33 protein-coding genes and 2 pseudogenes are annotated in these 57,671 nt (G+C 67.2%); 10 read left to right on the forward strand and 25 right to left on the reverse strand.

The window, feature by feature from the left end; genetic code table 11:
• Nucleotides 1-562 precede the first annotated feature (562 nt).
• Nucleotides 563-763, forward strand: a complete 201-nt coding sequence (locus DBP14_RS34540; protein WP_129311546.1) for a hypothetical protein — start codon at nt 563-565, stop codon at nt 761-763.
• A gap of 208 nt (nt 764-971) precedes the next feature.
• Here the strand turns inward: DBP14_RS34540 and DBP14_RS34545 are convergent, their stop codons facing one another.
• Nucleotides 972-3,488 (reverse strand): right-handed parallel beta-helix repeat-containing protein, encoded by a 2,517-nt coding sequence (locus DBP14_RS34545; protein WP_164992479.1) that lies wholly within the window; start codon nt 3,486-3,488, stop codon nt 972-974.
• 424 nt (nt 3,489-3,912) lie between these two features.
• On the opposite strand from DBP14_RS34545, the gene DBP14_RS34550 reads away from it, so the two are divergent.
• Entirely contained in the window at nt 3,913-5,574 is a 1,662-nt protein-coding gene (locus DBP14_RS34550) for a DUF5722 domain-containing protein (protein WP_206739406.1), read from the forward strand.
• Nucleotides 5,575-5,700: 126 nt separating this feature from the next.
• On the opposite strand, the gene DBP14_RS36485 is transcribed toward DBP14_RS34550, so the two are convergent.
• From DBP14_RS36485 to DBP14_RS34575, 7 genes are all read right to left on the reverse strand, one after another.
• Nucleotides 5,701-6,162 carry a hypothetical protein gene (locus DBP14_RS36485; protein WP_206739407.1) on the reverse strand — a complete coding sequence of 154 codons (462 nt, stop codon included), beginning with the start codon at nt 6,160-6,162 and terminating at the stop codon, nt 5,701-5,703.
• The gene (locus DBP14_RS37130; RefSeq protein WP_241741131.1) at nt 6,159-6,800 is read right to left on the reverse strand and encodes a M20/M25/M40 family metallo-hydrolase; all 642 of its coding nucleotides are present in this window, start codon (nt 6,798-6,800) and stop codon (nt 6,159-6,161) included. Before DBP14_RS37130 ends, DBP14_RS36485 begins: the two co-directional genes overlap by 4 nt.
• On the reverse strand, nt 6,758-7,192 hold the full coding sequence (locus DBP14_RS37135; RefSeq protein WP_241741132.1) for a hypothetical protein: 435 nt from the start codon (nt 7,190-7,192) through the stop codon (nt 6,758-6,760). The genes DBP14_RS37130 and DBP14_RS37135 overlap by 43 nt, the downstream gene beginning before the upstream one ends.
• Nucleotides 7,193-7,368: 176 nt before the next feature.
• Complete coding sequence (locus DBP14_RS34560) at nt 7,369-7,818, reverse strand: hypothetical protein (RefSeq protein ID WP_129311548.1); 450 nt, start codon at nt 7,816-7,818, stop codon at nt 7,369-7,371.
• A gap of 745 nt (nt 7,819-8,563) precedes the next feature.
• Entirely contained in the window at nt 8,564-9,610 is a 1,047-nt protein-coding gene (locus tag DBP14_RS34565; RefSeq protein WP_129311549.1) for a 3-oxoacyl-[acyl-carrier-protein] synthase III C-terminal domain-containing protein, read from the reverse strand.
• The gene (locus DBP14_RS34570) at nt 9,607-11,364 is read right to left on the reverse strand and encodes a thiamine pyrophosphate-binding protein (RefSeq protein ID WP_129311550.1); all 1,758 of its coding nucleotides are present in this window, start codon (nt 11,362-11,364) and stop codon (nt 9,607-9,609) included. Before DBP14_RS34570 ends, DBP14_RS34565 begins: the two co-directional genes overlap by 4 nt.
• Nucleotides 11,361-13,115 carry a 2-isopropylmalate synthase gene (locus DBP14_RS34575; protein WP_206739489.1) on the reverse strand — a complete coding sequence of 585 codons (1,755 nt, stop codon included), beginning with the start codon at nt 13,113-13,115 and terminating at the stop codon, nt 11,361-11,363. The genes DBP14_RS34570 and DBP14_RS34575 overlap by 4 nt, the downstream gene beginning before the upstream one ends.
• Before the next feature lie 1,642 nt (nt 13,116-14,757).
• Here DBP14_RS34575 and lanKC point away from each other — a divergent pair.
• From lanKC to DBP14_RS37140, 4 genes and pseudogenes are all read left to right on the forward strand, one after another.
• A complete protein-coding gene (gene lanKC, locus DBP14_RS34585; RefSeq protein ID WP_129312246.1) occupies nt 14,758-17,352 on the forward strand; it encodes a class III lanthionine synthetase LanKC in 2,595 nt (864 codons plus the stop codon).
• A gap of 66 nt (nt 17,353-17,418) precedes the next feature.
• Nucleotides 17,419-17,538 carry a class III lanthipeptide gene (locus DBP14_RS34590; RefSeq protein ID WP_129311551.1) on the forward strand — a complete coding sequence of 40 codons (120 nt, stop codon included), beginning with the start codon at nt 17,419-17,421 and terminating at the stop codon, nt 17,536-17,538.
• Nucleotides 17,539-17,647: 109 nt separating this feature from the next.
• Complete coding sequence (locus tag DBP14_RS34595; protein ID WP_129311552.1) at nt 17,648-19,363, forward strand: ABC transporter ATP-binding protein; 1,716 nt, start codon at nt 17,648-17,650, stop codon at nt 19,361-19,363.
• A gap of 1,105 nt (nt 19,364-20,468) precedes the next feature.
• Nucleotides 20,469-20,978, forward strand: a pseudogene (locus DBP14_RS37140) (ATP-binding cassette domain-containing protein); the annotation flags it as partial.
• A gap of 228 nt (nt 20,979-21,206) precedes the next feature.
• Here DBP14_RS37140 and DBP14_RS34605 read toward each other — a convergent pair.
• The gene (locus DBP14_RS34605; protein WP_129311553.1) at nt 21,207-21,866 is read right to left on the reverse strand and encodes a response regulator transcription factor; all 660 of its coding nucleotides are present in this window, start codon (nt 21,864-21,866) and stop codon (nt 21,207-21,209) included.
• Between the two features lie 1,122 nt (nt 21,867-22,988).
• Between DBP14_RS34605 and DBP14_RS34610 the strand changes: the two genes are divergently transcribed.
• The 3 genes from DBP14_RS34610 (at nt 22,989) to DBP14_RS34625 (ending at nt 28,181) form a co-directional block, all read left to right on the forward strand.
• Nucleotides 22,989-23,447, forward strand: a complete 459-nt coding sequence (locus DBP14_RS34610) for a spore-associated protein (RefSeq protein ID WP_129311554.1) — start codon at nt 22,989-22,991, stop codon at nt 23,445-23,447.
• A gap of 1,345 nt (nt 23,448-24,792) precedes the next feature.
• Nucleotides 24,793-25,332, forward strand: coding sequence for a hypothetical protein (locus tag DBP14_RS34615; RefSeq protein ID WP_129311555.1), 540 nt, complete (start codon nt 24,793-24,795; stop codon nt 25,330-25,332).
• 812 nt (nt 25,333-26,144) lie between these two features.
• Nucleotides 26,145-28,181 (forward strand): Ig-like domain-containing protein, encoded by a 2,037-nt coding sequence (locus DBP14_RS34625; RefSeq protein WP_129311556.1) that lies wholly within the window; start codon nt 26,145-26,147, stop codon nt 28,179-28,181.
• 980 nt (nt 28,182-29,161) lie between these two features.
• Here the strand turns inward: DBP14_RS34625 and prpC are convergent.
• The 16 genes from prpC to DBP14_RS34710 all read right to left on the reverse strand — a co-directional run bounded on the left by prpC (nt 29,162) and on the right by DBP14_RS34710 (nt 56,004).
• Nucleotides 29,162-30,322, reverse strand: coding sequence for a 2-methylcitrate synthase (gene prpC, locus DBP14_RS34630; RefSeq protein ID WP_129311557.1), 1,161 nt, complete (start codon nt 30,320-30,322; stop codon nt 29,162-29,164).
• A gap of 199 nt (nt 30,323-30,521) precedes the next feature.
• A complete protein-coding gene (locus DBP14_RS34635) occupies nt 30,522-31,313 on the reverse strand; it encodes an aldolase/citrate lyase family protein (protein WP_129311558.1) in 792 nt (263 codons plus the stop codon).
• 1 nt (nt 31,314) lies between these two features.
• Complete coding sequence (locus DBP14_RS34640) at nt 31,315-32,553, reverse strand: type III PLP-dependent enzyme (protein WP_129311559.1); 1,239 nt, start codon at nt 32,551-32,553, stop codon at nt 31,315-31,317.
• A complete protein-coding gene (locus DBP14_RS34645; RefSeq protein WP_129311560.1) occupies nt 32,550-34,334 on the reverse strand; it encodes an IucA/IucC family protein in 1,785 nt (594 codons plus the stop codon). Before DBP14_RS34645 ends, DBP14_RS34640 begins: the two co-directional genes overlap by 4 nt.
• Complete coding sequence (locus tag DBP14_RS34650; protein WP_129312247.1) at nt 34,334-35,554, reverse strand: MFS transporter; 1,221 nt, start codon at nt 35,552-35,554, stop codon at nt 34,334-34,336. Before DBP14_RS34650 ends, DBP14_RS34645 begins: the two co-directional genes overlap by 1 nt.
• 19 nt (nt 35,555-35,573) lie before the next feature.
• Nucleotides 35,574-37,370, reverse strand: coding sequence for an IucA/IucC family protein (locus DBP14_RS34655; RefSeq protein WP_347239681.1), 1,797 nt, complete (start codon nt 37,368-37,370; stop codon nt 35,574-35,576).
• On the reverse strand, nt 37,367-38,557 hold the full coding sequence (locus DBP14_RS34660; protein WP_129311562.1) for an ATP-grasp domain-containing protein: 1,191 nt from the start codon (nt 38,555-38,557) through the stop codon (nt 37,367-37,369). The genes DBP14_RS34655 and DBP14_RS34660 overlap by 4 nt, the downstream gene beginning before the upstream one ends.
• A 790-nt stretch (nt 38,558-39,347) precedes the next feature.
• Nucleotides 39,348-39,623, reverse strand: coding sequence for a hypothetical protein (locus DBP14_RS34665; RefSeq protein WP_129311563.1), 276 nt, complete (start codon nt 39,621-39,623; stop codon nt 39,348-39,350).
• A gap of 240 nt (nt 39,624-39,863) precedes the next feature.
• A complete protein-coding gene (locus tag DBP14_RS34670; RefSeq protein ID WP_164992480.1) occupies nt 39,864-41,141 on the reverse strand; it encodes an aminotransferase class I/II-fold pyridoxal phosphate-dependent enzyme in 1,278 nt (425 codons plus the stop codon).
• A gap of 11 nt (nt 41,142-41,152) precedes the next feature.
• A complete protein-coding gene (locus DBP14_RS34675) occupies nt 41,153-42,418 on the reverse strand; it encodes an FAD-dependent oxidoreductase (protein ID WP_129311564.1) in 1,266 nt (421 codons plus the stop codon).
• Between the two features lie 23 nt (nt 42,419-42,441).
• Nucleotides 42,442-45,588, reverse strand: coding sequence for an amino acid adenylation domain-containing protein (locus DBP14_RS34680; RefSeq protein WP_129311565.1), 3,147 nt, complete (start codon nt 45,586-45,588; stop codon nt 42,442-42,444).
• Between the two features lie 43 nt (nt 45,589-45,631).
• Nucleotides 45,632-46,306, reverse strand: coding sequence for a hypothetical protein (locus DBP14_RS34685; protein ID WP_129311566.1), 675 nt, complete (start codon nt 46,304-46,306; stop codon nt 45,632-45,634).
• A gap of 2,115 nt (nt 46,307-48,421) precedes the next feature.
• Nucleotides 48,422-49,684: an FAD-dependent oxidoreductase gene (locus DBP14_RS34695; RefSeq protein WP_129311567.1), complete on the reverse strand. Its 1,263-nt coding sequence runs from the start codon at nt 49,682-49,684 to the stop codon at nt 48,422-48,424.
• 19 nt (nt 49,685-49,703) lie between these two features.
• Complete coding sequence (locus tag DBP14_RS34700) at nt 49,704-53,495, reverse strand: amino acid adenylation domain-containing protein (protein WP_129311568.1); 3,792 nt, start codon at nt 53,493-53,495, stop codon at nt 49,704-49,706.
• 181 nt (nt 53,496-53,676) lie between these two features.
• Nucleotides 53,677-54,633, reverse strand: coding sequence for an agmatinase (gene speB, locus DBP14_RS34705; RefSeq protein WP_129311569.1), 957 nt, complete (start codon nt 54,631-54,633; stop codon nt 53,677-53,679).
• A gap of 63 nt (nt 54,634-54,696) precedes the next feature.
• Nucleotides 54,697-56,004: an aminotransferase class I/II-fold pyridoxal phosphate-dependent enzyme gene (locus DBP14_RS34710; protein ID WP_164992481.1), complete on the reverse strand. Its 1,308-nt coding sequence runs from the start codon at nt 56,002-56,004 to the stop codon at nt 54,697-54,699.
• Between the two features lie 934 nt (nt 56,005-56,938).
• On the opposite strand from DBP14_RS34710, the pseudogene DBP14_RS34720 reads away from it, so the two are divergent.
• Nucleotides 56,939-57,340 (forward strand): annotated as a pseudogene (locus DBP14_RS34720) (transposase family protein); the annotation flags it as partial.
• Nucleotides 57,341-57,671 lie beyond the last annotated feature (331 nt).

Below are 57,671 nucleotides of genomic sequence, written 5' to 3' on the forward strand. Positions count from 1 at the left end.
AGAAGGTACTGGCTGCTGCCGGTCACCGAGAAACAGGGGCGCATGATGCTGTAGCCCCAAGAGGCAAAGAAATTCCACGATCTCCCTCCGGCAGCTGACCGACTCGGCCGAGTTTTGTTGGTGGCCCATCATTCCTCTGATGGGCCACCAATTACGTTGTGGATCGGCAGCACGGGTGAGTTGCTGCGGCTGGGTCTGTCGTCGTGTGCGCCGACGCTCCATCGAGTACACCAGCACCTTGCCCCCCGCGAGCGCCCGCACGGCTGCCCCTTTCCGTGAACTGGTCCAGCAGGACCACCTGATGTACCGACGCCGTCACTTACTCTTGGTCCGGATCAAACGGGGGCCTCCGTCATTCATCGGGCCCCGCCGGTCAACGAGCGCCCCGCACCGCCGGGAAGACCGCGCCACCCCGACGTCTGCCTCGAGACGCAGCCCCCGCACCCGGCGTTGGGGCCGTCGCCCGCGCGGCAGGAGGAAACGGGCCCAACGGCTGTGACGGCGTCGGTCAGGCCAGGCACCTGCCGACAAAGGGGACCCAAGAAGGACAGCAGCCCTGGCCTTGCGGCAGGGATCTGCGGTCCAGGTTCCGGGCCACGAGCAGGACCCGAACACGCAGAACAACAACTCCTGCGTCACCACCGAGATCCCCCACATCCCTCTGACCGACCCCGGCATCGCGGCAGCCTTCGCCGCCCTCACCGGCATCGGCACCACCTACTACGGCCGCCGACGCCACACCACCACCGGAGCCGCCCACTAACGCACCCCCCAACCACCAACCCCTACAACACACAATCCACAACCCAAGGGTCCCTCCCCCCAGCCAACCACGGGGGGAGGGACCCTCATATCAGCGACAGCCGGGTGCGGGACACCGGTAGCCCCAGAGGTGTCATCGTCCAAATGCCGGCATCCGCCAACCCGCAAGATCTACTGATGCCTTCGAGGGGAACTCGAAAGGACCTGTCTCAGCAATACCACCAGCTCGGGGGGAATCTGAACGCTGCCGCCTGGCTGTGAGATGTGATCGATGTGGCAATGGGGCACAGGTCGTGGGCCGCGGTGTCCGGATCGGTATCGCGGGCCTTCTGCTCAAAGTCTGCGCTGTCTGAACGTGCCCGAGCGATGAGCTGCAGTGTTCCTGTACCGGTACCTGCCAGGCGCTGCAGGCACGTTGCGGAGGTGGGCGGGCAGTTCGAGATGGCCTGCTGGTTGCTTGCACCAGCTGCGCACGCCGGAGGGGCCGGCTGATCCTCGCCCTGAGAACAGGGGTCTGGAGTGATGGTTGTGGCGCCGAAGACGCGGACTTGACCCAGAACCAGGTGGCCTGGCTTGGTGACGGTCACGTAGCGCCAGATCCCCAGTGGGGCGGGGCAATTGTAGCTGGACTGGTAGGGCAGGGGCATAGCGCCGATGGAGCAGGCGATGGTGTGGTCATGTGAGATTCCGGGGAAGTTGGACACCCAGATCTGGAGGTCCTGCCTTTCGGCCGGATTGTCGACGCCGTCCTGACGGAAAAGGATCTGGATCTTCGACAGAGGGTAGGAAGCGCCGAGGTCTACTTGCCACCAGGCGGACGTGTCATCCATGGCTGACGCAAAGGGGGCGCTGTACGGGCCGTTGCCGGGCGTGGTGATCCGGTCGTTGCTGGCCTGGGAGGGCGCGTACTGCGCTGAGTAGGTGCTGGAGGCTGTGGCGGGACGTGCGTAGGCGAGGTTGCGCCGTTGCCCGCCCTTTCTGATCCAGGTGTACTCCGGCTCGAGCCCTGCACTTGCCATGATGGACTTTGCTTCGGCGTTCCAGTTCCCTTCCGCTACTGCGGTGGTGTTGTTGGACACGGTGTTCGTGCCGGGAGGGGTGGTGTAAATGCCACCCGCGTCGGCGCTCGCATAGTTGTTCTGCACCGTGTTGTGCTCGGCGACAGGCAGTGCCATCGATTGAACGAAGAGCCAGGCGGGAGCGTAGCCGTTCACGACGTTGTATTCCACGTGCCAGTAACTGGATCCCTGGTCCATGTACAGTGCCGCGTATCGCTGGGAGTCGTTCTCCACGTGATTCCCGGTCATGGTGGAGGGAGGTGTCGCTCCCTGAGTCCCGACCACGTAGATGGGACCGCCGTCCTCGAGCGCCGAGGTCATGACATCGTGGACGTAGTTGGAATCGACGTGGTTGTCGACCATGGGCTGAGACGTGGCGGCGCCCCAGCCCCAGCCCAGTGAGATGCCGGTATAGGGAGTGTCCCAGACTTCGTTGTGGGTGATCTTGGTGTGCTTGACCCAGGTAGCCAGGATTCCGACCCCGCCGTGGTACTCGGTGGCCACGTTGTGCACGTAGTTGTCGCTGACCGTGTACCCGGACTCCAATGTGGCGGGCGGTGTGTAGTTCGTGCCGTCACCGATCTGGATGCCATTGGACGCGATATCGGTGAATACGTTGCCGGTGACGGTGTTGTCGTGGCCGCCCCCGTCAAAACCTAGGCCTCCGCCGCCGAGATGAGTGAACGTGTTGCCGTTGAACGTGACGTCGTCGCAGGAGTGGCAGGCCACGTTCGCCGGGAGGGGCTTCGTGTGGGCGGAGGGGTCCTGTGTCTCGGTGAAGAGCACATTGGCTTGCAGGTCTGCGAGTCCCTGTTCTCCGAACAGCCAGGTGGCGTGCTCGAATTTCAGGCCGGTGAACCGCATGTGCTCCACCGGGCTGTCCGGGGTTCCGCCCAGTTCCACGAGCGTCTGCAGCTTTCCGGCGATGACCGTGGCGGTCCGCATGTCCTGGCCCTCTTGCGGAATGTAGTAGATCGTCCCGGCACTGGTGTCGTGGTAGAACTGGCCCGGCGAACTGAGCAGTGCATAGTTGTTTTCCACTGCGGTTGGCACGGTGGTTTGGTTGATTCCGGCCACGTTGGCGTGGCAGGAATTGTTCATGGTGACCGTTCCGTCGGCGATCGAAGAAACTGGGCAGACGGAATATGTCCAGCCACGATGTGAGGCGGAATGGCCGTAGACGACGTCGATGCTGTCCTTGTGCTGCCAGGTGTTCGGCGCGGCGCTGGTGTAAGTGAAGCCCGTGCCCGTCTTCTGCATCGAGCCGAATACCGTACTTGCCGGCATGCTCGCGACGGTAGCGCGGCGGCCGTTCACGTACAGTTGCCGTGTCCTCAGGCCAGCCGGTGCGGGAGCCTGCCAGATGTCCTTCGCCGTGTCGTGAAGACGCCAGCCAGTGACAGGAACGCCACCACTCAGGGTCACCTTTTGCTCCGGTGCCGCCGTGTAAATAACATCATGGCCGTTCCTGCCCGAGTCGGACGGCCCAAACTCAAGAGCGGACGAGAGCTGGTACGTACCGGCCTGAAATTGGACGACCAGATCACCGGACATGGCATTCGTTCGCCGTTCAACAGCGGACTTTGCCGTCTCCACAGCACACGGCACCGCCTGCGTGCAGGCCGAACCGCTCCCGTCAGGAGAAACGTAATACGTCGCCTGCACCACGGCCCCCGCCGCAGAGCCCGAGGACAACGATAGCGCAACAACCAGAACGGACAAGCAGGCGGCCATGCGCCGGAAAGCCGAAGCGCCACTCCGAAACATCCAGAACCACTCATTCCAGGTCTCTTTTGAACTCTCCCTATTAGGAGAACTCCCCCTGGTCCGGGTGACGCTGACGGGCGGCACGTACACCGATCGGCCTACCCTTTGTCGTGCCGCGGGGTAGTCCGGGCGAGAGAACGGGGCGATCAAGCCGACACGGCGTAGATGACGATCTATCCTGTCAATATCTGAAGTGTCGCTGTGGCTAAAGTTAAGCGAAGTAGGTGAAGGATAAGCTTTTCACCACGTACAGAGTGGTTCAATGCCGATGACGTGGCAGGTGTCTATTGCGATGAGGTACGTGCCGCGGTGAGAGGATGGTGCCGTGCGGAGCCTCAAGTTGAGTCACCGTTCACGTTTATTAGCCGGCCTTCTGGCCCTGACCTGTGTTGCGCTCCTGTCTACCAGCCTGGCTTACACCCAGTGGCCGTTCAACGCACGAGTATCGGTGGCCGGGCCCGGTAATGAGCACGTGGTTGAGGCTGGTGCAATGCGCACTCCTGCGCTGCCCTACCCGGCTCGTTCTGATTACCGTATCAAGGGCGTCGTGCCCGATTCGCTACCGAAGGCCGTGGTGGCCCATAGCAACGCCGGACTGGTCACAAAGAATGTGACCTGGGCGAAGTGGGAACCCGTCGTCGAGACCGCCGCCTGCGGATCAGGAGAGGAGCGGTTCAACAGCCACTGCTTCCGCATTGATAGAGCGTTCGACGAAAGTGTCAAGCAGTGGACGGATCTCGGAGTCAACGTCGTCGCGATCGTCATGGGAACGCCTGAGTGGGCGCGTAAGGGACGCCGCTGCTCACCCACGCAGCACGCCTTCGAGATCTCCTGCGTGCCCAACCACCCCTCCGACTACGGCCGTTTCGCCGGAATGATCGCCCAGCGCTATGACGGGCGGCACGGGCATGGCCGGATCGCTGACTTCGTCGTCATGAACGAAGTCAACACCAACGCATATTTCGACATCGGCTGCGGTCACGGCGTCCCCTGTGACAAGACAGCGTGGCTTGACGCGATCGCAGCGAACTACATCGCCGCCTACGACGCCATCAAAGCTCAGCAGTCCACGGCGAAAGTCATGACCTCCCTGGACCATCACTTCGGCAGGGCATACGATCTCCCGGCCGACCGCACTCCACTGCTGTCCGGAATGACCGTGCTCGAAGGCCTGGCCGCACGGGTAGGGAAGCGCCAATGGCAGGTTGCCTACCACCCCTACCCCCCGAACTTGCCACGTCCCGCCTTCTCGGCAAACGACTATCCCAAGGTCACCTACGGCAATATCGGTATCCTGCTCGGCTGGCTGCGGCAGCGTTTCCCTCACACGCCGTCTGCCTGGGACGTAGAACTCACCGAAAGCGGGATCAACTCCCGGCACCCCTCCGGTGAATCGTCCCAAGCCCGCCAGTTGTGCAGAGCCTTCCACAATGTTCTCGGTACTCCGGGAATCAGCGCGTATGTGTATCACCGTGGCGTCGACGTGCCCAGCATGGTCAAGAGAGGTTGGGGACCGGGTCTGCGCCGCGTGGACGGCAGCCCCAAACCCGCCTGGAAGGTATGGACACAGGCCAACCGCAACGACCTCCATCCCTCACGCTTGTCGTGCGGTTTTCAGACCCTGCCCTACACCAGGCTCGTCCGCGGATTTGACAGCGGGCGCGGCCACTTCGTCTCCTCACGTCTCCTCCCACCCGGCGTCACCCAAGAGAAGGCCTGGCGGCTGCTGCGCGATTCCCACTCCCACACCGTGGAACTCTTCGAATGCAAGGCCAGCAGCCGCACGTACCTGACCAGGGATCCGGACTGCGGGGGACGATTCCCCATGGGGCCGGTTGGATTTGCCTACACCACCAAAGTCAAGGGCTCCGTCCCGCTCTACCGCTGCTACAACCCCAACAACGGTGACCACCTCATCACCTCCTCGCTCACATGCGATGGCTTCCCCGTCAGAGAGCGACTCCTCGGCTACGCATTGCGCGGCTGACCGCAGAGGTGGGCATGTCCAGCAGGACGGCGAGGCAGACCAGACCCACGGCGATGACGACGGGTGCGGCGTGATCGATGTGCAGCTACGGCGGCGGGCGGCGCTCGCCCGCGGCCAGCCAAATCGTCAGCGGAGGAAGTGGGAGACCATCTTGTACATGAACGCGGTTCCCTGCCGCAGCGCCTCGATGTGGATCCGCTCGTCGTTTCCGTGCATCGCGACCAACTGCTCGTTGGTGATGACGTACGGGTAGACGCCGTACCCGGGAATGCCACGCTTGCGCCACGGTGCCAAACTTGTGCCTGCTTCGAACAGGGCCGGCGTGAATACCGCGTCGGGGTAGGCCTCGCCGGCGGCCCCGGCAAGAGCGCGGAATAGTGGAGTGTCGATGTCGGCCGGCGGCGCCGCCCACGTCTCGTCGAGCTCGTCGAGATACTGATCCTCGCTCTTGCCCTCCGGGACGGCGAGCGCTACTCGGACGCCATGTCCGTTCGTCACCTCGCGGACTTGGGTGAGGAACTCACGAGGCTTCTGCCCGCCGGGGATACCACGGCAGTTCAACCGGACGTGCGCCGAGGACGGGATCACGTTCTCCTTGTCACCGGAGCCTCGATGACGAACGCGTGCGTGGTTCTGAGCAGAGCCTGGTGAAGCCATGGGTAGGAGGATCTCGACGCAAAGACGCGGGCGGCCCGTTCCTGTGCGATCTGGTTGCGTGCGGAGAGCATCAGCTTGACGGCGTGTGCGAAATCCGCGTCGTCGGTAGCTGTCTCCAGTGCCGCGAAGTAGTCGCGCGTCACCGGAGTGAGGTGCACGGGCGCGAGCCAGTCGCCGAGTTCTGCGACTGCCCGGGACAGGTTCAGAATGGCGCCGTCGGGGTTGGGCTTGGAGGAGTGCGTGGCGGTGCCGTCGGCGATGAGGTCGAGGTTGAAGAGGACCTTGTCCTGTCGGGCGGCGGTGATCAGCACGGGGGTGGCCTTGTCCTTCTGCGCCAGGAACCAGCCGTCCTCGGTGAGGACCATGCCGGCGTTCACCTTGTCCCTGTGGTTGTCGGCCAGCCACTGGGACCCGTATGAGCCGGCTTCCTCGTCGCAGTCGGTGAGCACGATGATGTCGCGCTCGAACCGGGATCCCTCGGCGATGTGCCGCAGCAGAGCGCTGATCGTCGCCGAGTTCGCGCCTTTCATGTCGAGGGCACCGCGGCCGTACACCTCGCCGTTGAGCACCGTGCCGGAAGAGGGATCGACGGACCACTTCTTCGGTTCGACCGGTACGACGTCGGGGTGCCGAGCGCCGGAGAGACGATCTGGAAGGTAACCGACCCGGTGTACGTGCCGGTCGCCGTGATTTTCTTGGGGTCGCCCGGAATCGGCGTGTAGTACGTCACCTGCTGACCGTTGGTCGGCACGGTGTGGGTCTGGTCGGACGTCGCGGCAGCGCCTGGCGGGCCTTGCGCGGGATGGCCGGGTGAGCCGCCTGGGACGTAGCCGAGGATGCCCAAGACCCGGAGATTGACCTGGGGCGTGTTGCCGATGGAGGTGCAGCTCATCCTCCCGTTGAAGATGACGCGGCCGGCGCCATTGGAGAAGTGCGGGTTGTCGATCTGAGCCGTGCACACCGCGACGTCGTCGGCGACGCGGGGACCGAGGCCCTTGGGGCGGCCGAGGCGGTGGCAAAGGCCGTTGACAGGGCCAGCAGCCTGGCGGCCGTGAGGACGGTACGGCGCGGGACAGCGGCAGAGGTCGTGAGTACGGGATTTCCTCTCACGCGTCGCTCGACGCGGAACGCAGGGTGTCAGCCGCAGTTCGCGTTGATGTGGTTGGACTCGTGGAACTCGTAACTGCCGTTCGTGTGTCGTGAGTTGATGTACGTGCGGAAATCGTGGATGCCAGTGCCGGCGCAGTTGTAGGTGATCGCCTGGGAGTGCTGACCCGTGAAATTCACGGTGGCCATGTCCTCCCAGCCGTACCAGCGCGAACGCTGAATCACGAGCGTCGCTCCGCCACCGCACGGCGCGATGATGGCACCGGAGCCGGAGATGGTGTCGCCGTCCTGGAAGGTGGGGCCGATCGATGTGCAGGTGAGGTCGGCCGCCTCCTGCCGTTCCGAGGCGGCAGCCGTGGTCAGCAGCGTGCTGGCGACAAGCACCGACAACGCAGCGACCGATCGCAGAACACGGCGCCCACGGCTCCGGGGCCGCCCGGAGTCGGACTGCGCAGCGTGGGGGTTACTGATGTCGGTCATGTCAGGTGGCCATACCCTTTCAGCCCGCTGGACCTGCGGCTACGAACAGGACCAGGCGCTGCAGCAATGTGTAGTGAATCTAGAGCAGTCAGTAATGGCGCTGCCATGGCGCACGGGGGAACAGGGGCGCGTTAATGCCACCTTGCGCGCCGGTCGCGCCACCGTCTGCGGCGGGTCAGGCGGCTGGCCGATGCGGCGGCTGTGGCCTCGTCCTGTTCGTTGCGCATGGACGAGGTGGCGGGAGCGGGGGCCCGAGGTGGCGACCGTGGTGACGTCGCAGCGGACGTGGGCGAGGCTGCGGGGGACCACCGGTTGATCGCCGTGGTAGGTGAAGACGCGGGTGAGGCAGCCGGCGTCGCGGTTGGCTTCGCTCCACCGATGCACCATGGCGTAATGCTGAAGCCGTATGTGGTCGGCCTCACGCAGGGTCCTCGACAGGCCCAGGGCTTCGCGGGCGAGGTGACGGCAGGAGCGCGGACCGGCCCCGCCGCCTGCGCGATGCCTCACAGAGCGGGAAGGCGTGCGGGGCCGGCTCTGTCCTGAGCGTGGCCGGGGTCTGCGTGCGGGCTGTCGAGGAGCCGGCTGCGAGGCAAGCCCGTTGACACGCTTGCCCTGGTAGGCCAGCACATCCAGACACCGCTGCCGTACTGCAAGGTCGAGCCGTGCATGACGAAGACCCGCAGAACGAAAGCAGCCGCAGACGGCCTTGCGCGCCCCTTGGTGGAACTCCGGGGGTGAGGAAGAACTAAGCGTCACGTGAGACGCGGTTTTCCAGCAAAACCGCCGTAAGATGACACCCTGTCCCTACTGCCGCTAGTACCACGTACGGTGTGGTGATCGTGGCGAAATGGCGGGCAAGGTTGACGGGGTAAGTGGCGAGTGTCATGTTGCCTAGTTCCTGCAAGGATTCCAGGTAGGCGCCGGGGGCAATCTTGTTGGCCCAGTGGTCGAGCAGACGGCGGGATCCTTGGTGTGTGATGAGGGAGACCTGACTGCCAGAGACGCCGTTGCGAGCCAGTAGCCGGTTCACCACCTCAGGCAGCCCGTTTTGAAGGAGTGTCTGATAGACCTCGTTGCCGGCGGTTTCCATGCTGTACACCGGCGTGGGTAGTCCGCGTGCACTCAGAGGCAGGTGTGCGTGACCGTCTACGTTCACGGGTCGCACGGTCATGGTCATGCTCAGGTATTGCTCGCTGTATGTCTCGGAGGCGTGATCGACTACCCGCAGAAGTCCCTCCGGGCCCACGACTGCCGCGGCGGCTGCGTCACCCACGGCGAATGCGTGGCCCTTGGTGTAGTCGACGTGCTGGGTCCAGTTGGATCCGCACACGATCAGCACGTGCCGGGCGCCGCCTGCAGCGACTGATTCCGTGGCGAGAACGAGGCTGGCCAGGAAATTGGAGAACTCGCTGTTGATAGGGACGACCAGTGTCCGGCGTGGCAGTCCGAGCATGTGGTGGAGTTCGTAGAGCGGGTTGGGAGTGAGGTGGTCGGGGACGGATGCGTATCCGTAGAGCCGGTCCACGGCTTCCGGCCCGATGCCGGCCTGGGCGAGGGCGAGGCGGGCTGCATCAGCCATATACGCCTCGATGCGTTCTCCGTTCGACAGCCGGCGCCTTTGGTCTGCACCGGTGAAGAAGGCGAGCGTGTCAAACGCGTTCTCATCCACCGGGCCTTGGGCCATGCGCCTGAAGACGGGATCGTCGTTATGACATGTGGCCGATGGCAGGGAATGCCCGCAGCCGAGAATCCCGGGCGAAGCAAGGGTGCGTTTCTCTGGGGCGTCCGTCATTCGTTGCCGTCCTTCGTGCCATTGGAGGAGGACGAGGGACTGAATGCTGTGCGGAGGGTGGTAATTCTCCCGGACAGGGCCCAGGGGACCTCGTCGGGATCGACCCGGACGTCGATGGCGGAAGGCGTGGGAGAGGCCAGGGCATTGAGTAGGGCTTCTTGGAACTCGGCGAGTGAGGTGGCGACTGTGCTTTCGGCGCCCAAGGCTCGTGCGATTGCGGCGACGTCCAGGGGGCTGCGGTACATGGAACCGACGGAGCGTCCGAACAGCCCCTGCTGGATGTTGTGGACCATGGCGTTGCCGGCATTGTTCAGGACGACCCATACCACCGGCAGGCCGAGTTCGGCGGCGGTGTGGATCTCCATGCCGGACATGGCAAAAGCGGCGTCGCCGGTGAGGGCCACCACGGGACGGTTTCTGGCGGCGATCTGTCCTCCAATGGCGGAACCCGCGCTGCTGCCCATCGAAGCGACGTTGAGCGAGACGTGGATGGCTCCTGGAGGGCGGCTTACGAAGTTCTGGCCGAGCCAGCTCAGGCAATTGCCGTTGTCCGCGAAGATGATGGCGTCCTTGGGGAGCAGCTGGTTCATCAGGGTCATGACGGCCGAGGCACGCAAGGGGCTGTGTTCGTGTGGGGGAGCGACTGGTGCCGGCAAGGGGGAGGGGACCGCTGATGCGGGTGGAGCGTGGAGTTCGGCGAGCAAGGCGTCCATCACGGCGGTGGCGTCGCCAGTGACGTGAAGATCGGCCTCGAAACCTGCGCCCGCGCGCAGCGGATCGATGTCGATGCGGAGCAGACGGCGCCCCTGAACCAGGCGTGGATCCCAGCCGTCTGTTGCGAACTCCCCCAGCGCGCTGCCGACGACGAAGACCGTGTCCACGTCGGTGGCGAGCATCGCGTCATGAGCGCGGGCTGTTCCGCCGAAACCGAAGACGCCGGCGGAGAGCGGATGGTCTTCGGGGAAGACGCTCTTGCCCTTGAGCGTGGTGGCCACTTGCCAGGACAGCGCTTCGGCGAATCGGACGAGCGCGGGCCCGGTGCCGGAGAGCTTGGCGCCCTGGCCTGCCAGCACCACCCCGCGACGCGCGGCCTGCACCGCGCCGGTGAGCTGGGAGACGGCCGACGGATCCGGGGCGACGACGGCGGGGCGCCGAATCCCGTTCGGTGTGCTTGCTTCGAGTCGTCCGGTCAGCACGTCTGCGGGGAGACTCACGTGTACGCCTCCTGGACGGCCGGCATACGCCGAACGCATGGCGAGTGCCAGGAGCCGGGGAACCTGAGCCGGACGAACAGCGAGGGCAGACAGTTTTGTAGCGGACCGGAAGGCATCGACGGTGTCCACGCTCCAGTTGCCTCCGCTGCTGTCCTGCAGACCGCCCCGGCCGAAGCACGATGAGTTCACCTGTGCGGTGAGCGCGAGCACAGGCACGCCGTCAGCGGTCGCGCTGGCCACACCCGTCAGGGCATGCAACGCGCCCGGCCCCACCGTCCCGCAAACGACTCCGAGCCGACCTGTGACCTGGGCGTATCCCAAGGCCATGAAGGCAGCTCCCTCTTCGTGCTTGGCCAGCACGGGCTCGATGCCTGGGCAGTCCTCCAGTGCTTCGTACAGAGGCATGAGCGGCCCGCCCGGTACGCCAAAAACATGAGTGACGCCCGCTTGCGCCAGCGCGCGTACCAGAAACGTGGCTACGGACTGCGGCGCGGCCGGTTGCGAGCCAGGGATGGAAGTCTCTTGAACACGGGTCGTCATAGCTCGCTCCGGGTTTGGACGGAAGCCTGCGCGTCGTCGCCATAGTGGTTGTTGACGCTGGTTCGCGTGCGGTTGACTGCGTTGAGGATGGCTGTGGCGGCGGAGGCGGCGGGGTCGTTGTGGATGCCGACGCCGTGGGCGGTGACACCATGGGTGGTGAGGTAGGCGTACGAGGCGGTGCTCGAAGCTCGGCCACCGTCTACCGGGTGCTGGCTGAAATGGTGGAGCTGTGTTCGGTGTCCGCCTCTGGCGAGGGCGTCGAGGAGCGCTTCGACGGCGCTCAGGCCGCTCCCTGTCAGAGGCTCGTCCTGGCTTCCGTCCGGACCTTCGTGTGTGACGAGGGCCGCGTGCACTGAGGTGCTCGCGCCCTCCTGTTGCTCGCTGAGTTCCGACAGCCCCAGCCACGGAGATGGTGTGAGGTAGGCATCGGTGAAGATCTCCCACAGGCGGCGGGACGTGAGTTCGTCTCCGGTGTCGTCGGTCTCTTGTTGGATCTTGCGGGCGAAGTCCACGCGCAAGGCGCGCGGCAGGTCCAGGCCGTAGTGGCGCTTCAAAATGTGCGCCATACCCCCCTTGCCGGACTGGCTGTTGACACGGATCACAGACTCGTAACTCCGGCCGACATCGTTGGGATCGATGGGCAGGTAAGGCACTTGCCACGGCAGTTCGGACACGGCTAGGCCCGTGCGTCGAGCCTGTTCATCCAGGGCACGGAGGCCCTTGGCGATGGCGTCCTGATGAGTGCCGGAGAACGCGGTGTAAACGAGGTCACCGGCATAGGGATGGCGAGCGTGGACGGGCATCTGGTTGCACTTTTCGACCGTACGGCGGATCGAGTCGATGTCGCAGAAGTCCAGTTGGGGGTCGATTCCGCGGGTAAGGAGATTCAGTGCCAAGGTAGCCAGGCATACGTTGCCCGTGCGCTCACCGTTGCCGAACAATGTGCCCTCGACCCGGTCCGCGCCTGCCATCACGGAGAGTTCTGCCGAGGCGACGGCCGTCCCTCGATCGTTGTGCGGATGCACCGAAAGAATCACCGACTCGCGACGCCTCAGGTGCCGGTGCATCCATTCGACTTGGTCGGCGAAGACATTGGGCGAGTCGGTCTCCACAGTCGTGGGCAGGTTCAACGTCACCGGGCGGTCGGGAGACGCGTCCCACACCGATGTCACCGCGTCACATACGTCCAACGCGAATTCCGGCTCAGTGACGTTGAAGGTTTCAGGCGAGTACTCGAAACGCAAGCGCGATCCCGGCATGGCGTCGGCCTGGGATGCGACATGCTCCGCTGCCCGTAGTGTGAACTCTCGCAGCTCGTCACGTGTCATGGAGAACACCACGGTCCGCCATAGGCACGCGGTCGCCAGGCACAGGTGCACCATGGCACGATCCACACCTTTGATTGACTCGAAGGTGCGGTCGATCAGGTCCAGTCGTGCCGGTGTGAACACTGAGATGGTCACGTCGTCCGGAATTCGATCATGGATGACGAGGTCCCGCACGAACGAGAAATCCGCCTCGCTCGCCGCAGGGTATCCGACCTCGATCTCCTTGAATCCCATCCGCACCAGAAGATCGAACATGGCCGCTTTCCGCGCCGGGTCCATGGGGTTGGGCAACGCCTGGTTTCCATCTCTCAGGTCCACCGAAGCCCACAACGGGGCACGGCCCACTACGTGGTTGGGCCACTCGCGGTCGGGCAAGCCGGCCAAGAGCTGCGCTCCCAGCCGGGAGTAACGCGCTGTGGGCATCGGTGACGGCCGCTGTGGATTCCACCGAGGCTGTTCGCCCACACCGCTTGACACAATGTTGAGATCAGACACTCTTGTCGCCTTTCGAACAGGGCAGAGCACAGATCGGAAGTGCTAGCCCCAGCAACGGCAGCAACGGCTGGCATCTGCCGAGAGGGCAGGGAGATGAGTGCATCATTGAAATCTGGACGATAGGTAGAAGGGTGCACAGCAAACTAAGGGCAGATCGTGCGACATTGTGCGTTTGTGAACAGCGGGTTCGGTGTGATGCCCCGCCGCTTCGTGGAATACGCCGCGTGCGACGACGTCCGCGCTCCGCAGCGGGTGGGCACGCGCAGGCGCTGAACGGGACTGACGCAAGTCTTTGATCTACAGGTGTAGTTGCCGGTCACGGAGCGATGCCGAAGAAGTCGAGGGGCGAAGGGCTCATAGGACACACCTCGTGAAGCCGTCACCGGATCTTCTTCGAGACCTGTGCGGGACGGCAAGGTCATCGACGCTGAGCGCCTGAACGACCGTGGCTTCCCTGCGGCCGTGGCCTGGCCGCGGTCGTAGAACTTCGCGGTCACTCACTGCCGGGACAGCGTGGGCAGTGGGCAGCCGCGGCGTGGCGCCGCCTCCGCCTGAGCACTGTCCCGTGAGTTGCAGTCGTTGCGGTTCACTGTGACCGGCCGGCCGATGGCCGCGACCCGGCGGGTGCCGGCGTCGATGATGACCGGGTGGCTGGTGGAGAACCTGCAGTCCTTCGACTGCGCGGCGATCGTGTGGTCACCCGAACGGATTCGGTGTGAGAACCTCGCGCCCGTGGCTACTGAAACCGAGGTAGGAGAGCTGTAGCACCAGTGCGGCTGGCGTACGGTGTTCGCTCTCGCTGAGAGGGCCAACGGGTGGGGCGCCCTGGTGAGCGCCATCGAGCGCGGCTCCGGCGCGACGACGTCTCCGGGTATACCAACGACCACTACTGCCGAAACTGGCTGGATGAGGCCTGGCTCCTGGTGGACGAACCACATCTCCAACGATGAAACCCGCAGACAAAGGCTCTGGACGACCGGTACGAGGCCGCGACCGTCGACGACGACGGGCAACACTCGACCAGTTCCACGGACTGCCTGGCCCCGACCTGTGGTGGTGGCGACACCCTCACATCTACACCACGAGACCTCGTGCGTTCGCTTCGCTGGGCCGGTGCCGTGGGCGCAGACCTGCCACGGCACGACCGTCAGCCTCAGGGGTTACGGGACGCTCTTAGCGGCGTCAGCAGGCGTGCGCCGACTGGGCCGGCGTCTGTTGTGGGCACCGCGAGCCAAGAGCCCGATGCCGCGTGACGACGGTGCCCTGGACGTGCCGCTTGTCTGGATGCGGTGGTGCTCAGGGACCACAAGGCCGATGGGGTCGCCGAAGGGAAGGCGTGCACGCCGTGGCTGGCCCCGAGCGGTCGCCGCGCAGGTCTCGAGTGATCTCCTGCGCCGTCCCTCAGAGCTCGAGGTCATGGCCGACGACACAGCCCGGCAGCAGACCTCGAACGCAGAGGGAACAGAAGTTGACTCGTGGGTATTGCACGGCCGGTTCATGATATATGGACTGTCCTCCTCCCCGGCGGCGTGGAATTCTCGATTCCACGCCTTTCGAAGAGGAGGGGCAAATGGATAAGCGGTATGAGGTCTACTGTCTCGCAAATCGTGTCTTCTACGAAACGCCGGACCGACTGCCCGCTACCCAGAGAGCCAAAGGCGCCGATGCCCGCTTTGAGGCGACGCAACGGCCGGTCCCCGAAGGCTGGCGCACCTACGCCTCCGGGGACTGGTACCACCTCGCGCCGGTCGACGAACACGGCGAGCCACGCCCAGGCCGCCCGCGCCAAGGCTGGAAGATTCACGTATCGGCCTGTCTCAACAATGCCGAGAAGACTGCCGCGAAGGTGTGGGACTACTGCGTACCACGAGGCATTCCGTTCAAGTTCGTGCCCAGCGTCCAGTTGTTGTACCTGCGTAACTCCAAGTACGCCGGTCGTGGTTCCAGCGGTAAATTCGCAACCCTGTACCCGGTGGACGAATCCGAACTCCACCAGGTGCTGCAGGAATTGGGCGAGCTGCTGGACGGCGAACAGGGACCGTACATTCTCAGTGACCTGCGCTGGAACAAGGGGCCGCTGTACGTGCGCTACGGCGGTTTCGCCCCACGCAGCTGCGTCGACGACAAGGGCGACATCGTCCCCGCCATCGAGGATCCGGACGGCCGGCTCGTCCCCGATCGCCGGGGCCCGGCTTTCCAGCCTCCCGGCTGGGTGACGCTTCCGGAGTTCTTCCGCCCGCACCTCGATGCGCGCAACGCCACCACCACCAACGGCCTGCCGTACCGCATCGAACAGGCCCTGCACTTCTCCAACGGCGGGGGAGTCTACGCGGGCATCGATACCCGCACCGGAAAGAGGGTCGTCCTGAAGGAGGCCCGGCCGTACGCGGGACTCGCTGGGGACGGAGCGGACGCCGTGACCCGCCTGGAGCGGGAAAGGGCAGCCCTGGAGCAGCTAGGCGGATTGGGCATCGCCCCCGAGGTGCGGGACTGGTTGACCCTCGGCGAGCACCGTTTCCTCGTCATGGACTTCCTGGAAGGCCGTCCCCTCCACTCCTTCTTCGCTCGGCGCCACCCCCTGCTCTCGCCGGAACCTGAGCCGGATGACGTGGCCGCTTACACCCGCTGGGCGCTCGCTGTGCATCGTTCCACCGAGGCCGCTGTCGCGGCAGTGCACGGCCGCGGTCTGGTCGTGGGCGACCTGCACCCGTTCAACATCATGCTTGCGCCGGACGAACGGACCGTGCAGCTGCTCGATTTCGAGGCCGCCATGCCGATCAACGAGCACCGAGGCCAATTGATGGCCCACCCTGGATTCATCACCCCTGCGGACCGCAAGGGTTGTGCCGTCGACCACTATGCCCTCGCCTGCCTGCGTATCGCGCTCTTTCTGCCGATGACGACACTGATCGCCCTCGACCGAGACAAGGCGGCCCACCTCGCCGACATCACGGCCGGACAGTTCCCGGACCTGCCGCGGTCATTCCTCGACGAGGCCGTAAGGGTCATCGCGGGCGACCGCGAGCCTGGCGCGGCGCCCTATCTCCCCGTCGATCCCGCGGTCCGGCCCGAAGGCCCCGCATCCATCGTGCGGGCGATCCGCCGCTCCGCGACGCCCGACCGGGACGACCGGCTCTTTCCTGGCGACATCGCCCAATTCGCGGACGGTGGCGGCCTCGGGATGGCGTACGGCGCGGCCGGAGTCCTCTACGCCCTGGATGAGACGGGCAACGGGCGCTGGGAGCGGGGCGAGGAATGGCTCCTGGAGCACACCGACCCCCCGACCGAGGGTACCCCGCTCGGCTTCTACGACGGACTGGCCGGAGTGGCATACCTGCTCGACCGGCTCGGACACACCGGCCGCTGCCTCGAGCTCATCAGTCATGTCCTCGACGAGAAGTGGCACCTGCTCGGCCCGGACCTGCGCGGCGGACTCGCGGGCCTCGGACTCGCCCTTGACCATCTCGCCCGTACTACGGGGGAGCAGGGACTGCGCGACCACGCGCTGACGGCAGCACACATCCTCGCGGAGATGGACCTTACGGCAGGCAAGCGCGCGGGGCTGCTGCGGGGTGCGACCGGACCCGCGCTGTTGTTCCTTCGTCTCTACGAGTCCGTCAAAGACCCTGCGCTCCTGGACCACGCGGCGTCCGCGCTCCGCGCCGATCTCGCCCGCTGCGTACCGGACCGTACCGGCGCCCTCGGCGTGGACGAGGGCTTCCGCACCATGCCGTACCTCGCGACGGGGAGCGTCGGCATCGGGATGGTCCTCGATGACTACCTCGTGCACCGCCCGGACGAGGAATTCCTCCGCGCAAGGAGGGACATCCTGCCGGCGGCCCGGTCTCGGTACTACGCGGAGCCCGGCCTCTTCGAGGGGCGCGCCGGGATGATCCTTTACCTTGCCCGTACGGGAGCCTCACGCGCCGATGTGAACGCGCAGACCGCCACGCTCGGCTGGTACGCCGTGCCGTACGAGGGCGAACTCGCCTTTCCCGGCGACCAGATGATGCGGTTGTCCATGGACCTCGCTACCGGTGCCGCAGGCTGTCTGCTCGCCCTCGGAGCGACATGTGCCCAGCGCCCGGCCTCGCTCCCCTTCCTGCCGCCGCTGCCTGCCCGAGACACCCCGGTGGCCCACGAACCGGCCCGTCCAGGGTCGTGACGCAACATCCGATCCTCCCGATGAAAGGAGCATCCCAATCCTCCCGATGAAAGGAACGTGTCCGAAATGGCACTTCTCGATCTGCAAACGCTTGAAATCCCCGAAGAAGAGGGCCTGGACCACTACCCCAGCGCTTACAGCAGGCGCTGCGGCGTCAGCACGCTGAGCCTCCTGCTCTGCAGCTGACCTGTCGCCGGCGCAGGGGCACCATCCCCACCAGCCTCGGACGGCGTCCCCTCGCCGTCCGAGGCCGCGCGCGACACCGGTCCGACGACGCAGCGAACCAGGAGGTCCGATGCCTCAAACGCCCACCGCAGAAGCGCGGTTCCTGCGCGATACCGTGCGGGATAACGCGGCGCCTTGCACGACCGTGCTGGTGGTCACTGTCCTGCTGGCCGCCACAGAGCTCGCGCTGCCTGCCTTGTGCGGGCATACGCTCGATCTGCTGCTGACCGGGCGGCATGCAGAGGCCGGGGCGTGGCTGGCGCTGTGTGCCGGCCTCACGGGGGCCGCGGCCGTTCTGGGGGCCGTCGACGGACTGGTGACCTCCGTGGGCAGCGCACAGGCCACGGCCTGGATACGGAAAAGGACCCTGGGCCATCTGCTCCGCTGTGGACGGCTCGCGGGTGAGCGGTTCGCGCACGGCGACCTTGTGGCACGACTCATCGGAAACGCCGCCCAGGCCGGGACGGTCCCGGTGGCGGTCGCCGCGTTGCTCGCCGCCGCCGTCACACCGCTCGGAGGGCTTGCTTTCCTGTTGCTCACGGACGTGTGGACAGCCCTCGTCGTGCTCGCCGGCCTGCCGGTGCTGCTCCTTCTTCTCACATTCTTCGCCCGTGCCTTCGGTGACTGCGGCGCGCGCTATCTGCACGCCCAGGGCGAGGTCGCGGGGCGTCTGACCGAGGCCCTGAGCGGGGCCCGTACCATCGCCGCCGCCGGTACCTACCAGCGGGACGCGGCACGCGTCCTTGCGCCCATGGCCGAGTTGTCCCGGCAAGGGCACCGGCTGTGGCGGACCTTGGGGCGCTCCAACGCCCAGAGTGCCGCGCTCGTCCAGTCGCTGCAGATCGCGGTGCTGGTCGTTGCCGGGCTCCGGGTCGCGGCGGGCGAGCTGAGCGTGGGAGGTCTGCTGGCCGCGTGGCGGTACGCCGTCCTGGCCACCGGCACCGGGGCACTCATCAGCCAGGTGAGCGCCTTGGCGCGCGCCCGCAACGCGGCGACGCGACTCGATGAGGTCCTCGCCCAGCCCGTCACAGCGTACGGACCGATCGCCTCACTTCCGCCGGGCAAGGGCACGGTGGAGTTCATTGGCGTCACTTTCCGCCGCGCGAACCGGGACGTGCTGAGAGATATCGATCTGCGACTTCCGGGCGGTACGGCAGTAGCCGTCGTCGGACGCTCCGGCAGCGGCAAGTCGGCCCTGGCCGCGCTCGCAGGACGGCTCGCCGACCCCGACGCCGGCGCAGTCCTCCTCGACGGTGTCCCGCTCGCCTCGCTCACCCGCGAGACGCTGCGGCACGAGACCGGGTACGCGTTCGAACGGCCGGCGCTGCTCGGGCGCACGATCCGCGACACGATTGCTATCGGTGCCTACGACCCCGGCGAGACGACGGTGGTCGAGGCGGCGCGTGCCGCCTGCGCCGACGACTTTGTGCGCCGGCTGCCCGACGGCTACGGCACGGCGTGCACGCGTGCGCCGCTGTCCGGAGGGGAGGCCCAGCGCCTCGGCCTGGCACGGGCCTTTGCCCACGCCGGGCGGCTCCTCGTGCTCGACGACGCCACGTCCAGCCTCGACGCCGTCACCGAATTGAAGGTGTCCCGTGCACTGCTGCACGGTGACGGCGCCCGCACCTGCCTGATCATCGCCCATCGTGTCTCCACGGCGGCACGCGCGGGTCTGGTGGTGTGGCTCGAGGACGGACAAGTCCGCGCGGTAGGTCCGCACGCCCGCCTGGCCCGTCTCGCGCCCTACCGGGCTGTCTTCGCGGGGGAGGCCGTGGATGCTTCCTGAGACAATCCGGCCCCTCCTGCCGCATATGCGCCGTGCACCGAGAGCCGTCGTGCGGCTGCTCGCCTGGTCGGTATTGGAGATGGCGCAGACCTTCCTCCTCGGGTTCGGGCTCGCCCGGGCGCTCGACGACGGGTTCCTGCGGGGCGAGCCCGGCACCGGTATGCGGTGGCTCGCGGCGACTGGGCTCGCGGTGATGCTCGGGGCGTTCGGGGTGGCCCGGGTGCACGTGGCACTGGGCGGTATCGCCGAGCCGATGCGTGACGACCTCGTACGCCGCGTTGTGTACCGCGCCCTGCGGTGCGCGGACGGGGCATCGGTGTCGCGGCTGACGTATCAGACGGAGATCGCCCGCGATGCCTTCGCGAACCTGCTGCTGGTATCACGCACGTTCGTGCTCTCGGCAGGTGCGGCACTGGCCGGGCTGCTCGCGCTGGCGCCCGTCCTGCTGTTGATCGTCATTCCACCGCTGGCTGCCGGGCTCGCCCTGTTCGCGGCCACGCTGCGCCCACTTGCCCGCCGTCAGGAGGCGTTCCTGGTTGCCGACGAGGCCATCGCAGTCGACCTGGGCATGGTGGTGGCAGGGCTGCGGGACATCGAGGCGTCCGGCGCCCAGCCGCGAGTGGAGGCGGACACCGCCGCCCGTATCGATGAAGAGCTCCGGGCGGCCCGCGCCCTTGCCCACTGGAGCATGCTGCGAGACCTGGCCGTCGGTGTGGCCGGCCATGTGCCTGTCGTCCTCCTGCTCGTGGCCGCCCCCTGGTTGCTGGGTCACGGCGTCACCCCCGGTGCCCTTGTGGCGGCCCTTGCCTATCTCACCCAGGCCCTCCTCCCCGCCCTCGAAAGTCTCATCCTGTCTCTCGGTACAACGGCGGCGCGCCTTGCAGTCGTCCTGCGCCACCTGACCCCCGAGGAGGCGAGCGGGACGGCCCCGTGGTCTGCATCCGCACAGGCGCGGCCTGGGGCCACCGACTCGCTGAGCCGGCCAGCGAAGGACACACACATCACCGAGCGCCCCGGAGTAGACGGTTGGGCGCCTGCCGGGGGGCCCGATCCTCAGGACTCCGCGCCTCAGGACTCCGCATCCTCCGTTCCGTGGAAGGGATGTATGACCAGTGGCCGCGTGGTCCGCCCCGCAGTCTCGTTGCGCGGTCTCACGTTCGCCTACGGGCCACAGGCCGAGCCCGTGCTGCGGGGCCTGGACCTCGACCTGCCCTGTGGAGGGCATCTCGCCGTGGCCGGGCCCAGCGGGATCGGGAAGTCCACCCTTGCCGCGCTTATCGCCGGCATGCTGGTGCCGGACCAGGGCGAAGTGCGGCTGTGGGACGAGAGCGTACGGGGGCGGCGGGCAGAGGAACTGGCGCCCCTCCGGGTGCTCGTGCCGCAGGAGGCGTACGTGTTCACGGGCACCGTACGGGAGAACGTCACGTATCTGTGTCCCGAGCCGCCTCCCGACACTGCTGTGCTGCTGTCGTGCGCGGCCGTTGGAGCGGAGGGGCTCGTCGGTCGCCTTGGCGGGCCGGACGGCCAGGTCGAACCCCACAACCTGTCCGCAGGGGAGCGGCAGCTGCTGGCGCTCGCACGAGCCCATCTCGCGCCTGCGTCACTCATACTGCTCGACGAGGCGACCTGCCATGTCGATCCCGCGGCCGAGGCCCGCGCGGAGCGGGCCTTCACGGCTAGGCCGGGCACTTCACTGATCGTCATCGCGCACCGCATCAGCTCCGCTCGCCGTGCCGACCGTATCCTGATCATGGACGGCACTCATACCGACTGCGGTACCCACAAGGAACTGCTGAGGAGGTCCCCGCTGTACCGCGACCTCACGGGAAGCTGGGCCGATTTCTCACACCCAGCCCTCCCCGACCGAGATGCGGATGGCATCGATCAGATTTCGGGCACCGGTCTTGCGGATGATGGCCGTCGTGTAGTTGCGCACGGTCCCTGTGGACAGATGGAGGCTGTGGGCGATCTCCGGGATCGACGCTCCTTCGGCGGCCAGTGACAGCACGGTCAGCTCTCGTTGCGTCAGCGGCACCTGCGCGGCCTTGAGGAAGGCGAAGCCGAGCGAGCTGTCGATGAACTGCTCCCCGTCGGCGACCTTCCGGACAGCTGTCAGCAACTGCTCCGCTGAGCCCTGCTTGTTGAAGTAACCGCAAGCGTGCGCCTCGGCGGCGCGGCGCAGGGGGCCTGGCTTGCCCACGGTCGTGAGCACCAGCAGTCGGCAGGCACCGGGCGCGGACAGGGACCGGCAACCCTTCCCTGCCGAGGTCCCTTCGGATCCGTTGCCGGCGGGCTGGGCTGGAAGCTCGCCGAGTGGGAGCAAATCGTACGGATCAGTGCTGTTGAGATCCGCGACGCAGACGTCCGGGCATAAGGATCGCGCACGCGCCGGCGCGGAGCACCACGGTGTGTGGAAAACCTCCAGATCCCTTTCGCGCGCCAGCCGTTCCGCGAGTAAGGACCGCAGCAGATGCTCGTCGTGCACCAGAAGCACCCGGATCACGTCTTCACCCTTCCTGTTGGTTCCGCGTACTAGTCCCTTCGCCAGTGCTACGCTCTCAACCCGATGGGTGCATACCCACTACAAACGGACATAAGACTCACGGTTGGATGAGGTGTAGATGTGATCAGCCGTTGAGAATCTTCAGGGAGGCGATGTCGGCTCGACCCGGATGCGTTGCGGGGAATGCGTCGTGCGCTGCCGCTCGTACATTCGTCGTGCCAGTCCGGTGCGTTCTTCTCGAACCTGCCGATCCGTGGCGTCACCACCCCGCCGCCGATCTGCCCGCGTAGCCCCCTCGTAGCCGGCAGCAGGCGCGAATCTCCACGGGCGAGCCGTCAGCCAGCAGCCTGACGGGCAGGGGTGACGTCCGCACAGTTCGGCCTGGGCCGACTGCAGAATCACACACCCGTCGGTCCCCGTCCGGGCGCACCACGGCTTTGACGGCGTTCCGCTTGTCCTGGCGGGAGACTAATCCGCCCCGGGTCCTTGGTATCCGACGGCCGGCCGCCGGACCGGTACGTCGTGAGCCCGGTAGGCGCGCCTGGCCTGGGTGGTCCGCCTCTTGTACCAGACGGCGACTCGGTGGTGGTCGGAGCAGTCGCTGGTCGTGGGCGCTGACAAGGCAGTTACCTGGCCGTCAGAAACCCCAGGGGCCACAGGCGGGCATCTCGCCCGGCGTCTTGGCTGCCGCCCATGAGCGTCCGTGTCTGTCCGCTTAGCCGGGAGGTGGGCGGGAAGAGAGGGCTGTTGATGGGCACTTTGCCCCTGGTCAGAAGATGAAGTTATGGGCAGCGGCGAGTTGGATCTCCCATCGTTCGTTCAACTCCCTGAAGAGATCAGCCTTTCACCAGCATTCCTTATACCGGAAGGTAGGCGTTGGCGGGTACCACGGGTTGCAGAGTTTTCGGCCACGCCGGGAGGCCCGTGGTAACCTGATGGATGGCAGGAAGCTGGAAACACCCGGGTAACGGATGATTCCACCAGTCATTCCGCCGGGTTCTCGTAGGAGAGGGTCTAGCGTGACGCTTACACCTCTGATATTTCCTGCGAGCAGGAGTGCGGCCGCGCATGTCTCGCGGCGCCCCCACACAGGTACAACCCCTCCGGACAAGGAGGAAAACAATGAGAGTCAACCGATCTGCTCTGACTGTCGTCGCGTTAGCGGCTCTGTCGGTAGGGACCACAGCCGTCTTGGCGACACCCGCCTCCGCCGCAGCCAAAATCACACCGCAGATGGTCTGCGGGAAAAGCTACAGCACGGTGAACTCGGCGCCCGTAGGCTCGCACGGCTCGCTGGGCACCGTCTATCTGACATACAACTCCGCGAACGGCAAGAACTGCGTCGCAACCATCCGCACGCGGCCGGGCACCGCCGTGAGTATGTCCGCCTGGATCTACGTCGGCGACACTGATAAGAGCGCTCAGGATTACGGGCAGTACACCTCATATGCTGGGCCGGTCTACGTCCACGGCAAGGCCCACTGCGTCGACTGGGGTGGCAACATCGCAAACGTGTACGTCCAGGTGTCCGGCTCGAACTGCGCCGGTGTGACGGAACATCGAATGAGCTCTACTCGCTGATCCCGCCTGGCGCTAGGGCTGTTGCGGCTCTGCCCGGCCAAGCGGCAGCTGCTGAACCGCAGATCGTGGGCGGGGCCGCGGTCAGGTCGCGGGCGATCGGGGGGCGCGCGGGAAACCACAGCGGCCCGTCCACACATGCGATGACCTTGGGTTCATGCCGCGTCGCTTGTGGTTCATTGAGTAGTACGGCTCGTCCGCGACGATGCGGTCGGTGAGTATCGAGGCGTCGTCCACGAACAGGTAGTCGCCCTCGGCGAGGCCCACCCGGCCTCGTCGGAGCCGGGGCTCAGGCGGCCGGCAACCTCATTGGCCCGCCAAGCGGCACCAGTCTGTCGTCTCCGACACCCCGAACGGCAACTCGTCCGGGACGCCGGGCTGACTGGCGTTGAAGTGCTCATTGACCGCATCCGCGCCACCTCCTCCGACAGCGCGACTGCGACGCGATGGGGCGACGGTACGACAGCGTTCCGTAAGGGCCGGGCGGGGCAACCCGCCCGGCCTGCTGCTGAGTGCGAACTCCCCTTGACCACGGCGGCGGCCGGGTCGGTGTCACTCGCCGAACATGGGCACCTTCGCCGCGTGGACGTCCGTGCCCGAGGCGGGTGGACGCGCAGGTGCCGCCACCGTTCCGGCGCTGTCCCGGGCACCATCGACAGCGACCTCCATCACGACGTCGGACTGTCACAGACGCAGATCGAGCGTCTGCTGTGTTCCCCACCCCTTACTGATTGCCCGCCAGTACAAGCGACTCCCCAACGCTGCTCTGAACGACAAAAGGTTGACGGTCTCGCTAGCCGCAGAATCCATCCAGACCACGGAAATCGATAACGTCCGCTTGTGACGCCAACCTGTCCTCGATCAACACGGACCGGTCGGGTTGTCCTATGCAAATTTTCGCGCCCACTGCCGGATCGCCGCGAAGGACCGGGTCCGCACATGACCGCGGAGAAGGCCCCAACAGCACGCTCAGGAACGGCTGACGGCTTCCACGCCGGTCACGTGGATCGGGCAAGGTCGCCAGCCGGGACGGCGGGTCGCCGATCACGCAGTGCTGACGCGAGGGCGACTGGCCAGACACACAGTGGCAGTCTCACGGCACATCGAAACCCTGGGCGATAAAGGCGACTTGGCAGGTCACCGGCATCAACCGGAGCTTCGTTGTACGCGCGAGCCTGCCGCCCGACGTCACGATGCAGTGACCAGCCGGACCCTTGATCGACAAGACTCCAAGCCGCACTGTCACCCCACTGCCCAGCCGCGCTCTGAAAATGCACTCAAAGCGACCGTCTGATTACATATGGGCACCCGAGGCCTATCAGGCCTTCGATGAGAGTAGGTGTGGTGGATGCGTAGAGTGACGATGTGCATTGCGGCGGCGGTCTTGGCGTTAGCCGGTCCTGCCGCTGGGAGTGCGCAGGCCGTGATTCCTCAAGGCCCTGCCGTCAAGGCCACATATGTTCCGCTCGACAACCATGTGATCCCGCGCCCGACAAAGGCCGGCGCTGGGTGGGGGGCCGATGCCGACAGGTGGAACTACAGGTCCTACGACGGCATGACTACGTGGGTCTCGCCCAACAACCGGGCGAGACTGGTGATGCAGCACGACGGCAACTTCGTCGTCTACGTTGACGGCGTCGCTAAATGGGCGACGTACACTTCCGTGAACCCCAATGATCGCAATGATTGGCAGATTGCCGTCTGGCAGGAAGACGGCAATCTCGTGGTCTACAAAGTGAACCTTGCGACGGACGCCCGCCGTGCGGTGTGGCAGTCCGGCACATCGGGGAGGGGCATGTTGCTTGCCATCCAGGACGATTGCAATGTCGTCATCTACAGCGGCAGCGGGCAGCCTCTCTGGCAAACCGGCACCAATGTGTGCTCCTGACGTGTCCAGTGGAGCCCAGGCGCCCGGTCTGCAGCTGTAGCGTCCAGGGCGCCGGTCGGTATGGCTCGCAGTTCCTTGCCGCCCACGGGTTGGCTCATGACTAGAGTCCCGCCGCCGGCCGGCATCCTCACGGTATGGCTCGACAGCGGCATGAGTGGGCGACGGCTTTGTCAATTGTCAGGGGGTAGGTGAGTCGAGGCAGACCAGTGGTGCTGGCTGGGCTGTGCTTGGCTCGGGCGGTCTCTGTCGTATAGGCGGTGCCGGTGGTCGTGCGCCAGAGGGCGTGGTGTTCGGTCATCTCGACGCGGTGGTCGCTGCCATGACCGCGGCGCAGCGAAGCATCTGGACCGGCACCGAATTGCGCCCCCTCCTTGTTGAGCTGTGCCGGTGATGAACCTTCCACAGCATCGGTGTCTGCCCTGCCTACCAAGCAGCCCTCTCAGGTGCAACCGTCTGCCTTGGCCGCGCTGTGCACCGCCCTCGACTGCATCCCGGCGATCTGCTGACCCGGCACGAACACATCGCGCCCTCAACCCCTCCGCCCACGATCCGGCGGCCCGATAGGCAAACCGCCCGCCGCCGAAGACTGGGGCATCGGCTACGGCGGAAAAAGGGCCGGACCCACATACGGTCACCATTGGAGCGGGCGACTCACCTCAGAATGGGATGCCGCAAAAGGGGTTCGAACCCTCGCACGCCTGGCTCGACGGGCGGGGCGGTCGAAGGTTCGTGATAATCGCCTTCGTAATCCCACCTGGGCGCGCTGTCCAGGCAAAGAGCGCCGCACGGTCTGTATTCCGTCGATCGCACGTGTGACCGGTAGACGCAGCGCAAGCAGCGGTTCGCCGGTCCGGCAACAAATTGAGGAGAATCCTTTGTTTGGATCTGCACAGGTGCCTTGGGTCCAAGGCGCTCGTGAACCTGGCACGGCCGTGGTGGACGGCAAGGGACGCAATCGGCTCAGGGCGGTGCTCGCCACCGCCACGGCTGTCGCCTCGTTCGTCGCGCCGGTGGCGCTGGCGGCCGATGCAGCGGCGGCCGCGCGGCAGACATGCACCACCCCGAGTGTGCTGTCGGGAAGCCATTTCGAGATCGACACCAGTGCGAACCTGGTCGTCAACGGTGGCGCCGACTGCATCGACTGGCTCACAGGAGGCGCGGGTGCCGGCTTACGCTCCCGAGTCGTGAAGAAGTTGGACCGGCCGAGTGGGGCGAGTGATGACTCGTTCGGCCAGGGCACTTCCGAGAACGACGCGAACCCCGCCGTCACTTTGGGCTCCATCCCGCCGAACAAGAGCGACCTCACCACGTTCGGCCTCTTCACAGAGACGGACACGACGCCGAAGTTCCTCGAACTGTTCTGGCGTCGGCAAAACGCTCCGTCCGGTACGACCACCATGGACTTCGAGTTGAACCAGAAATTCTGCGATCCCAAGGCAACGCCGACGAACTGCGCGGACAACGGGCCCACCGAAACCGTGACGCCGGTCCGCACCGCAGGCGACAAGCTGATCACCTACGACCTCGCCCAGGGCGGCACTGTTCCCACCATCTCACTCCGTACCTGGACAGGCTCCTCATGGGGCCCGGCCTCGGACATCAGCGGGGGCGCGAACCCCACCGCGGTGGGCTCGATCAACACCTCCGCTGTCCCGGACGACCAGGCCGACGACCTCGGCTTCCCACCGCCGTCGGCCGGGTCGCCCGTATCACTGGACCCCTTCACGTTCGGCGAGGCGGCGATCTCGTACGGTGCGATCTTCCCCGGGGGTGGCAGCTGCACGTCGTTCGGCTCGGCCTATGTGAAGAGTCGTTCCTCGACTTCGTTCACTTCCGAGGTGAAGGACTTCATCGCCCCCACGCGGGTGCAGATCACCAACTGCAGCTCACTGACGACCAGCGCGACTTCGAGCGGGACGGTCAGAACGCCGATCCACGACTCCGCGACACTCGCGGGGGCGTCCGCCGACGCAGGTGGCTCGATCACCTTCCGTCTCTTCAACCAGGCGGGCTGCCCGTCCAGCAGCCAGGTGTTCACCAGCCAGGTCCCGGTGAGCGGCAACGGCACCTACGACTCGGCGAACTTCACGCCGACCAGCGTCGGCACCTACTACTGGACGGCTTCCTACAGCGGTGACGCGAACAACTCCCCATCCGCGGCCGCCTGCGGTGACGCCGGGGAATCGACTGTCGTCAAGAAGGCACGACCGTCGATGACCACGCAACTCTCCGACTCCTCGATCACCGTCGGCGGTTCCGCGCACGATGCGACAATCCTGAACGGCGCGACTGCCGACGCGGGCGGCACGGTCACCTACAGCGTGTACAGCGACAACGCCTGCACCCAGAACCGGCGGGATGCCGGCACCAAGACGGTCACCAACAGCTCGGTCCCCGACTCTGACACCCTGCGGTTCCTCTCGACCGGTACCTTCTACTGGCAAGCGGCCTACAGCGGTGACGACAACAACGAGGCCGCAAAGAGCGACTGCACGAGCGAGGCACTGACCGTCAGCAAGGCGCGCGCCGATCTCACCACCGCGCAGCAGCTCTTTCCGCAGGACTCCGCGACAGTCACCGCCACGGCCGGCGGGCAGCCCACGGGCACCGTCACGTTCCAGCTGTACGGTCCCGGCGACACCACCTGTACCGCCGCCCCGGTCTACAGCAGTATCCCGGTGACCCTCAGCAACGGCCGGGCCAGCACGTCGAACGGCACCTACAGCGTGGACGCAGCCCACTCCGGCGACTACCGGTGGAAGGTGTCGTACAGCGGCGACAGCACGCATGACGAAGCCGTCAGTGAATGCGGCACGGAACACGCCACCATCACGGTGACGAACGCGTAGGACAGCTACACGGGCTGCGTGTAAAGGGCCCCGACCACCCGGCAGGAGGAGTCGGGGCCCTCAGAGCCCACATGATCACAGCGAGAGCACGACGGAACCGACCGGGCAGAAGAGGCAAGAACATCGTTCGCCCTGGTACACCACGTAATCGTTCGATTCGTGCGGCGCGGAGCCGTGACACCGCGCCGTTGGTAGACGGCTCTTCGCGGCCAAAGGTTCAGTACGGGTATGCGCGCACCTCCTGAGCTGACGCCGAGGTAGGTCATGAACGGCTGTGGCGAACTTTGGTACGGGCAAGAAGCCCTTGGGCTGAGCCGGTCGTCGAGCGGGCCGTCATGACCGACGGGCCTGGAGCGTCAGGACCCCTACCCCGGCAGCTCCTCCCCGTGGCGGGGTCGCCATACGGTGTCCGGGCGGGGAGGCCACACCCCGCCTGAGCAACGTCACCAAGGGGCAGCGCGGCCGCGTGAACTGCTCCGGGCGGGCCCGGATCGACCCCGAGGCCGCAGCCGCAGTGATGCGGGCGGATCAACTTCGGTACCGGGCCCCTGCTGGTGGTGCGCACCGCATGCCCCGGCCGACCCGGACGTCGTCGCGGCCGACATGCGGGGCGCGGGCCTGGAGCCCCTGGGCCCGTACCCGGGAGCGGGCACACCCTGGCCCTACCGCTGCCGGACGTGCGGAGAACCCGGGACCCCACACTGGGCTCCATCCGACAGGGGCAGGGAGCGCCACCGCGGTGATGCGGGCGGCGGGCCTGAAGCCGCTGGAGCTGTACCCGGCACCGCGTTCCCGTGGAAGAGTCGCTGCGCCAAGTGTGGAGTCATCGTCTCCCCGCGCCTGGCAGGGAAGTCGGGCTGCGGCAGAGCTGCGGGCGCACCGGATCATGTTTCGGCAACGCCGCCGCGGAGAGCGGGAAAACTTCAGTTCTTCCCAGGCCAAAGATGTCGCGCACCCTCGGGCGTCAGCAGTCTTGAAGGTCAGTGAACCCCTCTGCCCCGCCGCTCCACCGGTACGTATGCCTGGCTCTTGGGTCCGATGTAATGCGCGCTCGGGCGGATGATCTTGCCGTTCTCGCGCTGTTCGATCACGTGAGCGCCCCAGCCGGTGGTGCGCGCGATCGCGAACAGGGGTGTGAACATGGGTGCTGGAATTCCCATCATGTGGTAAACGGACGCCGAGTACCAATCAAGATTGGGAAAGAGCTTCTTCTCTGTCCACATCAGCTTCTCGATGCGCTCGGATACTTCGAACATTATTGGGTTGCTGCCGCTTTCGCACAGTTCGCGACTGAGGTCTTTGATGATCGGGTTGCGGGGATCGCCTGCCGTGTAGACGGGGTGGCCGAAGCCGGTCACGATCTCCTTGTGCTCCAGTCGTGCGCGGATGCCGGTTTCGGCCATGTCGGCACTGCTGTAACTGGCGATGATCTCCATCGCCGCTTCGTTGGCGCCGCCGTGCTTGGGGCCGCGCAATGCGCCGATTGCCCCGGTGACGCATGAATGCAGGTCCGAACCGGTGCTGGCGATAACCCGCGCTGTGAAGGTCGAGGCGTTGAATTCGTGTTCGGCGTAGAGGATCAGTGACCGGTCCAGTGACCGGGCGTGCCGTGCGCACGGCGGCGTGCCGTGCAGCAGGTGCAGGAAGTGCGCGGCCACGGAATCGGCATCGGTCTCCACATCGATGCGCTGACCACTGCGAGTGAAGTGCCACCAATACAGCAGCATGCAGCCGAAACTGGCTATCAGCCGGTCGACCACGTCACGCGCTTCGGGGGCGGGATGGTCTTCGCGTTCCGGCAGGACCGTACCGAGCACCGAACAGCCGGTGCGGAGCACATCCATCGGGTGGGTGCCGGCCGGCAGCAGTTCGAGAGTCTCCCGCACGGTGCCTGGCAGGCCACGCAGGCGCTGCAGCTTGGCCTTATACGCTGTGAGCTGTGAGGCAGTCGGCAGGCTGCCGTGCACCAGCAGGTGCGCGACCTCCTCAAAGGTCGAGTTCGTGGCCAGATCTTCGATCCTGTAGCCGCGATAGCGCAAGTCGTTGCCGCGGCCGACCGTGCACAGTGCGGTGATGCCGGCGGCGGTGCCGCTCAACGCGACGGACTTCTTGGGCGTGGGAGGCTCCTGGATTTCGCTCATTCTTCGACCTTTTGAGAATCCTCTGCAGGATGCGGGAGGGGAGTCAGGGGGCACCGGGGTCTTCCGACTGCGACAGGAGTGTGCGGAGAGGGGGCCGGGGTGCCGGAGAAAGCCGGGGTGGGAGATCCCCATGTAGGGGAGCACGCCACCCGGTCCGCGGTGTCTGTGCTCCACCCTGGAGGAGCACCCCGGAGGATCCTCACTGCGGCTGACGGGGTGGAAGGCACGTTCGGCGCAGGTCGTTCAGGTGGCTGCGCAGGGCGCGGGCCGCGAGATCGCAGTCTTGGCCGAGTACGAAGGCGCGTACGCCCGCGGCGCGCCATTCCGCCTGCGTTTCCGGGGTACGGCTCATAGCAGCGAACGGGACGCCGCTTTCGGCGCAGGCGGCCTGCACCTGGCGTACGGCGTGCTGGACTCGTGAGTCACGTGTCTGCCAGGGCACGCCGTAGGACTGGGAGAGGTCGCCGGGGCCGGGCAGTACGAGGTCCACGCCACCGCCTCCCAGGATTTCCTGGATCGACTCCACCCCTTCGATGTCCTCGATCAAGGGGATGATCATGGTCTCGGCATTGGCCTGCTTGATGTACTCGGCCGGCTCGATGCGGCCGAAGCCCAGGTTGCGGCCGCCGTTGAGGGAGCGTAGGCCGTCCGGGGCATAGCGGGCGGCACGGATCGCCTCGTCCACGTCGCGCCGCCGCCGTACGTGCGGGATCACGACACCCATCGTTCCGGCGTCGAGTGCGCGCAGCACCGATCCGGGATCGGCCTCGGGCACCCGGACGAACGGTGTGAGACCGACGGCCTCGGCGGCGCGGATGAGGTTTTCCAACTGCTGTGGGTCGACGAGGGTGTGTTCGCTGTCGAGGATCACGAAGTCGTAGCCGGCGCAGCCGATCATCTCGACCAGCAACGGTGCGGGGATCGTACAGAACAGCCCGTAGACCTCCTCTCCTGTCGCTAGCTTCCGCTTCACGGTGTTGGGGCGCAGCATGTCAGCTCACGTTCCGTTCGGCTTCGGGCGCGGGCCCGGTGTTCATGAAGTGGAATCCCGGCTGGGGATGCATGAGGAAGTCGTGATGGGAGATGTTCCACGCGTAGGCGCCTGCGAGCGAGAACGCCACCCGGTCGCCGGCGCGCAGACCGGCCGCGGGGATATCGCGGGCCAGGACGTCTTTGGGGGTGCACAGCTGGCCGGTGAGCGTGATCCGGTCGTGGCGAGCCCGGGGGCGCGGCCACGGGTGCGGCCAGTGCTGTACGGGCAGGACAGAACACGGCTGGTCGTGTCCTTTGGTGGCAGGGGTGCGCAGGTGGTGGGTGCCGCCGTGGACGACGGCGAATTCCTCACCGTGGCTGTGCTTGATGTCCAGCACCTCGGTCGTGTACCAGCCGCAGTACGCGGTCAGGGCGCGGCCTGGCTCGATCCGCAGCGTCAGGCCGGGGTGGCGGTCGGCGAGGCGGGCCAAGCCTGCGCCGTACGCGACCCAGTCGAAGCGGCGGGTGGGGCGCGTGTAGTCGACGTTCATGCCGCCGCCGATGTTCACCTCTGCCAGGCGGATTCCGTGGCGTCCAGCTAGCTCCTCGGCCCAGGTGACGACGGACGCGGCCACCGCCAGCTGTTCGGGAGCCTCCAGTCCGCTGGCCAGGTGGGCGTGGATCCCGCGCGGCTCGAGTTGCGGGTACGTGTCGTCCGTGAGCAGGCGAATGACCGTGTCGGCCTGGCACGGGTCGAGGCCGAATGGGGTGGGGCGGCCACCCATCGTCAAGGAACTACCTGCCAGAGAGCCGTCGGGCACGGCGAGGTTGAAGCGCGGTAGAACTGCGACGGGGGTGTCCGGTGTGATACGACCGGCCAGATCACCCAGCATGTGCAACTCGTGGACGCTTTCCACGTGGAACCGCTCCACGCCCTGCTTCAGGGCGGCCGTGATCTCGGCGGATGTCTTGCCAGGGCCGCCGAAGGCCAGGGGGTGGCCCGGCATGGCCTTGGCGACGTGGGTGAGCTCGCCGCCGGAGGAGACCTCGTAACCGTCGACGTATGAGCCGAGCGCGGCCAGAATCGCCGGCTCCGGATTGGCCTTGGCGGCGTAGTACAACTCCACTCGCTCGGGGAGGGCGGCCCGCACGGATGCGGCGTGCTCGCCCAGTGCCGTCAGGTCGTAGATGTACGAGGGCAGTTCCGTGGAAGGCAGGGACAGAATCCGGTCGCGTACCGCTGGCGTGAGGGCGGTCATCGCGCGCTCCGGGTGCTGTGATCGCGGTCCGCTTCGAAAACGACGTCCTCAGCGAACGGTGAGGGCAGGCGGACGTAGCCGGCTTCGCGGTCGGGCTTGCGATCCCAGCTAGTGAGCAGGTTGGCCTTGGCCGGCAGCGGCACCCCGGCGAGCAGGGCGGCGAGACGAGGCGGGCAGCCGTGCCGTTCGGCGTACGTCTGGAGGGTGGCGCGTACCTGTGCCCAGAGTGCGTGTTCGGTATGCGGGAACAGGTCGGCGATGGCGGCGAGTGTTTCGGCGACGTGGTTGACCAGCAGGCAATAGATGACCCGGTCCCAGCCGCGCTGTGCGTCGTACGTCATCGGAGCCGCGACCTCGGCGGGTAGTGCGGCGAGGGTGTCGGTGTGGTGCTCCGGCACGAGCTTGGTGCCCTCCAGGTCGCGGAAGAGAACCTGCACGGGCATGCCATGGCCGTCGACGCAGACGAGAACGTTTTGCAGGTGCGGCTCCAGGACCAGGCCGTGGTCGGCATAGGCGGCGAGTACCGGCGGCAGGAGCAGGTTGAGGTAGGCGGTCCACCAGGTGAGGGCGGTCTGGGGTCCCGCACCGTCCAGCAGGCAGGAGATGTGCGCGGTTCCTGTCGGGTACTCGTCGGCGATGGCGGCAGCAAGCAGCGGGGTGGCACCTGGCAGGAGCCGCCGGCTCAGGCCCTCGCGGACGATCACGCCGAAGCCTTCGAGTAGCGCGCGGTCGACGGTCCCGTCGGGACCGGGCAGCGCGAGACTGCGATAGGCGGGTTCGAGGAGCAGGGCGCTGCCGGTAAAACGGGCGGCCAGATCAGAGAGCGCAGGGGCGATGAGGCGGGTGAGAGCGACCGCGCCGGACAGCTCGTAGTGAGCGTTCCTGCGTAGGCAGTTGGTGATTCGCACGTTCAGGCTGAACTTCAGGAACGTGTCACCGTTGTAGAGGGTGCGCACCGAGGCGGTGGCGGCGAAGGGAGTCCTGCCGGGACCTAGATCGATAATGTCGCCCCGGTCGGAGGCCGCCTGGAGCGCGGGGTGATCGCGCAGCATCTCGTATTGCCAGGGGTGCACGGGCAGCAGACGGTAGCCGTCCGGGAGAGCGGGGTGTAGTCGGTTCAGCACCTCGGTGGCGTCGGCCTCGGCGGTCTCCTCGGCGATCAGGTGCTCGCGGACGGCGAGGTGGCGCAGCGGGAAGACGGCCGCGGCCTCAGGAGCGTAGGCCGGCCAGGAGGCCGCGTCCCCCGTCCGAGCCTTCGGCGTGGGGTGGAATCTGTGACCGAACAGCAGCGACTGCTCGGAAGCGAGGTAGGCGGCGAGCCGGTCGTCGGCCAGCCGCAGGCTGCGCGCGACCGTCTCTGCACCGGGCGTCGTCCGCGTGGCGAGCGTGGCGGAGATGGCCTGGTGACTGGAGGCGATCTGCTCCAGGAACTCCTTGTTGCGCACGCCTGTGTGCAGGAACAGCTCGTCGTGTGTGTACTCCGCCAGGACACGCCAGTCGATCTCCGACCAGGCGTCGTCGCGCTGCTCGGTGACCGGGCCGGCGAACCGGTGCGCGCCCAGCAGCGACGTACGGCGCAGCGCGATGCGCAGCAGCACGCCGCGGCGGGGCAGCCGCAGCAACAGGTGACCGTCGCTGACGGCGGTCTGCCGCTCAGGGCCGGACACCTCGCGCAGCAGGCAGTTGAGGAGGGTGTGGGCCACTGCCTCGTCGGCTGTCGGGAGTCCGGGGCGTGTCACTGGAGCGGGCGTGGCGTCGAGAGAGTCGGTCAACGAAGGCATCAACGGCTCCGGCGGGCAAGGAGGAAGCGGAGGTTCAGTGCGAGAAGAGCGGTCGTGAGCGTGGTGGCCAGGGCGACGGCGGTACCGGTCAGGACAGGCGCGGTGGGGCCGAAACGAGCGTTGCCCACCGCCGCCGCCAGACCTGCGGCGACCGCGCCGGCCTTGGTGAAGAACTCCAGTGACCCGAACAGTCCGCCGGGGGCCCGGCCTGGGGCGCAGTCGGCGGCGAGCACCGACAGGCAGACCAGACCGAGCGTCAGGCCCGCGCCGAGTACGAGCCGTACGGCAGTCAGGGTGAGGAGGGAGTGGGCCACGCTGTGGCCTGCGAGCCCGACCGCCGTGCAAGCGAAGCCTAGTGCGATCCCGGCGCGGGGGCGGCTCCGGAAGGCCGCGTGCACGGGTATCGCCGCTGTCAGGAAGCACAGGTGGGGCAGGGCGAAGAGCGTGCCGACCAGCGCCGGTGAGATTCCCGGTATGCGTTCTTCTACGAGCGAGATCAGGTAGGGGAATGAGATTACGGTGGAGAAGACGAAGGCGAAATTCAGAGCGTACAGGGTGCGCAGGGACACGGCAGGGACTCTTTCGTGCCTCTCGGTGACCGGCTCTGGCGTCGTCTCTGTGGCCTCCCGGTGCGTCCTTCGCGGTTCGGGGAGAGCGGTGAGCAGGAGCGCCGCGGCGAGTGGCAGGAGCGCGAGGAGCGCGTACTGGCGGTGTGGCGAGAGCCAGGGTGACAGAAAGCCGACGACGATGGGGGCGATGACCAGGGCGGCTCTGGCGCTGCCCTGCATGAGAGTGAGGGCTCGGGACAAAGCGGATCCCTCCAGCGCGGCGCCCAGGTAGCCGTTGGATGCGGCGAATGTGCCTCCGAAGATGCCTTGCAGCACCAGGGCTGTGGTGAAGGCGGCGAGAGAATCGGCCCATCCGGCGAGCAGAAAGGCGAACGCGAGGCCCAGTTGGGCGCGCAACAGCAACCGTTTGCGGCCGAAGCGGTCGGCGAGCCGACCCCACAGCGGGGCTCCCAGGCCGCCGAAGAAGGTGGGGACGACGTACAGGAGTCCGGCCCACCGGACGGCTTTGTCGCCGAACTCGGGCAGGATCTGCGTCAGATAAGGCGGCAGTCCCAGGGCCGCGAAGGAAGCCACGAAGTAGCAGCCGGCTAAGGCGTGCACATGACGGCGGCGAAGACCGGGAAGGGGTGGGTCGCTGGCGGGAACCGGCATGGACCTGGCTGCCACGCAGTCACTCATCGGTAACTCCTTCCCGACGCAGGTAATTGGGGCCGGTGGTGTAATGCTTGTTGACGTCGGCCGCACCCGACCGTTCCTTGGTGAGCAGGGTTCCGGCAGTGACCATCGCCTTGATGGGAAGGTGCGGGGCGTCCAGGACATGGGCCCGGAGGAAGGCGCCGGGCTCGCCCGGACCAGTGCCGAGCCGTTCGATGGCCTCGGAGAGGCGGCCGCGTACAAGGCGCAGCAGTTTCGTCGGCGGGGCGCCCGCGTGCCGGGCCAGCCCGAAGGCATAGGCCCCCGCGCACAGGTGGACGGTGATGGTGACGAACACATCGGCTACCGCCCGGTCGTCGTCGCCGACGATCCGCGGGTCGGCGAAGTCGGCCGGGTCCGGGGCGTCGGCGCCCAGGGTCTCACCGAGCCGTAGGCGGTTGATGCGGGGCGCGTCGTTGTCCTTCAGCAGCAGCCGCAGGCGGGTGCGGCCGTCCGACCGCCTGTCCAGGACCAGGGAGATGTTCTGCTGATGCGACTCAAGGCCGATGCCGTAGCCGAAGAGCGTGGTTTGCCAGTCGAAGAGAAGAGTGAGGCAGGCGTCGAGCAGTTCGAGCGGGTCGCTGCCATAGAAATGATCGGCAAGGTGATCGATCACGAGCCGCCCACCGGGCGCCTCGGCGAGAAGAGCGGCCATGGGCACGACCACACTGTCGTCGAGCTCGGTGGGGTAGCGACGGCACATCACGGCGAGCAGCTCGTGGCCCGCATGGGCGTAGAGCGTCTCGTCGGCGTGCAGGACCGCCCCTCTGAAGCGGGGCTCGCGCTCGATCACGGTCTGGAGCAGCCGCTGGCCCGCGGCGCCGTCGACGAGGGTACGTGGCTTAATCGTGCGCAGATTGCGCAAGCCCAACGTGGCCATGGCAAGAGGCAGTTTGAGGTGCACGGTCGGATCCGTGGTCAGTGCCACCGTACGCATCGACAGTGTGGGTACGGCGTCGAGGTGGGCCCGGTCGGCGAGCCAGGCCCGGTCTGCCAGACCGGCGGAACGCAGGGCATCGCGCAATGAGGCGCCGATGGTGAGCGGGTGGACCGGCAAGGCGAAGTGGCTTTCCCTGAGAGCCGGCAGGCCGAGGACGGCCGGTGTGGGCCAGCTGCCGGGCAGGCCCGACGCATCGCCGGTGACGGCGATCGCCTCGCGGGGCAGGACTAGCCAGCGCAGGCCAAAGTGAGGGTGGAACTCGGGTGCGAACCGCCGGAGTTGAAGCTCGTCCAGGCCCAAGCGGCCGTGCCCGGTCGGGTATACAGGGTGGTCCGAGCGAGCGGCGAGTGTGTCGTAGGCGAGGCCGCCCCTCAGGCCGGTCCAGCGGGCTGGGTCGGCGCCGTGGCTGGTGGTCAGCAGTGCAAACGCCTCGTCCCGTGTCGCGTCATGCAGGCGCATGGCCATCAGAGCCTGGCAGCACTCCTGCGCGAACGCGGCGAAGCCGTCCCGGTCGGCTGGGTCCGCCAAAGAGACCACCGCACGGAGGACCTCGTCGAGGGTGGTCAGCTCACGGTTGTCGGACTCTCGCGTCAGGAGCGGCCGCCGGGCGGCGTAGGCGGACTGAAATCCGTCCTCGGTCACGGGAAGCAGCAGGGCGTCGCCGGAACCGTCCACCAGCCTCAGCCACAGGCCATCGGGCCGCTGTACGGGTGTGCTGCGGGTGCGCAGACCGACGACGTCCTCGCGGAGAAGGGAACCAAGCACCCGCAGAAGCAGTTCCCCCTCGACGGCGTCAGGGTTTGTCGGGGGTGAGGCGATGGCCGGCGCGGTCACGGGGTGACCTCCCAGGTCTGTGCGGTGAGGAATCCAGTCGCGGCCCGGTCGACGCTGTTCCGGTCAGGGCCGACGGCCCGCAGGACACCGAGGTAGTCGCGGTTGGTGCGGTGCAGCGCGTGCCAAGTGCCCCTCTCGCGCAGCGGACGGTAGGTCAGCTGAACGCCGCCCGTGGTCACGTCGCCGGCGTCGGGTGCGGCGGTCAGCGTGCCGGCACGGTCGGCCAAGGTGTATTCCAGTCGGCCCGCACGACCGGAGTGCGCGCCCAGATCGGGGGGCAGCGGCTCGCCGAGATGCGTGCGCAGGATGTGCTCGAAGAGCGGTATGCCCAGCACGTCGGCCAGGAGCAGGTCGCACTGATCGCCAATCGCACGGTAGTTCACCTCGATGATGCGGGCCCGATCCCCTTGCACGACGAACTCGGTGTGACAGGCACCGAAGTGGATGCCCAGCGCTTCGAGTTGGCCGATCACCTGGCCGGTGATCGGCTCGGGGTGGGCAGGTACGAAGTCGTGGCACTGCTCGATGAAGGTCGGCGGTCGCGAGAGCCGGGTGTGGAAGCCGCCCAGCACATGCCGGATGTGGCCATCGCCGAGAGTCTCCAGGCTGTATAGCTCGCCGGTCAGGTACTCCTCCACCACCAGTGGAGCGTGGGAACGGCGCGCCTGGATTTCCTTGGTCTGTCGGAACAGCTCGTCGGGTCCGTGGACGAGCCTCACATCCTCGCTGGCCACTCCCTCCCGGGGCTTGACCACGCACGGATAGGGCACAGGCAAGTCCAGCAACCCGGAGGGGTCCTGCCCACCGGCGAGTTCGGTGTACCAGACAGTGCCGGCTCCGGCAGCGGCCAGGTGACGGCGCAACTGCGCCTTGTCCTTGCAGCGCAGCGTCACCCGCCAGTCCTTGGCCGGCAGACCGAAGTAGTCAGCGGCAAGGGCGGCCTGCGTCTGAAGATGGTCGCTGTTGGTGAAAACCGCGTCTGGCGCGTGATGTGTGGAGATCCGGGTGATCAGCGCATGGAAGTCGCGGACGTCGCATTCGAGGACATCGAGATCCGGATACGAATGGCGGTGGGCGCCGGGCTGGTCGGTGAGGACCGTGATGTCAAGGCCGAGCCGGGCAGCGGCGGGCAGGAACCCGTCGGTGAGTGAGTCGCTGGGTTTGAGGGAGAGCAGGTAGAGCCGCATGGCATCACCACTTCCGCTTCGGTGAAAACCTTCGGAGGGCATCGACAACCTGATGGTCGGTAGTCGTAGGACGATCTCTGTGGGACCGCTTTGGGGGAGGTCCGGTCGCGGGTACGTCGCCGCTGCAGTGGCGACGTACCCGCCGCCTGCGGAGATGATTCTTACGCGGTACGTGTTCTCTCGTCCTGGGCCTGGTACCGCGAGAGGAGTTCCTCATCGAGTGCGGCGACACCGGTGCGCAGGAGACGGTCCGTCAGACGAGGGCGATGCTCAGGCCGACCTGCGCGAGAGGCGGCAGGCTCGACCGGCCTCGTGTCCCGGTGGATCCCGACGGCAACGTCATCGGCATATTCGTCCGGCGCGGAACGCGTTTCGGGCTTCGGTTCTTCTGCTGTTCGATCAACGATTTCGAGTACTCGCTGACGATCGTACGGACGCACAACCTTTGGCCCTATGGCGTCACGCACCTCGCGGTCACGCCCTCGGGCGGCGACTCCGCTCCGCCCGTCGCTACCTATCCGCCTTGTCCCAGATCTCTTTTCTTCTTTCCTTCCGCGCCGTCGTCTGCTCACCACCGGTGGTACCGACAGCAATTGGCCGATTCACCACTCTGCTCTCGCCGAGGGCGGAGTTACGTGAAAGCGCCGTCCGTATGCGCTGAGACAAGTACAGCAGGTGCGGCCAGGGATCAAAACCAAGCGCCGCAGGCGATGTCGAGCACCGGGGGCAACCTTGCGTGCTTGTGAAAGAGCGAGGGTGTCGATCAGCCAGCCGCAGCCGCAGCCGCTGCTCAGGTCTGGGCCTTCAGTGAAACCGGGTGATCTGACGTCCGGGTTGCGGAAAGGTGCCGCTTGTCGCGGGTGGCCGGCATGACCGGTTTGCCAGAGATAGTGGTGGCGACGAGGAACAGCCCGGGCAGGAATGCGTTGCCGCCACAGATGTCGCTGATGGCGAGCTGGTAGTCGCCCAGCTTGGTTGAGGCCGGCATTGTCAGGCGAATATCCTCGCTGCTTGGCTCAATCACCGCACCGGCCACCAGCGTGGCCAGCGCGGATGCGACGAACACCAGAGCGGCGCGGGCGGTGCTCCCGCCTTTGTCGTGGCGGCTACCTTCCGGCGGCCCAGACGATCGTGCAGACCTGTGTGGTGCACCTGCTGCGGAACTCTCCCCCGGGGGCCGGAAGTATCCGGCGATCGTGAAGCTCTGGCATGTCGCAAACCTATCGCGCGGGGCTTTCTGCGAAAGCCGTTTTGTGAAAGGTTGTTTCTGCGCGTAAGAAGCGTCAAGGATTTTGCTGGGGCTGCGTCACGTGACGGCCGCGAAGTAACTGGCGATCCGCGTCATCGCCTCTTTGAGCTGGAAAGGGTCGGCAAGAGTGCAGAGCCGGATGTGATCGTTTCGCCCGTGGTGGAAGTCGCTGCCGGGGCTGATGAGGACTCCGTAATCATGCAGGAGCTCATGCGCGACGGTGTTGTCGTGGTCACTTCGGTCATCAACCCCGTAAGGAATGCGGGGAAAGAGATAGAAGGCTCCTTGCGGTCGCACGCAGCTGAGCCCGGGGATGCCGCTGAGGGCCTCCCACGCGGCGTCGTGACGTTGACGCAGCGGGCCTGCGGGACCGGTGAGGCTGGTTTCGATGTTGTGGATGTGGTGGAGGGCGGGGGTAATGGCGTGTTGGGCGGGCACGTTCGGGCACAGGCGCAGGGATGCGAGTTGGGTGACGGCCTGGGTGTAGGCACGGGTTGTGGTACGGGGTCCGGAGACGGCCATCCAAGCGCTCCGGAATCCCGGGATGCAGCACGTTTTGGACAATCCGTTGAAGGTCACGCAGGGCAGGTCGGGGGCAAGTGTGGCGAGGATGGTGTGCTTCGTGTCGTACACGATGTGGGCGTAGATTTCGTCGGACATGAGCACAAGGCGGTGTCTGCGGGCGATATTCGCGAGCACGCGGAGCACGGCTGCGCCCCAGATGGCGCCGGTGGGGTTGTGCGGTGTGTTGGCGACGAGGGCCACGGTACGGGGGCTGATCTGGCTGGTGAGATGGTCGGGGTCGGGTTGCCATCCGGCCTGTTCGTCGCAGCGGTAGGGGATCGGTGTGCCGCCTGCGAGGTGGATGGCGGCGGGCCACAGCGGGTAGCCGGGTGTGGGGACGAGAACCTCGTCCCCGGGGTTGAGCAGGGCCTGGAGCGCGAGGAGAACGAGTTCGGAGACTCCGTTGCCCAGAAGGATGTCGGCAGGAGTGAGGGCGAGGCCGCTGTCCTGGTAGTAGGAGGCGATGGCGGTGCGGGCGGCGGGCAGTCCTTGGGTGGGGCTGTAGCTGCAGGAGTCGTGGAGGCAGCGTTGTATCGCGTCCAGGACCACGGGGGGTGCGGGGATGCGGTGGGCGCCGGGGTCGCCGAGGTGGAGGCGGATGATGGAGCGGCCGCGTTGTTCGAGGTCGTCGGCGAGTTGAGGCAGGGCACCGCGCAGGCCGTAGGAAAGGCCGGCCAGGCGGGTGGCTGGTTTGAGCAAGACTTCTCCCGTGTCGATGAGAGGTGCCCGGCAGCTGGAGCCGAGCGGGCGTGCCGCCGGGCAGAAAGCCAAGAGGGAGCGCCTCACCCTGTGGTGAGGGTTTGGAGGCGTGCGCTGGTGGGGCACAGGGTGCGGACTGCGTCGAGGGCCGAGCGGACGGCGCCTTGCTGGCTGTCGGCGTCGTGCAGGTAACTGCCGGCGTAGTAGAGGCCCATGTCGCCTTGGCGTGTGCTGAGTTGGGTCGCGGCCTGGTGGCCGGGGACGGTGGGCAGCAGCTGCTGGAAGTGGGCGATGGTGACGATGTCGTCGGGTGGGGTGCGGTGAGTGATCCAGCTCTTGAAGACGTCGGTGCCTAGGAGAGGGCCGAGCCAGCAGGTCATCTCCGCGAAGTTGCCGTCGCTGGTGGTGCAGACGCTGGACCAGTGGGCGCGGTCGGTGGGCATGTGCCGCGGGTCGCGGTGGAGGGCCACGGTCGTGGGTACGTAGCGGAACTCGGCCAGCCGGGCCGCGGCATCGTTCAGCGACGGGCACTGGTCAAGGAGACCTGCCGCATGTGGGGCGGGAAGGGCGAGGACGACGGCGTCGAAGACGGCCTGCTGGCCTGTGCCGTCCTGCACGCCGAGACTGCTGCCGCTGTGGACGACGCGGCGGGCCGGGGTGTTGTAGAGGATGGTGCCGCTGATGCCGCGGGCGAGGCGCTCGGCCAGGTGTCCCAGGCCGGGGGCGAGGGTGTGCCAGACGGGCGCGGCATCGGCCTGTTGGGGTGGGGTGCGGGTGGCCCAGGCGGCCGCAGCGCGTGCAGGCATCCGGGCGGCCTGGTCGAGGCTGCAGCCGATGAAGGATGCGCACCAGCTCAGGACGGCGTGACGGTAGAGGTCGTCGGGAAGTCTGAGGGGGGCAGCCAGATCGGCGACGGTGGTGGTGTGCGGTTCGTCGTCGGCCTCGAGTTCGGCGGCTTGGGCCAGGAAAGCGCCGAGTGCCTCCCACGCCGGGCCGGTCAGTGGCTTGCGGCCGTTGGCGGCGTCGGTGGGGGCGTGGGGTGTGACGAGCAGGGGTTCGTCGTCGGCGGCCCTTTGGAGAGTGGTGGTCAGCGGCACCGGGCGGGTTTCCTCGGCGTCGATGCCCAGTGCCCGGCACAGGGCGGTGTGATCGGGGTAGGCCGTCGGGGAGAGAAACTGGGCGCCCACGTCAACGGGGACGGCGGCGTTGTCTGCGGTGCTCAAGGTGATGGTGCGGATGTTGCCGCCGGGGCGGTCGGTTGCCTCGTAGAGGGTGATGTCGTGGTGTTCGCCCAGGAGCCAGGCGGCCGTCAGGCCGGCGATGCCCGCTCCGATGATCGCGATACGCATGGGAGCTGCTCTCCTTCGGTGCGTCAGACGGGCACGTGCGCAGGGTTCGTGGGAGCGGGGGGCGCGAGGAAGCCGGAGCCGACGAAGTAGTCGAGGTAGGTGTCGAGCATGTCAGCGTCGACCGGTGGGCAGGACAGGCCGGAGTCGGCGATGCCTGCTTCGAAGTTGTCGCGGCTGAAGCGGGGGAAGGTACCGGCGAAGTACATCTCCTTGACCGAGATGCTGGCTTGGCGGGCCGGTTCGATGAACATGGGCATGAACGGTGCCATGGGCTGGCTGGGGTCGTGGGCGGTCAGGTCGGCCATGTAGGTGACCCATTCGTCGTAGGGCACGGTGTTCACGGCGTAGCCGCGGGCCTGGAGCCGTTCGACCAGGAGGGACAGGCGGGCGTCGTGGGCGTTGGTGATGTGGTGCACCAGCCCTTGAGCGGGCCGGTGGGCGAGGATGTGTGTGATGGCCTGGGCGGTGTAGTCGACGGGGACGAAGTCCAGCGGGAGCGGGATGTCGGGGGCCAGGCCGGTCTCGGCGATGCTGCGGAACAGGGCGCACATCATGGTGTCGGTGTTCCAGATGCCGCCCCGGATCGTTCCGGTGATCTCGTACGGGCGGTGGATAGCGACGGCGAGTCCTTGCTGGGCTGCTTGGGTGACCAGCCGTTCGGCGACCCATTTGGTTTCTGGGTAGCCCAGCGAGATGCGGTCGCCAAAGCGCAGCGGGGTGTCCTCGTCGACGTCGCGTACGCCGGCGATTCCGAAGCCGGCGATGACGGCGATGCTGGAGACGTAGTGGAAGGTCTTGGGCTCACCGGTGCGGGCCAGGTCGAGCATGGTGCGGGTGCCGCCCACGTTGATGGCTTCCAGCGCCGCATAGGGGTAGGCGAAGTTGACGCGAGATCCGGCGTGCAGCAGCGTGTCGGTGGCTTCGCCGAGCGCGGTGAACGTGGATCGGCTCAGGCCGAAGCGTGGGACGGCCAGATCGGCGGGCACGACAGTGACGCGCTCGCGGACCTGGTTGAAGTCGAGTCCGTACCGGCGCATGCGGGCCGCCAGCCGTTGTTGGCCTTCGCGTTCGCTGTCGGCGCGCACGAGGCAGTGCACGTGCGTGGCGACGTTGTCGCGGACGAGGGAATCGAGCAGGTAGGTGCCCAGGAATCCGGTGGCACCGCTGAGGACTACCCGCCGCCTCTCAGGGGGCTGCGCGGGTGCGGTGGGGAAGGACAGGCCGGGCTCGAGGCGGGAGGCTGCCTCGAAGTCCACCGGCTGCTCAGCGGTATCGCGGTCGGCGGCGCTCAGCATCTCCTGGATACGGGCGGCGAAGGTCCGCACAGTGGGACTGCTGAGCAGGGTCCGGATCAGGTAGCGGCTGTGGTGCGGGGCCAGGTCGAAGCGGGACCGGCACAGGGCGGCCAGCCGGGTGGCCTGCAGGGAGTGGCCCCCGAGTTCGAAGAAGTCGGTGTCGCGGTCGATGTGTTCGCGCAGGCCCAGGATGTCGCCCCACAGGTCGGCGACGGCCCGTTCCGTCTCGGTCGCGGGGGCCTGGCCGGATACGGCGGGATTGGTGAGGCTGGTGGGGAGCTGTTCGGCGTCGCGGGTCAGTCGGTCACGGTCGATCTTGCCCGACCGTGTCAGAGGCATCCGGTCACGCACCAGGATCGGGCTGGGCACCATGAATACCGGCAGCCTGTCCCGCAAAAACTCCCGTAGCTTCCAGGGCAGTTGGGCGGCACCGGTGCCGGACTGCGGGCTCACCCAGGCCAGGAGCCGGTCGTTGTCGCCGCCCCGCGGTGCGATGACCGCAGCCTCGCGAACTTGGTCATGGGCGCTGAGATGGACCTCGATCTCATCGAGTTCGATGCGGTAGCCGCGGACCTTGACCTGGCGGTCTCTTCGCCCGAGGAACTCCAATACACCATCGTCCCCCCACCGGGCCAGATCTCCGGTCTTGTACAATCGGCCCCCACCACCAGCGCTTTGGGGGCCGAGACGGTCGGGCACGAACCGGGCTGCGGTCAGTTCCTCGTCCCCGAGGTAGCCGAGCGCCACCCCGTCACCGCCAACCCACAGCTCTCCCACCTCGCCCACGTCGGCCACGGTGCCGTCCTCGCGCACCACATACGCGGTGGAGTTGGCCACCGGTGTGCCGATCGGCACCGTCTCGGCGTCCGCCAGGTCGGTGATCGCATGTACGGTCGACAGAGACGAGTTCTCCGTCGGACCGTAACCGTTGAGAAACGCCCCGGGACGGCCGTGGGCCAGGATGCGGCGCACCGCCTCGGCCGAGAGCGCGTCCCCGCCCGCGATCAGGCATCGCAGCGAGGCGAACATCTGAGGGCAGACCTTGGCCATCTGGTGGAACAGCCCCGCGCTGAGCCACATCACCGACACCTGTTCGGTGCGCAGCACTTCCTCCAATGCGTCGGCGGCCAGCAGGGTGTCCACCTGTGCCAGTACCAGCCGGGCACCGTTCAGCAGCGCCCCGAAGTACTCGAAGCACGACACGTCGAAGGTCGGGCTGGTCGTGGCTAGCAGCACGTCCTGGGCCGACAGCCGCAGCCTCTCATCGCCCTGGCACACCAGCCGGATGGGGCCGCGGTGGGGCACCACCACTCCCTTGGGCACGCCGGTGGAGCCCGACGTGAAGATCACGTAGGCGGGATCTTCAGGGCCGACAACAACCCGGTCCGAAACCCCGGTGCGCGATATCCGGGCATGAACATCCACCGCTTGAGCGTGCCCGTTCACCAGCGCCCGGTGATTGCTGCTGGTGACCACGACAGTAACGCTCGCGTCTTTGAGTAGCTGCAGCACGTGATGCTGGGGGTAGTGCGGATCCAGCGGCAGATAGGCTGCGCCGGCCTGCATCACGGCGAGCGCCGCTGTCACGCAGGCGATGGATCGTTCCAGCAGCACTCCGACCACGTCGCCGCGCTTCACTCCGAGGGTGATCAGATGGTCGGCCAACTCACATACCCGCTCGTGCAGTTCCCGGTAGGTCGCCCGCTCTGCGCCCTGGCAGACGGCGACCGCTTCCGGGCGGGCCGCAGCCTGCTCGGCAAACAGGCCTGGGACATTCGCGTTGCGAGGGTAGGCGGTAGTCGTGTCGTTCCACTGACGGACCCGGGTGTGGTGGCCGTTTTCGGGCAGGCCGAAGTTGTCCAGTGCGCTTGCCATGAGGAGCTTCCTCTCGCGGACTCGAAGGAGGTGCAGCGCGGCTTTAGCGCGCCGCGGGGGCAGCCGGCTTCAGGGATGCGGCCCAGAACCCGGCCAGCACAGGTTCGACCTGGGCGACCGCCTGCCCGATCACGGCTGGCTCTTCACCGCGGGCCAGCCCGTAGGCAGCCACCTCCCGTGCCTCCGCGACGAACCGCTCCGGGGGCGTACCGAACAGGTCGAAGTACTCCACAACAGGCCCCGGCAACCTGGGCTCCAGTCGCCGCATCGGCTCGGCCAGGGCCTCGCACACCCCACACCACAGCAGCAGGTCCGCACGGATCGCACAGGCCGCCTCCGCAGGACCCGCCCGCATCGCCAGCCACGCCATGAACGATCCGAACACGCGCATCCCAGCCGGCGGATGCCCCTCACGCAGCGCCTGCTCACTGAGACCGAGCGCCGCCCCGCAGGCGAGCAAAGGTCCCTCACAATCCAGCACCAAGCGGGCCAGATCAAGGAAATAACCCGCTACGGGTTGGTGAGGCGAGCGCGCGGCCAGCGTCGCGAAGGCCGCCACTTCGGCTGCATGCGCGTGAAACTCGCCCAACGCCACTCGCGCGATCTCCTCCGCCCCCGCCTCACCCGCGACGAGCGCCTCCACCAGGGGGTTGGTACGTACGTGGGCTTTCGTCGCCGGAGTTGTCTCCTTGAACAGGAGATCGACGTCATATGCCATGAGTAGAGCCTCCCTTGCAGCACGCCACGGCCAAGGAGGGGAGGGCCTGAACTCGGCTGTTCACCAGCTGGATCCGTCCGCGCACGTGGCTCGCACTTGCCCGCCGCCTGCTCGGCGACTCACCCGCCTGGGTCAATGAACCAGCGCACGGCCCCCTGCGGTAACCCTTCATGCAGCACTGGCCGCGTGTACTTATGGCAAGTTTGTGAATTAGTGAGAGCGTGCGCCCGGGAGAGCACTCCTCGGCGAGCTCGGGCTGCCGCTCCGAAGCCGACGGCGCTCTGTGATGGTTGCCGGGGCATCGACCACGGCCGGCGCCGAGCGCTCCGCACTCTTATTGAATCTCATTGCCTTTGTCCGCCGCAGCCACCAGCCCCTGGGCACCGGACATCTCAGCATCGCGCAACTTCTCCAGGTGTTCTGGTACCCCTCTGACGTGCACGGCCCGGCCGGTTGCGGCATGCTGCTCGACCTGCGCTGGCGCCGGTTGCGTCACGTCGCCGAGATGATGACTGCGCCACCGCAACCGCAAGTCGTCGGGTCCGAGGGGCATGTCCCCGAGCCATGCGTCCTGCATCCGGAACAGGGGGCCAGCCACCCGTTCGCCGGCCTCCCGGAGGACCTCTGGGCCCGGATCGACGCCTGGGAAGAGGAGTTTGAGGAGGCCGAGCAGTCGACGGACCGAGATGGCACAAGGTGGGTGGGCTACCAGTACGACCTATCCATCCCCCCGGGCTGGCGCGTCGGCGGTTTCGCCTCCTGGCATGCTACCGACCTGCACCCCATGAACTGTCCACAGAGCCCAGCCACCCGCACCGCTGGAGTATCCAGTAGACCCCTCGGCAGCGGGCTCCGGTTCTCGGGTCGCAGGCAGGACGGCGCTGCTCGTCGAAGTGGTGCTTGGTTGTGGCATGCGCCGGTCAGGCGGGCTGGGTGGGGGGACGACCAGTTCAGCGACATCCCTTGGTGGCCTCGTGCTCGTGCACCAGTGAGACGCCGACGTCCGATCGTAGCGGAGTGTCATCGACTGGGCGTCCCCCAGGCCGTTGACTGCGTGTGAACAGATCTCCCTCGGTCTACTCTGCTTCCGTAAGGAGGGCGTTGGGACTTTCGTTCTCGCTGTGGCGTAACACGTGCGGCCCCATCCGTCCCGCCGGTCGCACAACCCGATCGGCGCACATCCCCCGCCGAGTACTGCCCATCCCGATAACAGATACGCGATTGTCCCCTTGTGCGCCGTCTATGAACAGGGCGAGAGTGCGCCACAGTCGGCAACGGAGTTGCCGGGTGCACGCGGAGTGGACCGGTAGTCGCAGGCCCGGTCCTGCACGTCACGCGAATCCCTCAAGAGCAAGCGCGCAGTTTTCGCATATTCCTCTGGCATTGTTTGTTCGTTCGCCATCGGTGTCGGTCTTCTTGATCCGGGTCTGGATCGTATGGATGGCCTGCTGAACTGCTCCTGGCGGAGGCGGGGGGTCGCTGACTGGACCATCGTCGGTGGCCTTGGCGGGAGTGTCGCGCAGTCCATGGATGCCGGGAGAAGCCGTACTCACGTCAGGGTCGCATGCGCATTACTCCCAGCGAGTGAGTCATCGGGCGAGTCGTTAATTCGACCACCTGATGTATATCCACAATTCTGGCATGGATGATCCTTTAGCTTTGGAGCTCCCTGTCCTTTCCGCTGCGTGGGGGAGCGAAAAACCATCGACGGAAGTCGCGGAAGACGACAAGGAGCAGAGACAGTGCGGAGATTCGGTCTCGGCTTTCTTGAGGCAGCGGATTCTCGCCGAGCGTGTGCGGGAGCGTTCCGGCTGACGGAACCGGCCCCCTTCTCATTCATCCGCGGTTCTTCAGGGAGAGTTCGGCGGTCACCCATAGGAGCTATGGGCGCCGCCGGACTCGCTGTTCGGTGAACTCCCCTTGGCGGGGCACGGGAAGAGGCCGCCGCCGCGGCGGCCGCGATGGATCCGTGCCCGCCGTGATCGGTGACATGCCGCGGGCGGATTGGACGCGCCGCGCAAGTGGCGTCACACGGTGACACGGATCTCCTGCCGCCCGCTGGAAAAGCACGAGGTGGGCGAGGTCGTCCGGGCGGCGGCTGGCGTCGCCGCCTGATTACTGCCCGAGGGCGGCGCGGCGGGTGCCGGAAGCGCCCAGCGCCGTGACGGCGTCGAGGGCCGACTGGACGGCGCCTTCTTGGCTGTCGGCGTCGTGCATGTAACTGCCGGTGTAGTAGACGCCGTGTCGGCCCTGTCGGGTTCGAAGGGTGCGTGCGGCGTGGTGGCCGGGGACCGTGGGGAGGAGCTGGCTGAAGTGTGCGCTGGCGATGATGTCTCTGGGTGGAGTGCGGTGGGTGATCCAGCTCTTGAAGATGTCGGTGCTGCCCACGGCGCCGAGCCAGGCGGTCATTTCGGCCCAGTGTCCGTCACTGGTAGTGCAGACGGCGGACCAGTGTGTGCGGTCGCAAGGCATGTGCACGGGGTCGTGGTGGAGGGCGACCGTGGTGGGAACGTAGGTGAAGTCCGCCAGGGCGGCGGCCGGTTCGCCCAGTTCCGGGCAGCCGTGCAGCAGGCGGGCGGCCTGGGGGGCCGGCAGGGCCAGGACCACCGCGTCATAGGGTGTCGTGGTTCCGTCGGCGCCGTGCACGGCGGGTTGTCCCGTAGTGAGGCTGATGTGCCGGATGGCGGTGTTGTACAGGATCCGGCCCTGCAGAGCCCGCGCGAGACGGTGAATGACGGTGGTGAGGCCGTCTGTGAGGACGTGCCATGTCGGTGCGGTGCCGGCCTGTTCGGGCGGGGTGCGGGTGGCCCAGGCAGCGGCGGCGCGGGCGGGCATGCGGGCGGCCTGGTCCAGGGTGCAGTCGACGAAGGACGCGCACCAGGCCAGCACGGTGTCCTTCAGGAGCGGTTCGGGCAGCGAGAGGGAGGCGGCGAGATCGGCCACGGTGGTGGTGTGCGGGCCGTCCTCGCTCTCCAGTTGGGAGGCCGCGGCCAGGAAGGCGCCGAGCGTGTCCCAGGCCGGTCCGGTGACCGGCGTGCGGTCGGTCTTGGTGTCGGTGGGGGCGTGGGGGGTGACGAGTACCGGTTTGTCCCGGCCGGTGTGCAGGAGCGTGGTGGTCAGGGAGACCTCTGTGGTGTCGGCGTCGGTGATGTCCAGTGCCCGGCGCAGGGCGGTGTGGTGGGGGTAGGCGGTGGGGGAGAGCATCTGGGCGCCGAGGTCGATGGGGATGGTCGTCCCTTGGCCGGTGGGAACGCCTACGGTGCGGATGTTGCCGCCCGGTCGGCCCGTGGCCTCGTAGACGGTGACGTCGTGCTCTTCTTCCAGGAGCCAGGCCGCGGTGAGTCCGGCGATCCCTGCCCCGATGACGGCGATGCGCATGGGTGTGCCTCCGGTGTGGTCAGGACTGGGCGGTCGGGCTCAGCGAGCGCCAGTAGGACTGGAGTACGGGGTCGATTCGGTGCGCGGTGTGGGCGATGGTGGTGAGGTCCTCGCCGTCGTCGACGGCGATGGTGATCACCTCGGTGCAGGCCTGGATGATCTGGGGCGGGGCCTGCCGGTAGGCCGCGACGTAGGCACGGACAGGTTCGGGTACCGGGGTGTTGCCGCGGCTAAGTGCGGTGTCGAGTTCCGCGCAGACCGCGCACCACAGCATGAGATCGGTGCGCAGGGCCGCTGCAGCCGCGCCGATCGGGGCCTGCAGGCCCAGCCACGAGATGAACTCCGCGAAGGTTTCCGCTCCTTCGGGCGGGCAGGGGCGGTCGGGGCCTTCCGCGGGGATGTCGAGTGCGGCGGCCGCGGCGTGCAGGGAGGACCGGGCGGCGGTGATCGCCTCGGCCACGCCGCTGAACAGCTGTCGGGCGGTGTCGTTCCGGCTGCGTTGTGCCAGGTGGGTGAAGGCGGCGATTTCCGAGGGCTGGGCGTGGAGTTCCGCGGCGATCAGACGGCGCAGGTGCCCGATGCCGAGGGTGCCTGCCATCGCCTCCTTGTAGAGCGCGTTGTCGCGTACGTGCGCGGCCATGTCGGGCTGGAGTTGCTGGATGGCGTGGCGGATGTGCTCGGCTGGGTCTTGCACGGCGTGGTCCTCCTGGGGTGCGGGGATGAGCGCGGCCCGGTCCGGTGAGGAGGGGGGCGGCGTCAGGAAGCCGGATTCGACGAAGTACCGCAGGTACAGGTCGATGAGGGTGGCGTCCACCGACGGCAGGTCCAGGCCGGCGCCCTGGGTGGCGCGCTCAAGATTGGTCCGGGAGAACTGGGGGAAGATCTCCGCGAAGTACATCTCCTTGACGGTGATGGCGGTGTCTGCCGCGCCCTCGTTGAACATGGGCATGAAGGCGGTCATGGGGTGATGCGGGTCTTCGCGGGTGAGTTCGGTGACCATGTCGACCCATTCCCCGTAGGGGATCTTCTTGACCCGGTAGCCCATGTGGCGAAGCCGGTCCACGAGCAGGGACAGCCGTCCGTCGTGGGGGTTAGTCAGGTTGTACACCCGCCCGTCGGGCCGCTGGGTGTGCAGGATGTGGACGATGGCCTCGGCGGTGTAGTCGACGGGGACGAAGTCCAGCGGCAGTTCGACATCCGGTGCCAGTCCGGTCTCCGCGATGGTGCGGAACCACGCGCACATGAGGGTGTCGGTGTTCCAGATGCCGCGGTCCCGGGTGCCGCTGATCTCGTACGGCCGGTAGATGGAGACCGGCAGGCCGCGTGCGGCGGCCTCGCTCACCAGGCGCTCGGCGACCCATTTGCTCTCCGCGTAGCCCAGTGAGATCCGTTCGGCGTGGGCCAGGGGCTGGTCCTCCATCACGTAGCGGACGTCGGCGGTGCCGAATCCGACCAGCGTGATGATGGTGGAGACATGGTGGAACGGCTTGCGGCGGTGCGTGGTGGCGAGGTCGAGGAGCGTGAGGACGCCGTCGACGTTGGTGCGCTTCATGGAGCTGTACGGATAGGCGAAGTTGATCAGCGACCCCGAGTGCACGATCGCGTCCACCGACCTCGCGATGTCGTCGAAGGCTTCGTCGCTGAGGCCCAGGCGGGGGCGGGAGATGTCGCCGGGAACCGGGATGACGTGGTCCTTGACCGCGTCGTAGTCGAGTCCGTAGCGCCGCATCCGGCCGGCGAGCCGGCGCCGGGCCGCGTCGGCGTCGGACGCGCGGACCAGGCACCACACCTCGCGGACCCCGGACTTGACCAGCTGGTCCAGCAGGAAGCCGCCCTGGAAGCCGGTGGCGCCGGTGAGCAGTACGCGATGCGGGTCGCACACGTCCGCCACCAGCGGTGCGTCGAAGCGCAGGGTGCCTGGCAGCTGTGCTTCGCGGGCGAAGTCGACGGCCGGTTCCGCGACGGGATCGGTCGAGCCTGCCAGTAGGGAGTCGATCCGCTCGGTGAAGGAGACGACGGTGGCGTTGTCGAGCAGGGTACGGATCAGGTACCTGCCGTGCCGCGCGTCCAGTGCGACGCGGTGGCTGATCGCCGCGGCGACCTGCGCGGCCTGCAGCGAGGTGCCTCCCAGGCCGAAGAAGTCGTCGGTGCGGCGCACCGCGGTGATGCCGAGGACGAGTTGCCACACCTCGGCCACGGCCCTCTCGGTTCCGTCCTGGGGCCGTTCGTTCTCGGCCAGGGGGATGTCCGTCTGACTGTCGTCGGAGAGCAGCGTGGCCCGGTCCACTTTCCCGCTGGCGTTGATGGGCATCGCGTCAACGGTCTTGATCTCGTGCGGCACCATGAAGACGGGAAGCCGGTCCCGCAGGTACTGGCGCAGCAGCATGGGCAGGGTCCGCCGCTCCGCGTCGTCGCCGGCCACCACCCAGCCGAGCAGTCTCTTGTTCTCTCCCGCGGTCTCCCTGACCTCGACGACCGCTTCCTTCACCTGGGGATGTGCGGCCAGCACGATCTCGATCTCGCGCAGCTCGACCCGGAATCCGCCGAGTTTCATCTGCCGGTCACGGCGGCCGAGGAACTCGATGACTCCGTCGGCCCGCCATCGGCCCATGTCACCGGTGCGGTAGAGAAGGCCGTGCCCGTCCGGGGAGAACCGGTCGGGAACGAACCGCTCGGCGGTCAGTCCTGGCTCGTTGAGGTATCCGAGCGCCACACCGTCCCCGCCGACCCACAGCTCTCCCTCCTCACCGACGTCGGCCAGGGTGCCGTCAGTCCGGACCACGTACGCGGTGGAGTTGGAGATCGGCCGTCCGATGGGCACCGACTCCGCCTCCGGCGGGAGGTCCTCGACGATGTGCGCGGTGGACAGGGAGGTGTTCTCGGTGGGTCCGTACCCGTCGATCAGCTGACCCGGCCGGCCTTTGTCCAGGATGGCGCGCACCGCACCGGGGTTGAGCGCGTCCCCTCCGGCGATGAGACAGCGCAGGTTGCGGAACATCTCGGGCCGCTGCGCCGCCATCTGGTGGAAGAGTGCCGCGCCCAGCCACATCACCGTCACCCGGTGCTGGGCCAGCACGCGGTCCAGGGCCGCGGCCGACAGTAAGGTCTCCTTGGCCGGCACGAACAGCCGGGCCCCGTTGAGCAGGGGGCCGAACAGGTCCAGGACCGAGAGGTCGAAGGTCAGGTTCACGGTGCCGCAGACCACGTCGTCCGCGGTGAAACCGATCAGATCGGTGTTCCGTACCAGCCGGACGATGCCGCGGTGCGCGATGATGACGCCCTTCGGCTCACCTGTGGATCCGGACGTGTAGAGCACGTAGGCCGGGCTCTCGGCGGAGAGCTCTCCCGGTACCGGTGGTGCCACTGCCTGGGGCAGCCGGCCGATGTCGACCGCGGTCACCTTGGAGGGCAGCAGGTGGGCGTACCGCTGGGAGGTCACCGCCCAGCGGCAGTCGGCGTCGGCGAGGATGCCCTCGATCCGGCCCGGCGGGAAGGCGAGGTCGACCGGAAGGTACACCGCTCCGAGCCGGAGGATGCCCAGAATCGCGACGTAGCCTTCCACGGACCTTTCGAGCGCCACGGCGACGATGTCGCCCATGCCGACTCCCTGCCCGGCCAGGGCACCGGCGACGCGCTCCACGCGCTTCGAGAGTTCCGCGTAGGTGATGTCCGCGCCGTTCTCCGGGGAGATCGCGACGGACTGGGGGCTGCGCCGGACCTGCTCCTCGAACAGGTCCGGAACGGTCGCGCCCCTGGGGTATTCGGTCCGGGTGGCGTTCCACGACTGAACCTGATTAGTGTGAAGGGTCATGGGTGGCGGCTCCTTTGGATGTGGTCCGGGCAGACGGGCCCGCCGGAACGGGCCCGGCACGTTCTGCCCTGTGTTGGGGTGACAGCCGACGGGTACGGCCCGTGCACCGCCCCGACGCAGGTCGGACCGGTGATGGGGCGGGTGGACGCGCCGCACCCGTGGGGCAGTGGTCAGAGCTGGTTCACGCCTCTGTCCGGCGTGCCATGAGGGTGATGAGGTCGTAGGAGACGTGGGCGGCGGCGACGGCGGTCATCTCGGCGTGGTCGTAGGCGGGGGCGACCTCGACCAGGTCGGCGGAGACGATGCGGCAGCCGGCGAGGCCACGCAGGATTTCCAGGAGCTCGCGCGAGGTCAGGCCGCCGGCCTCGGGCGTGCCTGTGCCGGGGGCGTGGGCCGGGTCGAGGACATCGATGTCGGCGGAGATGTACAGGGGACGGTCGCCGATGCGTTCGCGCAGCTGGTGGCTGACTTCGTCGACTCCGCGGCGCATGACGTCGGCGGCCGTGGTGATCCCGAAGCCCATTTTCGCGTCGTCGGTCAGGTCGCCGCGGCCGAAGAGGGGGCCGCGGATCCCGATGTGGCAGAGCGCCTCGGTGTCGAGGAGGCCCTCCTCGACCGCCCGGCGGAACGGGGTTCCGTGGGTGTAAGGGGCGTCGAAGTAGGTGTCCCAGGTGTCGAGGTGCGCGTCGAAGTGGAGCAGGGCGACGGGCCCGTGGCGTTTGGCGGCCGAGCGCAACAGGGGCAGGGTGATGGTGTGGTCGCCCCCCAGGGTCATCAGCCTGGTGCCGTGGGCGAGGAGTTCGTCCGCGCCCGCCTCGATGGCCTCGATGGCTTCCTCGACGCGAAAGGGATTGACGGCCAGGTCTCCGGCGTCGGCGACCTGGACGAGGTCGTAGGGGGCGGTCTCCTGGGCGGGGTTGTAGGGACGCAGGGGGCGGGAGGCCTCCCGGATGGCGCCGGGTCCGAAGCGGGCGCCGGGGCGGTAGGTGACGCCGCTGTCGAAGGGGATGCCGAGCACGGCGATGTCGGCGGGATCGTCGAGCTGGTCGGCGCGGGGCAGGCGGGAGAACGTCGCGGGGCCGACGAAGTGGGGGCTGTGGGAGGCGTCGACGGGCCCGCGCGGAGCGGTGTGCGCCATGGTTCATCTCCTGCTGGGGGCGGTGTGAGTGGTCGGGTGTGACTGACCGGGGCTTGGTGCTGGTCAGGTGAAGTGCAACTTCTCGCGACAGCAGTTCAGCGCTTCGCCCAGGGCTTCGAGGTCGCCGTCGGTCAGGTCCGCGCGCATGGCCAGGCGCAGGACCTCTTGGCCGCGTGCGCGCAGCGGGCCTTGGAAGACCGATGCGACGAAGCCGAGGTCGCACAGCAGGTGGAGTACCTTCTCGCCCAGTTCGGGTCGTCGCAGGGGCAGGGCGATGATGGGGGACGCGGAGTTGCCGACAAGGTCGAAGCCGTCGTCGAGGAGCATCTCCCGCAGGGTCAGGGAGACGTGTTCCAGCCGTCGGCGGCGCCGGTCACCGTGTGGGCCGGCTACCAGGGGGATCATCTGCCGGGCGGTGTCGGCGATCCAAGGGGGGACGGGCGCGGAGAAGACGTGCTGGGGGCTGCACAATTTCAGCAGCGCGGCGAGGTCGGGGTCGTTGAGTACCACGTATCCGCCGGGCTGGCAGAAGGCCTTGGTGAGGGTGCCCATGAGGATGAGCCGGTTGCGGTAGCGGTCGAAGTTCTCCACTTTCGCGGTGACGCCGCGTCCTTGGGGTCCGATGACACCGACCGCGTGGGCCTCGTCCGCGTACACCAGGCAGTCGTATCGCTCGGCCAGGGCGCACAGTGGAGCCATGTCCGTCTCATGGCCGGTCGCGGAGTCCACGGTGTCGGTGAGGATGATCCGCACAGCGGGCCCGGGAACTTCCCGCTGGGACTCCTGAAGTTGCTCCTCCAGGCGTGCCAGGTCCCCGGTGGGGTAGATCCGCGAGCTGCAGCGGTCCGGGCGCAGCCGGGTGGCGAAGCGGATGCCGTGCCGGGCGGAGAAGTGCAGATCGGAGTCGACGAAGAACAGCGTCGGAGCCTTGGCCGTGGGCCAGTCACCCACCGCGTCGGCGTGCATCCGCAGGAAGAAGCTGTTGCCGCGCAGCCCGAGAGCTTCCATGAGCGAGAAGTTCACCGGGTAGCCGGCCGTAAAGGTGATCGCGGCCGCGGATACGCCGAAATGGTAGGCGGCCAGTTCCTGTTCCAGCCGCTCGACCTGCCAGGTACGGATGATCGCTTCGCTGCCTGGAATGCCGCAGTCGTGGCGCTGGAGGTTGCGCCGCATCAGCTCCTTGACTTTCGGATCGGAGCCGAGCGCGAGATAGTCGAGCCCGCTGAGGTCGATGACCGTGCGTCCCGCTATCCGCAGCTGCTTGCCGGTGAAATCTCCATGGGTGCGGTGCCGGGGTTCGGCTATGGTCAGCTCACTCTGTGACAGCCGGCGGAACCGCTGTCCTTCTTCCGTAAGAATCCGAACGCTCATCAGAAAGGACGCCTCCGCGTGGATTATGGGTACGGGCGAGGCCCTCGAACGATGCTCGCCACACGAACCGCCCCACCACGACAGCAGTTCGGACGCCCGTCCCGGAAGGCCAAGTCGGCGCAAGTGCGTGAATGCGTTGAAAATCTGTGCGGATGCGGAATCGTCGGCCAGGGAATCCGGGCGGGACCGGGGAGTTGACAGCGGGCCGGTGCACAGGCGACCGTCGAGGATACGGGGGTATGTCATGCGCCACTCCACGCCGTTCTGGCCGAACCAGGCCGGGCCCGGATTTCATAAGTGCACAAGGTTGCGTGGTATGCCCCGCTTCCACCGCCCCGGATCCCTCGATATTCGCCACCGCCACCGAAGGCGGTGCTCCTCCTGAACCGGGCGGAGCCGGAAAGAGGGAAACAGTGCGCGGAAACTCGTCACCGGCCGTCCAGGACGGCTCGCGGGCGACGAGTGTCGCTGCGGCGGGCAGTTGGCCCCGGTGCCGTCGGCTTCCGAGGGTGTCAGTGAGTAGGTGTTGCTTGCGTCCGTTGATCTCATCTCGGGCGTCATATCCCGTAGCGAGAGTGACGGCGGCGTCCGCCTTCACCGACTGCGAGTCCACGATGGCCGCGCCAGACCCGTATCCCGCTGGCGGGCGATGAAGGCAAACACAAGCGGCCAAGGTGGGAAGTCCAGGGCATGCCTGCCACGTCCCTAAGGACTCCGCGAGGAGTCCCCGCCCTCATACGCTTGCCGGGGCCCGGAAGGCATCACCGGCCGTTGAACGCGACTCTGCTCGACCCGCTGCCGTCCCCAGGTCCTCGCCACCCTTGACCGAACTCGCCCTGGGATCGGCGTTGGTGACCGCCAAGCGGAACCCGGCCGTACGATGCTCGCTTGCGCAGTGCACCGCACGCCGGGTCACCCGCGCCCCAAAAGTGTCGAGCACACCACCCTGGCGAAGGTCGCTGCCGGGTTCCAGATCAGCGAGTCCACCGCCCACGCCTAGACGAGCGCGGTCATCGACCTCCTCGCCGACCGTGATCCGGGCCTGCTGAAGGTCCTACGCGAGCAGGATCCGGACTTCGTCCTCCTGGACGGCACGCTTGCCGAGTGCGACCGGGGTCGACGACGGACGGGCCGACTACTCCCACAAGCACCGCCGGCACGGGGTGAACGTGCAGGTAGTCACCGATCCGGACGGCCGGTGTGGTTCTCGCCCGCCCTGCCGGGCCGCTCCCACGACCTGACCGCCACCCGCACTCACCGGATCATCCGCATCTTCGAGCGCGAGGGCGTGCCCATGCTGGCCGATCTCGCCTACCCGGGCGGTGGCCCAGCACTCAAGGGATACCAAGATCTCGCGCGTCACCACCCGCCACGTCATCCAGGCCGAGCAGCGCGTCCGGCTGGCCCTCGGCACCCCCCGCCGACGTCCCCCGTTATGTTCTTCGCGGTCCTGCAAGAGGGCCGCTGGCCTCAGGGCCCGGCATGGCTGTGTCGCCCTGTCGAAGGCATGACCTGGGGGGTGGTGTCACCGGGTCCGAGAGGTGCCGCCGGAGACGCTGATGAGAGGTCCGACTACCGCCTGGCCTGGCGCAACGCCCGGCCGTTCTCGGGCGGCAGGTCTGCATAACGTGGATGCGCGAGTACGACACCAATGCCCAGGCCAGCAC

Origin of the sequence: Streptomyces sp. L2, from assembly GCF_004124325.1 — a bacterium.
Classification (GTDB): Bacteria; Actinomycetota; Actinomycetes; order Streptomycetales; family Streptomycetaceae; genus Streptomyces.

What these genes read in the sequence shown, in the direction of transcription:
- DBP14_RS34650 (WP_129312247.1), bottom strand. Translation starts at nt 35,554, where the DNA reads ATGCCGGTTCCCGCCAGCGACCCACCCCTTCCCGGTCTTCGCCGCCGT.
- DBP14_RS34575 (WP_206739489.1), bottom strand. Translation starts at nt 13,115, where the DNA reads ATGCCCACAGCGCGTTACTCCCGGCTGGGAGCGCAGCTCTTGGCCGGC.
- DBP14_RS34610 (WP_129311554.1), top strand. Translation starts at nt 22,989, where the DNA reads ATGAGAGTCAACCGATCTGCTCTGACTGTCGTCGCGTTAGCGGCTCTG.
- DBP14_RS34595 (WP_129311552.1), top strand. Translation starts at nt 17,648, where the DNA reads ATGCCTCAAACGCCCACCGCAGAAGCGCGGTTCCTGCGCGATACCGTG.
- DBP14_RS34710 (WP_164992481.1), bottom strand. Translation starts at nt 56,004, where the DNA reads ATGAGCGTTCGGATTCTTACGGAAGAAGGACAGCGGTTCCGCCGGCTG.
- DBP14_RS34685 (WP_129311566.1), bottom strand. Translation starts at nt 46,306, where the DNA reads ATGGCATATGACGTCGATCTCCTGTTCAAGGAGACAACTCCGGCGACG.
- DBP14_RS34565 (WP_129311549.1), bottom strand. Translation starts at nt 9,610, where the DNA reads ATGACGGACGCCCCAGAGAAACGCACCCTTGCTTCGCCCGGGATTCTC.
- DBP14_RS34635 (WP_129311558.1), bottom strand. Translation starts at nt 31,313, where the DNA reads ATGCTGCGCCCCAACACCGTGAAGCGGAAGCTAGCGACAGGAGAGGAG.
- DBP14_RS34645 (WP_129311560.1), bottom strand. Translation starts at nt 34,334, where the DNA reads ATGCCTTCGTTGACCGACTCTCTCGACGCCACGCCCGCTCCAGTGACA.
- lanKC (WP_129312246.1), top strand. Translation starts at nt 14,758, where the DNA reads ATGGATAAGCGGTATGAGGTCTACTGTCTCGCAAATCGTGTCTTCTAC.
- DBP14_RS34680 (WP_129311565.1), bottom strand. Translation starts at nt 45,588, where the DNA reads ATGGCAAGCGCACTGGACAACTTCGGCCTGCCCGAAAACGGCCACCAC.
- DBP14_RS34695 (WP_129311567.1), bottom strand. Translation starts at nt 49,684, where the DNA reads ATGCGCATCGCCGTCATCGGGGCAGGGATCGCCGGACTCACCGCGGCC.
- DBP14_RS34570 (WP_129311550.1), bottom strand. Translation starts at nt 11,364, where the DNA reads ATGACGACCCGTGTTCAAGAGACTTCCATCCCTGGCTCGCAACCGGCC.
- DBP14_RS34615 (WP_129311555.1), top strand. Translation starts at nt 24,793, where the DNA reads ATGCGTAGAGTGACGATGTGCATTGCGGCGGCGGTCTTGGCGTTAGCC.
- DBP14_RS34560 (WP_129311548.1), bottom strand. Translation starts at nt 7,818, where the DNA reads ATGACCGACATCAGTAACCCCCACGCTGCGCAGTCCGACTCCGGGCGG.
- speB (WP_129311569.1), bottom strand. Translation starts at nt 54,633, where the DNA reads ATGGCGCACACCGCTCCGCGCGGGCCCGTCGACGCCTCCCACAGCCCC.
- DBP14_RS34675 (WP_129311564.1), bottom strand. Translation starts at nt 42,418, where the DNA reads ATGCGTATCGCGATCATCGGAGCGGGCATCGCCGGCCTGACGGCCGCC.
- DBP14_RS34700 (WP_129311568.1), bottom strand. Translation starts at nt 53,495, where the DNA reads ATGACCCTTCACACTAATCAGGTTCAGTCGTGGAACGCCACCCGGACC.
- DBP14_RS34640 (WP_129311559.1), bottom strand. Translation starts at nt 32,553, where the DNA reads ATGACCGCCCTCACGCCAGCGGTACGCGACCGGATTCTGTCCCTGCCT.
- prpC (WP_129311557.1), bottom strand. Translation starts at nt 30,322, where the DNA reads ATGAGCGAAATCCAGGAGCCTCCCACGCCCAAGAAGTCCGTCGCGTTG.
- DBP14_RS34590 (WP_129311551.1), top strand. Translation starts at nt 17,419, where the DNA reads ATGGCACTTCTCGATCTGCAAACGCTTGAAATCCCCGAAGAAGAGGGC.
- DBP14_RS34660 (WP_129311562.1), bottom strand. Translation starts at nt 38,557, where the DNA reads ATGCGGCTCTACCTGCTCTCCCTCAAACCCAGCGACTCACTCACCGAC.